Origin of the sequence: Micromonospora sp. M42 (genome assembly GCF_000568915.1) — a bacterium.
GTDB lineage: Bacteria > Actinomycetota > Actinomycetes > Mycobacteriales > Micromonosporaceae > Micromonospora > Micromonospora chalcea.
Map to the genome: position 1 here is coordinate 5,391,063 of NZ_KK037233.1, position 43,388 is coordinate 5,434,450.

At 71.3% G+C, this 43,388-nt stretch carries 44 protein-coding genes and 1 pseudogene; 21 read left to right on the top strand and 24 right to left on the bottom strand.

Features of this window, described 5'->3' with window-relative positions; translation table 11 throughout:
- A pseudogene (locus MCBG_RS24915) lies at positions 1–200 on the top strand (FHA domain-containing protein); the annotation flags it as partial.
- Positions 201–256: 56 nt separating this feature from the next.
- On the opposite strand, the gene rocD reads toward MCBG_RS24915, so the two are convergent.
- The 6 genes from rocD to MCBG_RS24940 all read right to left on the bottom strand — a co-directional run bounded on the left by rocD (position 257) and on the right by MCBG_RS24940 (position 5,746).
- The gene (rocD, locus tag MCBG_RS24920) at positions 257–1,471 is read right to left on the bottom strand and encodes an ornithine--oxo-acid transaminase (protein WP_181373782.1); all 1,215 of its coding nucleotides are present in this window, start codon (positions 1,469–1,471) and stop codon (positions 257–259) included.
- Positions 1,471–2,286, bottom strand: coding sequence for a dimethylargininase (ddaH, locus tag MCBG_RS24925; RefSeq protein WP_181373781.1), 816 nt, complete (start codon positions 2,284–2,286; stop codon positions 1,471–1,473). The genes rocD and ddaH overlap by 1 nt, the downstream gene beginning before the upstream one ends.
- Positions 2,287–2,575: 289 nt before the next feature.
- Positions 2,576–2,929: a hypothetical protein gene (locus tag MCBG_RS34380; RefSeq protein WP_223201321.1), complete on the bottom strand. Its 354-nt coding sequence runs from the start codon at positions 2,927–2,929 to the stop codon at positions 2,576–2,578.
- Positions 2,863–3,438 (bottom strand): hypothetical protein, encoded by a 576-nt coding sequence (locus tag MCBG_RS24930; protein ID WP_223201322.1) that lies wholly within the window; start codon positions 3,436–3,438, stop codon positions 2,863–2,865. Before MCBG_RS24930 ends, MCBG_RS34380 begins: the two co-directional genes overlap by 67 nt.
- A gap of 113 nt (positions 3,439–3,551) precedes the next feature.
- Positions 3,552–4,991, bottom strand: a complete 1,440-nt coding sequence (locus MCBG_RS24935) for an RICIN domain-containing protein (RefSeq protein WP_043330961.1) — start codon at positions 4,989–4,991, stop codon at positions 3,552–3,554.
- A gap of 5 nt (positions 4,992–4,996) precedes the next feature.
- Complete coding sequence (locus MCBG_RS24940) at positions 4,997–5,746, bottom strand: cellulose binding domain-containing protein (RefSeq protein ID WP_043328568.1); 750 nt, start codon at positions 5,744–5,746, stop codon at positions 4,997–4,999.
- A gap of 277 nt (positions 5,747–6,023) precedes the next feature.
- On the opposite strand from MCBG_RS24940, the gene MCBG_RS24945 reads away from it, so the two are divergent.
- Positions 6,024–6,833 (top strand): Fpg/Nei family DNA glycosylase, encoded by an 810-nt coding sequence (locus tag MCBG_RS24945; protein WP_043330962.1) that lies wholly within the window; start codon positions 6,024–6,026, stop codon positions 6,831–6,833.
- A 1-nt stretch (position 6,834) separates the two neighbouring features.
- On the opposite strand, the gene MCBG_RS24950 is transcribed toward MCBG_RS24945, so the two are convergent.
- The 5 genes from MCBG_RS24950 to MCBG_RS24975 all read right to left on the bottom strand — a co-directional run bounded on the left by MCBG_RS24950 (position 6,835) and on the right by MCBG_RS24975 (position 13,648).
- On the bottom strand, positions 6,835–7,707 hold the full coding sequence (locus MCBG_RS24950; RefSeq protein ID WP_043328569.1) for an aminoglycoside phosphotransferase family protein: 873 nt from the start codon (positions 7,705–7,707) through the stop codon (positions 6,835–6,837).
- Between the two features lie 358 nt (positions 7,708–8,065).
- A complete protein-coding gene (locus MCBG_RS24960; protein ID WP_140946426.1) occupies positions 8,066–9,370 on the bottom strand; it encodes a hypothetical protein in 1,305 nt (434 codons plus the stop codon).
- Between the two features lie 155 nt (positions 9,371–9,525).
- Positions 9,526–10,947 (bottom strand): WGR domain-containing protein, encoded by a 1,422-nt coding sequence (locus MCBG_RS24965; RefSeq protein WP_043328574.1) that lies wholly within the window; start codon positions 10,945–10,947, stop codon positions 9,526–9,528.
- 131 nt (positions 10,948–11,078) lie between these two features.
- Entirely contained in the window at positions 11,079–12,458 is a 1,380-nt protein-coding gene (locus MCBG_RS24970; protein WP_043330963.1) for an FAD-dependent oxidoreductase, read from the bottom strand.
- Between the two features lie 41 nt (positions 12,459–12,499).
- Complete coding sequence (locus MCBG_RS24975; protein WP_043328575.1) at positions 12,500–13,648, bottom strand: carboxylate-amine ligase; 1,149 nt, start codon at positions 13,646–13,648, stop codon at positions 12,500–12,502.
- Between the two features lie 185 nt (positions 13,649–13,833).
- Between MCBG_RS24975 and MCBG_RS24980 the strand changes: the two genes are divergently transcribed.
- The 4 genes from MCBG_RS24980 to MCBG_RS24995 all read left to right on the top strand — a co-directional run bounded on the left by MCBG_RS24980 (position 13,834) and on the right by MCBG_RS24995 (position 18,198).
- Positions 13,834–14,109, top strand: a complete 276-nt coding sequence (locus MCBG_RS24980; protein ID WP_043328576.1) for a DUF6412 domain-containing protein — start codon at positions 13,834–13,836, stop codon at positions 14,107–14,109.
- A gap of 131 nt (positions 14,110–14,240) precedes the next feature.
- On the top strand, positions 14,241–14,987 hold the full coding sequence (locus tag MCBG_RS24985; protein ID WP_043328577.1) for a YidC/Oxa1 family membrane protein insertase: 747 nt from the start codon (positions 14,241–14,243) through the stop codon (positions 14,985–14,987).
- Positions 14,988–15,065: 78 nt separating this feature from the next.
- Positions 15,066–16,490 carry a carbohydrate-binding protein gene (locus MCBG_RS24990; protein WP_043328578.1) on the top strand — a complete coding sequence of 475 codons (1,425 nt, stop codon included), beginning with the start codon at positions 15,066–15,068 and terminating at the stop codon, positions 16,488–16,490.
- 142 nt (positions 16,491–16,632) lie between these two features.
- Entirely contained in the window at positions 16,633–18,198 is a 1,566-nt protein-coding gene (locus MCBG_RS24995; protein ID WP_043328579.1) for a cellulose binding domain-containing protein, read from the top strand.
- Positions 18,199–18,211: 13 nt separating this feature from the next.
- On the opposite strand, the gene MCBG_RS25000 is transcribed toward MCBG_RS24995, so the two are convergent.
- Positions 18,212–18,874: a DedA family protein gene (locus tag MCBG_RS25000; RefSeq protein ID WP_043328580.1), complete on the bottom strand. Its 663-nt coding sequence runs from the start codon at positions 18,872–18,874 to the stop codon at positions 18,212–18,214.
- A gap of 70 nt (positions 18,875–18,944) precedes the next feature.
- Positions 18,945–19,535, bottom strand: coding sequence for a DUF1349 domain-containing protein (locus tag MCBG_RS25005; RefSeq protein ID WP_043328581.1), 591 nt, complete (start codon positions 19,533–19,535; stop codon positions 18,945–18,947).
- A gap of 53 nt (positions 19,536–19,588) precedes the next feature.
- Between MCBG_RS25005 and MCBG_RS25010 the strand changes: the two genes are divergently transcribed.
- Complete coding sequence (locus MCBG_RS25010) at positions 19,589–21,241, top strand: alpha-amylase family protein (RefSeq protein WP_043328583.1); 1,653 nt, start codon at positions 19,589–19,591, stop codon at positions 21,239–21,241.
- Positions 21,242–21,301: 60 nt separating this feature from the next.
- Positions 21,302–22,060, top strand: coding sequence for a 3-oxoacyl-ACP reductase FabG (gene fabG, locus MCBG_RS25015; RefSeq protein ID WP_043328584.1), 759 nt, complete (start codon positions 21,302–21,304; stop codon positions 22,058–22,060).
- Positions 22,061–22,086: 26 nt separating this feature from the next.
- Here the strand turns inward: fabG and MCBG_RS25020 are convergent, their stop codons facing one another.
- Together MCBG_RS25020 and MCBG_RS25025 are read right to left on the bottom strand one after the other, a co-directional pair.
- The gene (locus MCBG_RS25020; protein ID WP_043328585.1) at positions 22,087–22,509 is read right to left on the bottom strand and encodes a hypothetical protein; all 423 of its coding nucleotides are present in this window, start codon (positions 22,507–22,509) and stop codon (positions 22,087–22,089) included.
- Positions 22,502–22,915 (bottom strand): hypothetical protein, encoded by a 414-nt coding sequence (locus MCBG_RS25025; RefSeq protein WP_082931094.1) that lies wholly within the window; start codon positions 22,913–22,915, stop codon positions 22,502–22,504. The genes MCBG_RS25020 and MCBG_RS25025 overlap by 8 nt, the downstream gene beginning before the upstream one ends.
- A gap of 131 nt (positions 22,916–23,046) precedes the next feature.
- Here MCBG_RS25025 and MCBG_RS25030 point away from each other — a divergent pair, with 131 nt between their 5' ends.
- Positions 23,047–23,943: a Gfo/Idh/MocA family protein gene (locus tag MCBG_RS25030; RefSeq protein WP_043328587.1), complete on the top strand. Its 897-nt coding sequence runs from the start codon at positions 23,047–23,049 to the stop codon at positions 23,941–23,943.
- 59 nt (positions 23,944–24,002) lie between these two features.
- On the opposite strand, the gene MCBG_RS25035 is transcribed toward MCBG_RS25030, so the two are convergent.
- Positions 24,003–24,200, bottom strand: a complete 198-nt coding sequence (locus MCBG_RS25035; RefSeq protein ID WP_043328589.1) for a DUF2795 domain-containing protein — start codon at positions 24,198–24,200, stop codon at positions 24,003–24,005.
- A 160-nt stretch (positions 24,201–24,360) separates the two neighbouring features.
- On the opposite strand from MCBG_RS25035, the gene MCBG_RS25040 reads away from it, so the two are divergent.
- Positions 24,361–25,617, top strand: coding sequence for an erythromycin esterase family protein (locus tag MCBG_RS25040; RefSeq protein WP_043328591.1), 1,257 nt, complete (start codon positions 24,361–24,363; stop codon positions 25,615–25,617).
- 35 nt (positions 25,618–25,652) lie between these two features.
- Here the strand turns inward: MCBG_RS25040 and MCBG_RS25045 are convergent, their stop codons facing one another.
- From MCBG_RS25045 to MCBG_RS25055, 3 genes are all read right to left on the bottom strand, one after another.
- Positions 25,653–27,833, bottom strand: coding sequence for an MMPL family transporter (locus MCBG_RS25045; RefSeq protein ID WP_043328592.1), 2,181 nt, complete (start codon positions 27,831–27,833; stop codon positions 25,653–25,655).
- Between the two features lie 28 nt (positions 27,834–27,861).
- Positions 27,862–28,407 (bottom strand): TetR/AcrR family transcriptional regulator, encoded by a 546-nt coding sequence (locus tag MCBG_RS25050; RefSeq protein ID WP_043328594.1) that lies wholly within the window; start codon positions 28,405–28,407, stop codon positions 27,862–27,864.
- 92 nt (positions 28,408–28,499) lie between these two features.
- The gene (locus tag MCBG_RS25055; protein ID WP_043328596.1) at positions 28,500–28,901 is read right to left on the bottom strand and encodes a winged helix-turn-helix transcriptional regulator; all 402 of its coding nucleotides are present in this window, start codon (positions 28,899–28,901) and stop codon (positions 28,500–28,502) included.
- 91 nt (positions 28,902–28,992) lie between these two features.
- Between MCBG_RS25055 and ligD the strand changes: the two genes are divergently transcribed.
- Positions 28,993–29,952, top strand: coding sequence for a non-homologous end-joining DNA ligase (ligD, locus tag MCBG_RS25060; RefSeq protein WP_043328597.1), 960 nt, complete (start codon positions 28,993–28,995; stop codon positions 29,950–29,952).
- Between the two features lie 95 nt (positions 29,953–30,047).
- Here ligD and MCBG_RS25065 read toward each other — a convergent pair whose 3' ends face one another.
- Positions 30,048–31,022, bottom strand: a complete 975-nt coding sequence (locus MCBG_RS25065) for a hypothetical protein (protein ID WP_223201323.1) — start codon at positions 31,020–31,022, stop codon at positions 30,048–30,050.
- A 366-nt stretch (positions 31,023–31,388) separates the two neighbouring features.
- Here MCBG_RS25065 and MCBG_RS32655 point away from each other — a divergent pair, with 366 nt between their 5' ends.
- Positions 31,389–32,675 carry a hypothetical protein gene (locus tag MCBG_RS32655; RefSeq protein ID WP_140946425.1) on the top strand — a complete coding sequence of 429 codons (1,287 nt, stop codon included), beginning with the start codon at positions 31,389–31,391 and terminating at the stop codon, positions 32,673–32,675.
- A 76-nt stretch (positions 32,676–32,751) separates the two neighbouring features.
- On the opposite strand, the gene MCBG_RS25075 is transcribed toward MCBG_RS32655, so the two are convergent.
- The 4 genes from MCBG_RS25075 to MCBG_RS25090 all read right to left on the bottom strand — a co-directional run bounded on the left by MCBG_RS25075 (position 32,752) and on the right by MCBG_RS25090 (position 37,543).
- Positions 32,752–34,323, bottom strand: coding sequence for a hypothetical protein (locus MCBG_RS25075; protein WP_198033317.1), 1,572 nt, complete (start codon positions 34,321–34,323; stop codon positions 32,752–32,754).
- 304 nt (positions 34,324–34,627) lie between these two features.
- The gene (locus MCBG_RS25080) at positions 34,628–35,566 is read right to left on the bottom strand and encodes an NAD-dependent epimerase/dehydratase family protein (RefSeq protein WP_043328598.1); all 939 of its coding nucleotides are present in this window, start codon (positions 35,564–35,566) and stop codon (positions 34,628–34,630) included.
- A 1-nt stretch (position 35,567) separates the two neighbouring features.
- The gene (locus MCBG_RS25085) at positions 35,568–37,055 is read right to left on the bottom strand and encodes a helix-turn-helix domain-containing protein (RefSeq protein ID WP_043328600.1); all 1,488 of its coding nucleotides are present in this window, start codon (positions 37,053–37,055) and stop codon (positions 35,568–35,570) included.
- 74 nt (positions 37,056–37,129) lie between these two features.
- On the bottom strand, positions 37,130–37,543 hold the full coding sequence (locus MCBG_RS25090) for a helix-turn-helix domain-containing protein (protein ID WP_051611368.1): 414 nt from the start codon (positions 37,541–37,543) through the stop codon (positions 37,130–37,132).
- Between the two features lie 402 nt (positions 37,544–37,945).
- Between MCBG_RS25090 and MCBG_RS25095 the strand changes: the two genes are divergently transcribed.
- The 9 genes from MCBG_RS25095 (at position 37,946) to MCBG_RS25130 (ending at position 43,313) form a co-directional block, all read left to right on the top strand.
- Entirely contained in the window at positions 37,946–38,191 is a 246-nt protein-coding gene (locus tag MCBG_RS25095) for a DUF6284 family protein (protein WP_043328602.1), read from the top strand.
- Positions 38,191–38,565, top strand: coding sequence for an RRQRL motif-containing zinc-binding protein (locus MCBG_RS25100; protein WP_043328604.1), 375 nt, complete (start codon positions 38,191–38,193; stop codon positions 38,563–38,565). Before MCBG_RS25095 ends, MCBG_RS25100 begins: the two co-directional genes overlap by 1 nt.
- Complete coding sequence (locus tag MCBG_RS25105) at positions 38,562–39,362, top strand: hypothetical protein (protein WP_043328606.1); 801 nt, start codon at positions 38,562–38,564, stop codon at positions 39,360–39,362. Before MCBG_RS25100 ends, MCBG_RS25105 begins: the two co-directional genes overlap by 4 nt.
- A gap of 94 nt (positions 39,363–39,456) precedes the next feature.
- The gene (locus MCBG_RS25110) at positions 39,457–39,888 is read left to right on the top strand and encodes a helix-turn-helix domain-containing protein (RefSeq protein ID WP_043328607.1); all 432 of its coding nucleotides are present in this window, start codon (positions 39,457–39,459) and stop codon (positions 39,886–39,888) included.
- 26 nt (positions 39,889–39,914) lie between these two features.
- Positions 39,915–40,085, top strand: coding sequence for a hypothetical protein (locus MCBG_RS33205; protein WP_013475338.1), 171 nt, complete (start codon positions 39,915–39,917; stop codon positions 40,083–40,085).
- A gap of 85 nt (positions 40,086–40,170) precedes the next feature.
- Positions 40,171–42,381 (top strand): P-loop NTPase family protein, encoded by a 2,211-nt coding sequence (locus tag MCBG_RS25115; RefSeq protein ID WP_043328608.1) that lies wholly within the window; start codon positions 40,171–40,173, stop codon positions 42,379–42,381.
- A 142-nt stretch (positions 42,382–42,523) separates the two neighbouring features.
- A complete protein-coding gene (locus MCBG_RS25120; protein ID WP_043328609.1) occupies positions 42,524–42,772 on the top strand; it encodes a hypothetical protein in 249 nt (82 codons plus the stop codon).
- Positions 42,769–43,062, top strand: a complete 294-nt coding sequence (locus tag MCBG_RS25125) for a hypothetical protein (RefSeq protein ID WP_043328610.1) — start codon at positions 42,769–42,771, stop codon at positions 43,060–43,062. Before MCBG_RS25120 ends, MCBG_RS25125 begins: the two co-directional genes overlap by 4 nt.
- The gene (locus MCBG_RS25130) at positions 43,059–43,313 is read left to right on the top strand and encodes a hypothetical protein (RefSeq protein WP_043328611.1); all 255 of its coding nucleotides are present in this window, start codon (positions 43,059–43,061) and stop codon (positions 43,311–43,313) included. Before MCBG_RS25125 ends, MCBG_RS25130 begins: the two co-directional genes overlap by 4 nt.
- The last annotated feature ends 75 nt before the right edge of the window (positions 43,314–43,388 follow it).

Below are 43,388 nucleotides of genomic sequence, written 5' to 3' on the forward strand. Positions count from 1 at the left end.
CGGGTGGCTCGATGGCGGAGATCGAGCGGATCGCGCTGGCGCCGCAGCAGTCCCGGGTGCTCGCCGAGGGGGACCTGATCGAGCTGTACCCGGGCGTGCAGGTGGGCCGCGCCGCCCAGATGAGCAGCGACGCCACGTACACCCCGAACTCGGTGATGGCCGAGGCGCCGACGATGGCGATGCGGCTGCCACGTCAGTGACCCGCACGCGAAGGCGCCGGGACCGTCGCGGTCCCGGCGCCTTCTCGCGTACGGCCTCAGCCGGCCAGCACGGCGGCGAGCTGCGCCACCGCGTGGTCGATCTCCTCTTCGGTGATCACCAGCGGCGGGGCGAGCCGGATGGTCGAACCGTGCGTGTCCTTGGCGAGCACACCCCGCTCCATCAGCAGCTCGCACGCCTGCCGGCCGGTCATCAGCGCCGGGTCGATGTCCAGCCCGGCCCACAGGCCGCGCCCGCGTACCGCCACCAGGCCCTTGCCGATCAGGCCGCGCAGGCCGGCGTGCAGCCGCTCGCCCAGCTCGGCCGAGCGGCGCTGGAACTCGCCGGTCGCCAGCAGCCGGACCACCTCGGTCGCGACCGCGCAGGCAAGCGGGTTGCCGCCGAACGTCGAGCCGTGCTGGCCCGGCTGGAGCACGCCCAGCACGTCGCGGTTTGCGGCCACCGCCGACACCGGCACGATGCCGCCGCCGAGCGCCTTGCCGAGCAGGTACATGTCCGGCTCGACGCCCTCGTGCTCGCAGGCGAACGTCGCGCCGGTACGCCCCAGGCCCGACTGGATCTCGTCGGCGACGAACAGCACGTTGCGCTCGGTGCAGACCCGGCGCACACCCGGCAGGTAACCCTCCGGCGGCACCACGACGCCCTGCTCACCCTGGATCGGCTCCAGCAGCACGGCCACCGTGTTCTCGTCGATCGCCTCGGTCAGCGCGGCCAGGTCGCCGTAGGGGACCACGGTGAAACCCGGGGTGTACGGCCCGAAGTCGGCGCGTGCGTCCTCGTCGGTGGAGAAGCTGACGATGGTGGTCGTACGGCCGTGGAAGTTGCCCTCCGCCACCACGATGTTGGCCTGGCCCGGCGTGACGCCCTTGACCTGGTAGCCCCACTTGCGGGCCACCTTGATGCCGGTCTCCACCGCCTCGGCGCCGGTGTTCATCGGCAGCACCAGGTCCTTGCCGCAGAGCGCGGCCAGCTCGCGGCAGAAGTCGGCGAACTGGTCGTGGATGAACGCGCGGCTGGTCAGCGTGAGCCGGTCGAGCTGCGCGTGCGCGGCCTCGATCAGCTTCGGGTGCCGGTGGCCGAAGTTCAGCGCCGAGTATCCCGCCAGGCAGTCCAGGTAGCGGCGGCCGTCCACGTCGGTCAGCCAGGCGCCCTCGGCCGACGAGATCACCACGGGCAGCGGGTGGTAGTTGTGCGCCGTGTGACGCTCCGCGTCCCGGACCGCGGACGGAGTCCGCAGCATGTCGTCGATGATCACTTGCTCGCCTTTCCCTGACGGAGTCGCAACGTGCAGCACTTCGGTCCGCCGCCGGCCTTGCGCAGCTCGGACAGGTCGATCCCGATGGTCTCGTAGCCCCGGTCGCGCAGCTTCGCGGCCAGGTCGGTGGCCTGCGCGGGCAGCACCACGTGCCGGCCGTCGCTGACCGCGTTCAGGCCCAGCACCTCGGCGTCGGCCATGGTGGCGTGGATCGCGTCCGGGAACAGCCGGCGCAGCACCGCCCGGCTGCCGGGGGAGAACGCCTCCGGCAGGTACGCCACGGTGCGCTCGTCGAGCACGGTGAGCGCGGTGTCCAGGTGGTAGAAGCGGGGATCCACCAGCTGCATGGTGACCACCGGGTAGCCGAAGACCTCCTGGAGCTGCGCGTGCGAGGCGTGCGCGGTGCGGAACCCGGTGCCGGCGAGCAGGTGGTCACCGGCCAGCAGGATGTCGCCCTCGCCCTCGTTGACGTGCTTCGGGTCGTACATCTCGAAGCCGGCGGCCTCGAACCAGGCCCGGTACGCGGGCGCCTCGTCGGCGCGCTGCGGGTCGCGGAACTGCACCGCCATGGCCTTGCCGTCGATCACGGTGCCGCCGTTCGCGGCGAAGACCATGTCCGGCAGGCCGGCGACCGGCTCGATCAGGTCGACCTCGTGGCCCAGGTCGAGGTACGTGCGCCGAAGCTGCTCCCACTGCCGGATCGCCAGGTCGGCGTCGACCGGGGCGGTGGGGTCCATCCACGGGTTGATCGCGTAGTCGACGGCGAAGTACGTCGGCCGGCACATCAGAAAGCGCTGGCGGATGGCGTCCATCGTCATGTCGTGCTCCCAGGGTCGGGCGCGCCCGGCCACCGTCGGCCCACGGGCTGGCGCCGTGGTCCAACGTTATGCGGCCCGGGTAGACGACATCCACCGCGAGAAGTTGCGTTGAGCAGCGAATCGTTGCGTTGAGCCACTGGGTGGCGAACGATCGTTGCGTCGACGCCGGACACACTTCGGGGGCGGCGAACCGCCGCCCCCGAAAGAGGTGTTGCCCGGCCGGTGAACCACCGGAGCTGATCAGGCTGCCGACGCCCTGCGTCGGCGATCGGGACAGTGCCCGTCAGAACCAGTTGGCAAACTGTGAGTCGAGCCACTCGCGGAAGCGGCCCGCCCAGTCGCCGTCGGTGGTCGGCCAGTCGAACTGGCCGGTCATCGCCACGATGCCGAGCACCACCGCGGCCAGGCCGACGGCGATGCCGATCAGCGCGTCGGTCTTGCCCGCCACGTGCCGGCGACGGGTGGCGATCAGGCCCAGCACGGCCAGCACCGCGCCGGCCGCGCCGACGCCGATGCCGTACCCGGCGAGCGTGCCGGAGAGCACGAACAGCGCCCCGACCACGGAGACGATCAGGCCGAGCGTGGCGAGCAGGCTGGCCCGGGGACGCTTCGTGGTGTACGGCTCCGGCCGGTCCACCCGACCGTCGCCGTCGGTGTCCGTACCGTCGGGGCGCCGTCCCGGTCGAGGTCGGCGCGGCCGTCGCGGTCCAGGTCGGTGGTGCGCTCGGCGACGGGCGCCGCGCCGGCGGTCCGCGCGTCGGTCACCGGAACGGTCCGCGTGTCGGCGTCGCCCCGGCGGCCGGTGACCGCACGCGCCGCCGCGCCCCGGTCCGCGGCCCGCCGCCGTGCCTCCGCCTCCCGCTCGTCGTCGGCCGCCACGGTCCGGCGGCCGGTCGTCGTGGCCGCCGTCCGGCCGTCGGTGGTGGCGTCGAGGTCGCGTGCGTCCCGGTCGGTCGCCGCGTCCCGGGCGCGCTCGTCGTCGGTGGCGGTGGCGGCGCTGCGGTACGTGGTCCGCTCCTCGTCGCGGTCGGTGACCACCGGCCGGTCGGCCGGCTGCTCGGCGGTCCGGTCGCGTTCGTCGACGACACCGTCGCCGTTGGTATCGGTACTGGTCGCCGGAGCGTTCCGGCGGGACAGGATCTTCACTGTGGCACCTCCTGATCCAGGCGCGGAGGCCGCGCATGACATGCAGGAAGTACCCAGGGGTGCCGAAATCGACACCCCTGGGCTCGCTCCGCACGCTCAGGCGTGCCGTCCGGTCACGCCACCGTGCGTGACCACTGCTGGTTGGTGCCCGAACCGCAGGTGTACTGCTGGACGTCCGCGCCGTCGCCGGTGCCGGCGTTGACGACGTCCAGGCACTTGCCGCTGTGCCGGGCCCGCAACTGGAACCAGCCGTCGCGCGCGGCCCACTGCCACTGCTGGTTGGCGCCGCTGCCGCAGGTGTACTGGATGATGTTGGCGCCGTCGGCGGTGCTCGCGCTGGCGACGTCGAGACACTTGCCGCTCGCGGCGTTGACGAGGCGGAACCATCCGCCGCCGGCGTCCTGGAACTCCCACCTCTGGTTCCCGCCGCCGTTCCAGCTCCACTGCTTGACCTCGGCGTTGTTCGCCGTGGAGCCGTTGATCACGTCCAGCACCCGGCCGCTGTGCCGGGCGGTGACGCGGTAGTACGCGGGCGAGTTGCCGGTGACGGTGCCCGCCGCCGCGTCGATGGTGACCGACGGGTACCAGGTCAGGCTCATGCTGGTGGCGGTCGGGAAGGCGATCGGCAGCCACACGTACTGGGAGTCGTTGGCCGGGCCGCCCCACGCTCCGGCCCACCTGTCACCCAGATAGAGGTAGCTGGTGCCGGACGTGCCCTGGACCGGCAGCACGAACGCCGGCTGCGAGTTGAACGTGGTGCCGTTGCCCACGTCGGTCCAGCCGCTCCACGGTCCCGAGATGCTCGACGCGGTGGCGTACCGGGCCTGGTTCGGGCTCCACCCCGTCGCCCCCGACGTCAGCAGGAAGTAGGTGCTGCCCCGCTTGAACATCGCCGGCGCCTCGCGGTGCGCGCCGTCCCAGAAGTTGCCCACCAGGGTGGCCACGTTGAGGTAGTCCGACGTGAGCCGGTAGATGTTCAGGTCGTAGTTGTCGTCGGCGGCCGAGATCATGTACGCGGTGCCGTTGTCGTTGTAGAGCGTGATGTCCCGGGACATGTGCTGCCCGAGCGGCCGGAAGCTGCCGTGATAGGTGTAGTTGCCGTCCACAGTGGCCGAGGAGGCGACAGCCGCCCGGGCCTCGTTGTAGTCGGACCCGTTCTCCTTGTGCATCCACATCACGAACCGGCCGGTGGCGGCGTTGTAGATGACCTTCGGCCGTTCGATGTTGGCGACCCGCAGCTCGGCCGCCGACGACTGGGTGAGCACGTTGTTGCGGAACTCCCAGGTGCGCAGGTCCGTCGAGCGGTAGACGGAGACCGCCCGGAACGTGTTGTCCGGGTTGCGGTTCTCGCCGAACCAGTAGTAGTAGTCGCCGACCTTGAGCACGCCGCCGCCGTGGGCGTGCACCACGGCGCCGCTCGTGTCGGTGAACTGGGTGCCGTTGGTGACTGTCACCGGCGCCGCCAGCGCGCCCGCCGCCGGTCCCAGCACCGTCGCCGCGAGCGCCACCGCGAGCGCCACCACGACCGCGCCGTACCGTGTCGTCCCTCGCACGGCTGTCACCTGCCGCACTTCGGCGTGATGGTGCCGGGCGTCGCGCCGGCCGCCACGAGCAGGCCGAACGTCGTCGAGCCACCCGGCGGCAGCGTCCCGTTCCAGGAGGCGTTACGGACCGCGACGTCCTGGCCGGTGCCCTCCGCCACCCCACCCCAGACCGACTGGATGCGCTCGTCACCCGACCAGCGCCAGGAGACGAGCCAGCCCGGTGCCGGCTCGGCGCCGTCGTTGCGCACCGTCACCGTGGCGACGAAGCCACCGCCCCAGCCGGCGTCGATCGTGGCCGTCGCGGAGCAGGTTCCCGACGTCCGGGCCGGCCCGCCGATCACGTACGGGTCCCGTGTGCCGTGGGTGTCGCCGAACCGGAACCAGTAGTCGGTGTCGGGGGCCAGGCCGGTGACTGTCACCTTTCCCTGGCGCTCCGGCCCCGTGACGGCTTCGGCCACCGGGTTGCGCCACGCGGTGGCGTCCTCGCGGCTGGTGAAGAGGCTGACGAGGAGCGGCGGGTCGTAGCCGCAGGGCGGGCTGAGCACCATCCAGTAGGTGATGGTGACGCTGGTCGCGGTGGCCCCGGTCACCTGGCCGGTGACCGGCAGCGCCGGCGGGCAGGCGAAGGTGGGCGTGGGAGTGGGCGTCGCCGTGGCGGCGGCCGTCATCGCCGTGGCGGCGGGTGACTGGTCGGCACCGGCCGAGGCGGTCAGGCCGGTCAGGGTGAGGGTGGCGGCCAGTGCCGCGCCGAGCGTACGGAGCATGTGTCTCTCCCGAGCTGGGGGCGCCGGGGGCGGTCGGCGCCGGAGTGGTGGTGGACCGCGATGTCGCCGCCGTAGCGGCACGGCGGAGCGCCGGAGACGACTGCCCGGCACCGGGGTGGCACATCACCCCGCGCTTGTCCCTCCGGCGAGATCGAGCGGCTCGCACTGGCTCCCGAGCGCTACCGCCGCCAGTCTTTCAGTCGACGCACGTCGATTCAACGTCGTCCCAGCACCCGACGTGGCCGGCCATCCGATCCGCTGGCTACGCTTGGTCGTTGTGCCAGAGGGACACACCATCCACCGCCTCGCCGCCCGGCACGCCGAGCTGTTCGCGGGCGACAAGGTGCACGCAGACAGCCCGCAGGGCCGCTTCGCCGAGGGCGCGGCCCGCCTCAGCGGCACCGTCCTGGACGGCACCGAGGCGTACGGCAAGCACCTGCTGCACCACTACGCCGGCGAGCTGACGCTGCACGTACACCTGGGTCTGTACGGGAAGTTCGCCGACGGGCCCGGGGAACCGCCGTCCCCGGTCGGGCAGGTGCGGCTGCGCCTGCACAGCGACCGGAACTGGCTGGAGCTGCGCGGCCCGACCGCCTGCGAACTGCTGACCCCGCCCGAGGTGACGGCGCTGCGCGACCGGCTCGGGCCGGACCCGCTGCGCGCCGACGCCGACCCCGACCGGGCGTACGCGCGGATCCGCCGCAGCCCCACCCCGCTCGCCGCGCTGCTGCTGGACCAGTCGGTGGTGGCCGGCACCGGCCTGATCTTCGTGACCGAGGCGCTGTTCCGGGCCGGCATGCCGCCGTTGCTGCCGGGCCGCGACCTGAGCGCGGCCGGCTGGGCCGAACTCTGGACGGACCTGGTGACGCTGATGACCCGCGCGGTCGAGCGGGGCCGGATCGACACGGTGCGCGACGCCGACCTGCCCGAGGTCACCGGCCGCGCGCCGCGCGTCGACCGGCACGGCGGCGAGGTGTACGTCTACCGCCGCCCCGGCGCGCCCTGCCACGTCTGCGGCACCGAGGTGAGCCGGGGCACGCTGGCCGGACGCAACCTGTACTGGTGCCCCACCTGCCAGGCGGGCTGACTCACATCTCGTCGAGCAGCCAGCGGGCCGCCTCGACATTGCCGGGGAAGACCTGGTCGCCGCCGATGCACCAGGCCACCGTCTGGCCGATCGCCCAGCCGCGTACCCGCTCCCGGTCCAGGCCCAGCTCGGCGCTGAGACGGTCGAGCCGGTGCCGGACCGCCGCCGGGGAGTGGCCCAGCTCGGCGCCGCGCACCAGCGGCACCACCGCGAACTCCCGCTCGCCGACCAGCGGCTTCGGGTCGATCACCAGCCACGGATCGCGTCCCGCCGCCAGGATGTTGCCGGCGTGCAGGTCCTGGTTGACCAGCACCTGCTCACCCTGGCTCGGCGCCAGGTCGGCGAGCAGCCCGAGCGCGGCGTCCAGCAGCCGCCGCTCGTACGGGCGGTTGGCCCGCTGCCAGTTGCCCGGCATCCGCTCCGCCCAGCCGGCCGCCTCCTCGGCGAGCGAAGTGAACGGCGGTCCGGCCGGCACCCCGAGGCGGGGCAGCAGCTCGACCGCCACCTCCAGCGCGGCGTCGGGCGGCAGGCCGTACAGCGGGGTGCCGGGGTCGCAGCGCTCGACGAGCAACGCGCGCCGGCCCGGATCGTGGGCGAGCAGCCGGATCGCGCCCCGGCCGTCCCAGTGCGCCAACGCGGTGGCCTCGTGACGGCTGTCGTCGTCCGGATACTGCAGCTTCAGCACCGCCCGCGTCCCGTCGGGCAGCGTCGCGGGCAGCGCCAGCGACGCGAACGCGTACCCGAACGGCGGCCCGACCGTCAGCTCCCACCGTGCGACGCACGCGGAGAGCCGGTCCGGCAGCTCCGCGAGCCAGGCCCGCCCGGCCTCCGTCCGCTCGACCCAGCGCAGGCTCTCAGGAATGTCACACCCCATCCGGTCATCCTGGCCGAGCGAGGCGACCGGCCGTGCACCGCGGCGTCCTCGACGCGCACGCCGACGAAGTGACGCTCATGGCCGTCCCGGCCCTCGCCGAGCGGCCTGACGAAAACGAGATGGATCAACCGGACGGTGCTCATCTGCCCGAGATCACCGCCGACGCCGGTCCCACCCTTGACGCAGCCACGCCTCCCACCAGCTCGCCGAGGTGGTGGCATCATCACCCTTGATCAACACCACCTCGCCGAGGTGGTGGTGTCGCGGAGCCGTTGATGCCACCACCTCGGCGACCTGGTGTTGATCAAGCTGGGCCGTGGCTGTCAGTCGTCGTGCCCGGCCCGGTGCCCGTCCGGATCTACCGTCCGTCCGGGGTCGGTCGGCGGCGGCGGGCCAGCAGCATCAGGCCGGCGCCGACGATCAGGAGAGCCCCGCCGCCAGCCACCAGCGGCGCGGTGGCGGGACCGGTGATCGGAAGCCCTCCGGTGCCTCCGCCTCCGACGGTGCCACCGCCTCCGCCGCCGCCCGGCGAGGGCTCGCCGCCGGGTGTCGACACGCGTACGGTGACCACCTCGGACACGCCGACCGTCGCCGGGTCTTCACTCGGGACGACTACGCGGTAGCGCAAGGTGCCGGGTGTCTTCGGCGTGATGGGGATGCGGTACGCGCCGCGGTCTCCGCTCGTCAGGTCGGCGGCCACCTTCCGCCACGTCCTGCCCTGGAGTTGCTGTAGTTCGATGTTCCAGCCGGCGTCGGGCTTCACCTCGCCGGTGATGGTGACTGTGGTGCCGGGCGTGACGGTGGTGCGGTTCGCTTTCGCCGTGACTGTCGGCTTCACCCGGGGATGGTCTGCCGTGACGACGATGTAGGACGGTGCGACCCTCGAGTTGGACGGACGGGTGATGCCGACGCACTTGAGGTAGCTGTCGCCCTTCGGATAGGTCCGGGAGAACGTGCCGTCGGCCTTGGTGGTGCCGTTGGGCTCGCTGTGATATTCAACGCAGAGGTTGTCGGTGCCGAAGAAGATGGGCTGGTTACCGATGCCCTCGCCGGTGTCCTCGTAGTAGAACCGTCCCGCCACGGTCAGCGGTCCGTCACCGACCAGCGGGTTCGGGGTGAGACGCATGGTGACCGCGGGCCGGTGTGTGCCGGTGACCTCCAGCCTGGTGTCCGCCGAGGCGGGCGGGTCGACGTCGAGCCGGTTCCAGGCGGCGTCCGTCGCCACCAGACGGTGGACCTCCCAGGTGCCGTTCCAGGTCGACGGCACGTGGATCGTCGCGCTCCAGGTGCCGTCCTGCGGGGTGCCAGCGGTGAGCGACAACTCGGCGCCGTCGGTGCGGTCCGTGCCGACGAGGCGCAGACCGACGTAGGGCAGGGAGCCGCCGTCCATCTCGGAGGCCTCGACCACGCCGGTGTCGTCGGTCAGGTGCACCGTCACCGTCACCGGCACCAGGTCGACGCCCGAGACGGAGACCGCGTCGGGTGAGACCGTGACGTCCACCAGCACCGGTGGCGTCTGGTCCGCCGCGGCCGCAGGGGAAGGCGTGGCGGTTGCGGAGGGCGTGGCGGTTGCGGAAGGTGCGGCGGTTGCGGGCGGCGCGGCGACGAGGACACCGCCGGGCAGCAGGAGAAGAGCCGTCGCGGCCATGCGCCACACTCGCATGTCGGTGCCCCTTCCGAGGTTGACCGGTAACGGAGAGTTCTCCTGTCGGTACCGTACTCCGTCGATGTGTTGCCGGCTGCCCCGTCGGCCTGTCGATTCGCCGGGACGGTCGGCCGAGGACCCCGGCCGACCCGCCCTCCGACTCGGCCGGCGGCTCAGCGCAGCCGGCGGATGTCCCCGTATGCCCGGTAGAAGCCGCCCCGGCCGGACTCGCGGATCTCGGTGACCAGGAAGCGCGCGCCCGGTTCGCGGATGCCCTTGGGGAACTGCACCGGCCAGTCCCGCCGGTAGCCGTCGGCCAGAACGTGGACGCGCAGCCGGCCGCCCTGCTCGACGCACTGCACCAGCACGCCGTCGCGGTCGTCGGTGGTCACCTCGACGGACGTCCAGGCGGCCGGCTCGGGCAGCCGGGCCGGCGCCTTCACGTCGACCACGTCCGGCACGCTGCCCGCCTCGGCCGCCCGGATCGCCGCCTCGCTCGCGTCGATGCAGGCCAGGTGGCCGCTCGTGGTGACCACGTAGAGCCGATTGTCGTGGTACTGCATCGAGTACGCCGAGCCGCAGCCGGTGCCCAGCTTCCACAGCCGGTTGCCGGCCTGGTCGAAGCAGTAGATCGAGGACGCGCTGTCGCCCGCGAACACGTACCGGCCGCCCTCGGCGGTGGCGCAGGAGAAGACCGCGGCGTCACAGCGGTACGTCTGCTCGGCCCGCCCGTCCTTGCGCAGGCGGACCACCTCGCGGGTGCCGGTGCCGGCGAACACGGCGTCCCGTTCCTGCCAGCCGAACAGGACCGCCCCGGTGCCGGTGTGCCACAGTTCCCGCCCGGTACGCCAGTCGTAGCCGGTGACCCCCTGCGAGTGGCCGTGGTAGATCGCGTCGGCGTCGCAGCGCACCATCCACGCGGACCGGCCGCGCCCCGGCCGGCGCCAGAGGAACTCGTCCTCGTGGTCGATCGCCGAGATGCCGCCGTCGCGATCGGACACGCCCAGCACGCCGTCGTGGATGTCCAGCCAGTAGATGTCGATCTCGGGCGCGATCGCGTACGCCGCGCGCGGCACCTTGCCGGACAGGTCGTAGACGTTGCCGTCGTCGCAGCCGGCGTAGACCCAGGCGTCGTCGGCGACGATGCACTTCACCCCGTCGGGGAGCCGGACCTGGTTGACCAGCCGGGCGTCGTGGTCGAGCGTGGTGATCACGCCGTGCTCGTTGCCGACCATGCAGTGCCGGTCGTCGACGAAGATGCCGAAGGCGGGCGCGCCCGAGGCGTACCGCCAGAGGACCGGCGCGGTGCGGGCGGTGGAGCGGGTGCTGACGATCTGCCGGCGCGAGACCGTGCGCTTCTGGCGTACGCCGCGCACCGCCGGGGCGTACCCCTTGCGGACCTTCTCGCCGATCTTCTTCGCGGCGGCGGCGCGAGCGCGGGCGTTGTCCGGGAAGGTGCTCGTCTTCACCTGGCCCTGGTCGCCGATGCGCCCGTAGCGCACGGTCATCGCGGTGTCGTCGACCACCACCTCGTAGAACTTGTGCGCTCCACCGTCCACTTCGGACAGTTCGAGGTAGGTCGTCTCCTGTGACATGGGGGTTTACCTCCGAGGGGAAGTGCCGGACCGGCAACGCGCACACGCTAACGCCGGGCACCGACAAACCCGGGTCTCGGTGTTAAGAAGGGGCCCTTCCTCTACCGGAGGCGTTAATAGGGGGCCCTTCCTTACACAGCGGCGGCGAGGGCGTCGACTGCCTTGCGGGCGGCGATCAGCACCGGGTCCCACACCGGGGCGTACGGCGGCGCGTAACCCAGGTCGAGCGCTGTCATCTCGTCCACCGTCATGCCGTTCCACAGCGCCACGGCGAGCGCGTCGATCCGCTTGGCCGCCTCGGACCAGCCGACGATCTGCGCCCCGAGCAGCCGCCCGCTGGGCCGCTCGGCGATCAGCTTGACGGTCATCTCCCGCGCGCCCGGGTAGTAGCCGGCCCGGTTCGTCGACTGGGCCAGCACCGTGACGAACTCGAAGCCGGCGTCCAGCGCGTCCCGCTCGCGCAGCCCGGTGCGGCCCACCTCCAGCTCGCAGACCTTGGTGACGGCGGTGCCGATCACGCCGGGGAAGGTGGCGTAGCCGCCGCCGATGTTGATGCCGACGACGCGGCCCTGCTTGTTGGCGTGCGTGCCGAGCGGGATGTGTACCGGCATGCCGCTGACCCGGTGCAGCGACTCCACGCAGTCACCGGCCGCCCAGACGCCGGGCACGCCCGGCACCCGCATCCGGCGGTCCGTCCGGACGCCGCCGGAGGGCCCGATCGGCAGTCCGGCGGCCTCGGCGAGCGCGGTGTTGGGGCGTACCCCGAGACCCAGGACCACGACGTCGGCCGGGACCGGTCCCTCGTCGGTGACCACGGCGGAGATCCGGCCGTCCCGCTCCTCCAGCCCGGTGACGGTGAGGCCGGTGCGGACGCCGATGCCGGTGGCGCGCATCGCGTCGGCCACCAGCTCGCCCATGTCCGGGTCGACGGTCGACATGGGTTGGTCGGCCTGTTCCACCAGTTGGACGGAGAGCCCGCGCTGCACGAGCGCCTCGGCCATCTCCACGCCGACGTAGCCGCCGCCGACCACCACCGCGCGCCGGGGCCGGGGCTCGCGTTCCAGCCAGTCGATCAGCGCCGCGCCGTCGCCCAGCGTCTGTACGCCGAACACGCCCGACACGTCGTCGCGCGCCCAGTCCGGCTGCACCGGGGACGCGCCGGTGGCGTACACCAGGGTGTCGAAACCGGCGCGGACCTCGCCGCCGCCGTCCAGGTCCCGCGCGATCACCTCGCGGCGGTCCAGGTCGACGGCGGTGACCTCGTGCCGGGTACGGACGTCGATGCCGAAGTCGTCGCGGAAGGTCTGCGGATCGCGGCTGATCAGCTCGTCCCGCTCCTCGACCAGGCCGCTCACCCAGTAGGGGATGCCGCAGGCCGAGTAGGAGGTGAAGTGCCCCCGCTCGAACGTGACGATCTCCAGGTCGGACCGGTCGCGGCGGCGGCGACGCGCCTGCGACGCCGCCGACATGCCGGCGGCGTCGCCGCCGATGACGATCATGCGCTCCGCCACGCCGCCCATCCTGTCACGCCGGGACACGGCCGTGCGGCCGCTCAGCCACGGGTCTGGCGTGCCACGTCCGTGACCACGTCGACGAGCCGCCCGGTACGCGCGAACACCGCCCGCTGCCGGGCCGCTCCGCTGCCGTGCCGGCGCAGCCCGCCCAGCAGGTCGGTCACCCGGTCCAGGTCGCCGTGCCGATCCAGTTCCGGGCGCAGCCGGTCGACGAGCCGGTCCAGCAGCTCCCAGGCCGGGCGCAGCTCGCCGTCGGTGAGGTCGACGCCCTCGCCCTCCAGCCCGTCGTGGGCGGCCCGCCAGTGCGCCGCGACGAGCAGGTGGTGGTCGGTGTTGACGGCGGGACGGCCGGCGGCGATGTCGGTGAGCGCGGTCGCCACGAGCGCGCGGACCAGCGCGGCGACGAGCACCGCGTCGTCCACGGTCGGGCAGACGTCGCCGATCCTGATCTCCACGGTGGGGTACTTGGCGGAGAGCCGGGCGTACCAGTAGAGCATTCCCTCGTCCAGCATCACGCCGCTGGCGATGAGCTGCCGGATGAGCCGCTCGTAGTGCTCGTGCGACTCCAGGTACGGGGTGGGCGCGACCGACGGCCAGCGTTCCCACTCCACCGAGCGCCAGCTCGCGTACCCGGTGTCCTCGCTGCGGGAGAACGGGGAGTTCGCGGTGACCGCCTGCAGGATCGGCAGCCACGGCCGGACGTGGTTGAGCACCTGCACGCCGGTGTCCGGGTCGGGGATGCCGACGTGCACGTGCATGCCGTTGTTGCCGGGACCGGGCACCAGCAGCCGGAACCGCTCGATCATCCGGTCGAAGCGGGGCTTGTCCACCACCGGCGGCACCGGCCCGTCGACCGGTCCGGTGCCGATCGCGAGCAGCCGTACGCCGGCCCGCTCGGCCGCGTCGGCCAGTTCGGCGCGCAGCATCGACAGCGAGTGCCGGATCGAGGACAGGTCCAGCCCGGGCGGGCTGCCGATCTCGATCTGGCTGGTCTGGAACTCGCGCTCCACCTGACCGCGCAGCTCGGCCGGCACCTGCTCCATGACCAGGTCGACGGCGGGTACGGCGGTCCCGGTGTGCGGGTCGGCGAGCAGGAACTCCTCCTCGACGCCGACTGTCAGCAGGTCGGTTCCGCCCGACGCGGCGCTCCGCTCCCGCTCCGCCACTGAGCCGCTCATCGCCACCACCGTCTCCTCCGGACCACTCGCGGCACGGTGCCGCGTGGCCGAGGACCTGTTACCCACCGTGTCCGTTCCGGAAAACGTGCCGGTGGGCGTGTCGGCGCCGGTTCGCCCGTTCGGGTCGGTCGAGTGCGTTCGCGCACGGGGCAGCAGGGCGTGACACGGCGGGATACCGTGGTCGCGTGGCGGGGATGCTGGCGGTGCTGACGGGGGCGTGGGCGTACGCGCTCGCCCTGTTCGCCGACCGGCCGGCCGGGCTGCTCGCCGGCGCGGCGGTGGTCGCCGCGCTGCTGCTCGCCACCCTGCTCGCGCTGCGGGTCCGCGCGCTGCCCACGCCGCCCGGCACCCGGTTCGCCGCCGCGTTGCGGGCCCGCGCCCGCCGTCGCGGCGTTCCCCGCCAGGTCGACCCGAACGCGCCGGGGCGTCCGCGCCCCCGCGCACCCGGCCTGCGCCCCTCGGCCGCGTAGCCACCCTCCGGCCCGCGCCGGCGGGCCGCCGTTTCCTTCCCGGCTTTCGCGGCCGATTCCGTCGTCATCCGTCCCGCCGTGCGGCACGTCGCCGCCCGGGACACCCGGAATCGCCACCGAGGGGTCCACCCATGCTCGCCTTCGCACCGTTGCACTCCGCGGCGTCGGCCGCGGCCACCGTCGTCACCTGGCTCGCCGACGTGCTCGCCCCGCTCACCGGCGGCGCCGCCACGGCGGCCGCCATCGTCCTGTTCACCGCCGCGGTCCGGCTGCTGATCTCGCCGCTGACAGTGGCCCAGGTCCGCGGGGAGCGGCGCCGGACCGCACTCGCCCCCGAGGTACGGGAACTCCAGCGCCGGTACGCCGACGACCCGGCCCGCCTCCAGACCGAGTTGTTCGCGCTCTACCGCAACGCCGGGGCCAGTCCGGTCGCGGGCTGCCTGCCGGCGCTGTTGCAGGCGCCGTTCTTCCTGGTCATGTACCGACTGTTCGCCACCGGTGACGGCGCGCCGCAGCTGCTGGGGGAGCGGCTGGCCGGCGTACCGCTGGGGTGGCACCTCGGCGACGGCCTGGCCGGCCCGGTGCCACTGGTGTTCGGCGTGCTGCTGGCCGCGTTGCTCGCGCTGGCCTGGTGGTCGTCGCGGCGGATGCGCCGGGCGGCAGCCGCTACCGGCACGGTTGCCGGGACGCCGACCGAGGGTCCGGGCGCGGCGGTGCTCGGCCGGCTGCTGCCGCTGCTGCCGTACGGCACGGTGCTCGTCGCGCTGGTGGTGCCGCTGGCGGCGGTGCTCTATCTGGTGACCACCACGGCGTGGACGGCGCTGGAGCAGGTGGTGCTGCGTCGCCCGCAGCCGGCGGCAGCCATCGACAAGCGTTGACAAGTGCGGGGGCGGGCGCGTAGAAATCGCTCTCAGAGAGCGCTCTCCCGGACCCGTCCCCGCAGAGAGGCACCCCGAATGAACCCGATCCCGGCGGCTCCGGCCGCCTCCGCCACCGTGCCCCGATCGCGCCGCCGCCTCGCCCTGGCCGCGGGTGTGCTCGCGCTCACCACAGCGCTCGCGGGCGTCTCGATGACCGCCCAGGCCGCGGTGCCCCCGACTCCCTCCGGCTGGAGCCTGGTGTGGAGCGACGACTTCACCGGCTCGGCCGGCACGCTGCCCTCGTCCGCCAACTGGATCATCGATACCGGCACCAGCTACCCGGGCGGCCCGGCCAACTGGGGCACCGGCGAGATCCAGACCTATACCTCCAGCACCGCCAACCTGGCCCACGACGGCTCGGGCAACCTGCGCATCACGCCGCTGCGGGACTCGGCCGGCCGCTGGACCTCGGCCCGGATCGAGACGGTACGGGCGAACTTCAAGCCGCCGTCGGGCGGCGTGCTGGCCCTGGAGGGCCGGATCCAGATGCCGAACGTGACCGGCGCGGCGGCATCCGGGTACTGGCCGGCGTTCTGGGCGCTCGGCTCGCCGTACCGGGGCAACTACCAGAACTGGCCTGGTATCGGCGAGTTCGACGTGATGGAGAACGTCAACGGGATCAACTCGGTCTGGGGCGTGCTGCACTGCGGCGTCGCGCCGGGCGGCCCGTGCGGGGAGTTCAACGGCATCGGCGCGTCCCGGGCCTGCCCGGGCAGCACCTGCCAGTCGGCGTTCCACACCTACCGGTTCGAGTGGGACGCCTCGATCAGCCCGCAGCAGCTGCGCTGGTACGTCGACGGCCAACTCTTCCACACCGTCGGGCAGAACCAGATCGGTGAGCCGTACTGGAGTCAGATGACCAGCCACGCCGGCTACTTCCTGCTGCTCAACGTGGCGATGGGCGGCGGCTTCCCGGACGGCGTGGCCGGCTCGGCGACGCCGACCGCGTCGACGGTGTCCGGCCGGTCGATGCTCGTCGACTACGTGGCCGTCTACACCCGGGGTGGCGGGAGCAACCCGTCGCCGACCCCGACCACGCCGCCGCCGGGCGGGGTGCGTGACGCCTACTCGACGATCCAGGCCGAGTCGTTCAACGCGCAGAACGGCGTGCAGGTGGAGACGTGCTCCGAGGGCGGCCAGGACATCGGCTGGCTCGCCAACGGCGACTGGGCCCGCTACGACAACGTCGACTTCGGCTCCACGCCGCCGCGCGACTTCGTGGCCCGGGTGGCCTCCGGCGCGGCGTCCGGGGTGAGCGGGCTGGTGGAGGTCCGGGTGGACAGCCCGACCGCGCCGCCGATCGGCAGTTTCGCGATCGGCAACACCGGCGGCTGGCAGACCTGGCGCTCGGTGCCGGGCAACGTCGGCGCGGTGACCGGGCGGCGCACGGTCTACCTGACGTTCAGCAGCGGGCAGCCGTCCGACTTCGTCAACGTCAACTGGTTCACCTTCCGCCGCTGAGGCCGATGGGGGCGCGGCCCGGACCCCGGTCCGGGTCGCGTCGAACCGGTGCTGGACAGAAACAGTTAACACTCCTAATAATAGGCGCACGTCGACGGTTGTGAATCCCTCTCCACCCCCCGCCCGTCCCCTGGAGGACGCCGTGAGACTCCGCCCCCGCCTGGCGACGCTCGCCGCCGCGCTGACCACCGCCGTGGTCGCCGGCGCGCTGCTCGCCGCCCCGCCCGCCTCCGCCGCCACCGCGGCCTTCGTCCGCACCTCCAGCTGGAGCAGCGGGTACGAGGCCCGGTTCACCGTCACAAACGACAGCTCCGCCGCGATCTCCTCGTGGAACGTCCAGTTCGACCTGCCGTCCGGCAGCACGCTCGGCTCGTTCTGGGACGCCCGCCTCACCACCTCCGGCCAGCACGTCACCGCCGTGAACCAGTCCTGGAACGGCGCGCTCGCCCCGGGCGCCAGCACCAGCTTCGGCTTCGTCGTCAGCGGCACCGGCGACCCGGTGAACTGCACCGTCAACGGCGCCTCCTGCGCCGGCGGCGGCAACCCCGGCAACCCGGGCGCGCCCGCCACCCCCGGCGGCCTGCGGGTCACCGGCACCACCGCGTCGTCGGTCTCGCTCGCCTGGAACGCGGTCTCCGGCAGCGTCACCGGCTACCGGGTCTACGAGGGCAGCACGGTCAAGGCCACCGTCACCGGCACCTCGGCCACCGTCTCCGGGCTGGCCGCGTGCAGCGGGCACAGCTACACGGTGACCGCGTACAACGGCAGCGGCGAGTCGGCGAAGTCGGCGGCGGTCGCGGCCACCACCAGCGGCTGCACCGGTGGCGGCGGGGGCGCGATGGCCGCCGCTCCCTACCTCTACCCGGGCTGGGGCGACCCGCCCGCGCCGTCCACCGTGATGGGCGCGACCGGGATCAAGTGGTTCACCATCGCGTTCGTGCTCTCCGGCGGCGGCTGCACCCCGGCCTGGGACGGCAGCGGTCCGCTGACCGGCGGCACGCACGCCGCCACCATCGCCGCGATCAAGGCGGCCGGCGGCGACGTCATCCCGTCCTTCGGCGGGTGGAGCGGCAACAAGCTCGGCCCGAACTGCTCGTCCGCCGCCGCGCTGGCCGGCGCGTACCAGCAGGTCATCAACGCGTACGGGCTGAAGGCCATCGACATCGACATCGAGAACAGCGACGAGTTCGAGAACGAGGTGGTGCAGGACCGCATCCTGGACGCCCTGAAGATCGTCAAGCAGAACAACCCGGGGATCAAGACCATCATCACGTTCGGCACCTCGACCACCGGGCCGTCGTACTACGGCACCCGGCTGATCAACCAGGCCGCGGCCAAGGGCGCCGGGATCGACGTGTTCACGATCATGCCGTTCGACTTCGGCGGCGGCGCGAACATGTACCAGAGCACCGTCAACGCGGCCGAGGGCCTGAAGACCGCGCTCAAGAACGCGTTCGGCTGGTCCGACGCCACCGCGTACGCCCACATGGGCCTGTCCGGCATGAACGGCCTCTCCGACCAGCAGGAGCTGACCTCGCCGGCCACCTGGACGCAGATCCGCGACTGGGCCAAGGCGCGCGGCCTGGCCCGGTTCACGTTCTGGTCGGTCAACCGGGACCGGCCCTGCCCCGGCGGCGGCGTGGTCGCCAACTGCTCCGGCATCGCGCAGAACACCTGGGAGTTCACCGGCATCACCGCCGGCTTCTGAGCCCGCGAAGCGGTCAGCGCCCGGCGGTCACCGACTGCCGGGCGCGCCGCCGGCGCACCTTCTTCACCGCCCAGCTCACGATCATGAAACCGAAGACGGCGAAGATCGCGTAGTTGAACCACGAGCTGTACCTGTCGACGTCCTCCCACCGCGATCCGAGGGTGAACCCGGCGCCGACGATCAGCGCGTTCCACACCCCGCTGCCGAGCGTGGTGAGCAGGATGAACTCACCGAGCGGCATCCGGTTCGCGCCGGCCGGGACGGAGACCAGGCTGCGGACCACCGGCACCACCCGGCCGATCAGCACCGCCCACCGCCCGTGCCGCTCGAACCAGCGGTCGGCCTTCTCCAGATCCTGCAGGTCGACCAGCGGGATGTGGTCCAGCCAGCGCTTGAGCCGCTCCTCGCCGAGCGCCGCGCCGAGCCAGTAGAGCACCAGCGCGCCGAGCAGCGAGCCGACCGTCGCGGCGAGCACGATGAACACCACGTTGAACCGGCCCTCGGCGGACAGGTAACCGGCCATCGCCAGCACGATCTCGCTCGGGATCGGCGGGATGATGCTCTCCAGCGCCACCAGCAACGCCACGCCGACCGCGCCGAGCGAGTCGATCACGCTCGCCACCCAGCCGGTCAGCCCGGTGAACTGGTTCGGGTCGACGTCCTGGGCCAGGGCCATGTCGGTCCTTCCACGCGAGAGCCGGAGATCCGAAAGTGTTACCCGGACCGGCCGGTGTCACACCTGTGACTCATCCCTCCGGGTGCAGCGCGGCGTCCGCCGGACCCCGTCGCCAGCCGGTGAAGCGGACCCGCAGCCCGCCCCGGCTGGGCGAGCAGCAGTACGGCCCGGCCGACGCCTGGGCCGCCGGGTCGAGCGGGGCGACGCGGACCAGCCGCCACGGCTCGTCGTCGCACCGGGCCCGGACGGTCAGCGCGTCCCCGGCCCGGCTCACCCGGACCGTCACCTCCCGGCCCGACCACTGCGGCACCGGCGCCACCGACCAGTCCGAGAACTCGTCGGTGACCACGGCGCCGACCTGCGGCGCGCCGTCGCTCACCTCGACCCCGGCCTTGGTCCACCGCCGCTCGTCCACCCGGACCAGCACACCGGCCTGATCGAACTGCTCCGAGTAGTCGAGGAGGAAAGACACCTCCACGGCGCTGCCCGCGCCGAACGGCGCGAGCAGTGCCGAGCCGTCGTCGTGCACGAAGCCGTAGCTGGTGCGCCGCCAGAAGTCGCTGCCGCCGTGCGGCTCGACGAGCAGGCCGCCGTCGACCGGCTCGGCCCGCTCGGGCGGGTTCAGCCAGTGGCCGGCGGACCAGTCGTACGCCTCGTTCATCCCGGCACCGTACCGGGTTTGACGGCGCGCACGTTCGGAGAAGTAGTCCTCGCATGGGTGACAGGTGGTATCAGGAGGCGGTCGTCTACTGCCTCGACGTCGACACGTACGCGGACTCCGACGGCGACGGAGTGGGTGACTTCCAGGGGCTGATCGGCCGGCTGGACTACCTGGCCCGGCTCGGCGTGACCTGCCTGTGGCTGAACCCGATCCACCCCTCGCCCAACGAGGACGACGGGTACGACGCGACCGACTTCTACAACGTCGACCCGCGACTGGGCACGCTCGGCGACTTCGCCGAACTGCTGCACCAGGCGAGCAACAGGGGCATCCGGGTGATCATCGACCTGGTGGTCAACCACACCTCGGACCAGCACCCGTGGTTCCAGTCCGCCCGGTCCTCGCCGGACTCGCCGTACCGGGACTGGTACGTCTGGGCCGACCACGAGCCGGCCGACCGCCACCAGGGCATGGTCTTCCCGGGCGAACAGCACGAGACCTGGACCTACGACCGGACCGCCAAGGCCTGGTACTACCACCGCTTCTACAAGTTCCAGCCGGACCTGAACATCGAGAACCCCAAGGTCCGCGCGGAGATCAAGAAGATCACCTCGTTCTGGCTCCAGCTCGGCGTCTCCGGCTTCCGGATGGACGCCGTGCCGTTCATCATCGAGCGCACCGAGCCGGGCAACCCGAACTCGCCGAAGGACTTCGACTTCCTCACCGACCTGCGCCAGCACGTGCAGTGGCGACGTGGCGACGCGGTCCTGCTGGCCGAGGCGAACGTGGAGCCGGACGAGCTGCCCGTCTACTTCGGTGACGGCAGCGGCTCGGGCAACCGGATCCACATGCTGTTCGACTTCATGCTCAACGGCCGGCTGATGCTCGCCCTGGCCCGGGAGGACCCGGAGGTGATCATCGAGGCGTTGCGGGACACCCCGAAGCTGCCCACCGGCGGCCAGTGGGCCACGTTCCTGCGCAACCACGACGAGATCGACCTGTCCCGGCTCACCGCCGACCAGCGCAACGACGTGCTGGCGAAGTTCGGCCCGGACGAGAACATGCAGCTCTACGGCCGGGGCATCCGCCGTCGTCTCGCGCCCATGCTCGGCAACGACCGCCGGCACATGGAGCTGGCGTACTCGCTGCAGTTCTCGCTGCGCGGCACGCCGGTGCTGCGCTACGGCGAGGAGATCGGCATGGGGGAGGACCTGTCGCTGGACGGGCGCGACGCGATCCGCACCCCGATGCAGTGGTCCTACGCGGACAACGCCGGCTTCTCCACCGCCGAGCCGGAGAAGCTGGTCCGCCCGGTGATCGACAAGGGCGAGTACGGCTACCAGAACGTCAACGTCACCGCCCAGCGCAAGGACCCGCGCTCGCTGCTCGGCTGGTTCGAGCGGATGATCCGGACGCTGCGGGAGGCGCCGGAGACCGGCTCGGGCAGCACCACCCACATCGACGTGCCGATGCCGCCGGGCGTGCTCGCGCACCGCGCCGACGGGCGTACCGGGACGATGGTCTTCCTGCACAACCTCGGCACCGAGGACGTCGAGGTGGACCTGAGCACGCTGGCCCCGGAGGCGGACCTGCCGATCGACGTGCTCAGCGACCGCAACTACGAGGACGTGGGCAAGCTCGACCGGCTCAAGCTCGGCGGGTACGGCTACCGGTGGATCCGGCTCTGCCGGGGCCACGGGCGGTAGGCGCGGCGTACCGGCGGGTTAAGCTCCTTCGATCGAGCCACAAGTTACCGGGAGGTAAGCATGTCGGAGGAGCCCCGCATCGCCGTCGTCACCGGAGCCGCGCGCGGCATCGGGGCGGCGACCGCCCGCCGGCTGGCGGCCGACGGCATGGCCGTCGCCGTGGTCGACATCGACGAGTCCGCCACCAAGGAGACGGTGGACGCCATCGGCTCGGCCGGCGGCCGGGCGCTCGGCGTCGGCGCCGACGTGTCCGACCGGGCCCAGGTCGAGGCAGCCGTGGAGCGGATCGCCGCCGAGCTGGGCGCACCGACAGTGCTCGTCAACAACGCGGGTGTGCTGCGCGACAACCTGCTGTTCAAGATGACCGAGGGCGACTGGGACACGGTCATGGGCGTGCACCTGCGCGGCGCGTTCCTGTTCAGCCAGGCCGCGCAGAAGCACATGGTCGAGGCGAAGTGGGGCCGGATCGTCAACCTGTCCAGCACGTCCGCGCTCGGCAACCGGGGCCAGGCGAACTACTCGGCCGCGAAGGCCGGCCTCCAGGGCTTCACCAAGACGCTGGCGATCGAGCTGGGCCCGTTCGGGGTGACTGTCAACGCGGTCGCGCCGGGCTTCATCGTCACCGACATGACCGCCGCCACCGCGGCCCGGATGAAGGTCGACTTCGACGCGCTCCAGAAGCACGCCGCCGCCGAGATCCCGGTACGCCGCCCCGGCCGCCCGGAGGACGTCGCGCACACCATCTCGTTCCTCGCCAGCGAGGGCGCGTCGTTCGTCTCCGGCCAGGTCATCTACGTCGCCGGCGGTCCGAAGGACTGACCGGCCCCGACCCGGCGCGGGCCCGCTCAGGCGGGGTCGCGCCGGGTGCGCCAGAGCCAGAACAGACCGAGCACCGGCAGCACCAGCGGCACGTAGCCGTAGCCGCTGCCGAACCCGGACCAGACCGTCTCGTCCGGGAACAGCTCCTTGTCGGCGATGCTCAGCACACCGACGCCGAGCACCCCGACCAGTTCGACGGCGCAGCAGGCCAGCGCGACCCGGCGGCCGGCGTGCCCGGCCCGGGCCAGCCCGACCGCCGCCACGATGTAGATCAGCGCCGCCACCGCGGACAGCAGATACGCCACCGGCGCCTCGTCGAACTTCGTGGCGATCTGCAGGCCGGCCCGCGAGGTCGCGGCGATGGCGAAGACGATGTAGACGGCGATCAGCAGCCGGCCCGGGCCGCGGTTGGTGGCGCGATGCTCGTGCGCGGTCGTGGTGTCAGCCACCGAGCGCCTCCCAGGTCTGCTGGAGCCGGACCGCCACGACCGGCGTGACCAGGCAGATCGCGCAGACGATGCCCGAGCCCCACCGGGTCGGCTCCATCCGCGCCAGCACCCAGGCCAGCGGCGGCAGGCAGACGAGCGTCGCCAGGTAGCCGAAGAACGCGCCCGGCTCGCCCGGCCGCTCGCCGCCGCCGAGCGCGACGAGCGCCACCACGGTCAGCGCGAGCAGCGCCACCTCCAGCACGGCCAGGCCGACGAACTGGATCCGGTCCGGCGGCCGGTGGCGTACCGCCGCCACCAGGGCCCAGAGCGCGACCGCCAGCGAGATCACGATCGCGACCGTGGCGAGCGGCCCGTCCACCGGCGATCCGGCGGCCGCCGCGACGGTCGTCGACACAGTGTCGTTCACCGGCACAGCCTACTAACCGGTGTAGTAGCGGCCCGCCCGCCGGGTCGAGGCGCGCCGGACCGGCCGGACGACTAGCGTGGATCACGGTCCCGGCGTACGCCGGTGGCGGACGTCGACGGCAGGGGGTCCGGGTGCGGTTCGGGTTGTTCGGCACGGGTTACTGGGCGGCGCAGACGCACGCGGCGGCCATCGAGGCGCACCCGCGGGCCCGGCTCGCCGGCGTGTGGGGGCGCAACCCCGCCAAGGCGGAGGAGCTGGCCACCCGGCACGGCGTACCGGCCTTCACCGACGTCGACGCGCTGATCGACGCGTGCGACGCGATCGCCGTGGCGCTCCCGCCGGACGTGCAGGCCGACATCGCCGTCCGCGCCGCCACCGCCGGGCGGCACCTGCTGCTGGACAAGCCGCTGGCGCTCGACCTCGCCGGCGCCGACCGGGTGGTCGACGCGGCCCAGGCGTCCGGTGTGGCCTCGGTGGTCTTCTTCACCCAGCGCTTCCACCCGAACGTCACCGGGTTCCTCGCCTCGACCGCCGCAGCCGGCGGCTGGCAGCACGCCCGGGCCACCATGTTCGCGTCGATCTTCCAGCCGGGAAACCCGTACGGCGACTCGACCTGGCGGCGGGAGCGCGGCGCGCTCTGGGACATCGGCCCGCACGCGCTGTCGCTGATCCTGCCGGTGCTCGGCCGGGTCACCCGGGTCGCCGCGATGGACGGCCCGAGCGGTCTGGTGCACCTGCTGCTCACCCACGACGGCGGCGCCACCAGCTCGCTCTCGCTCACCCTGGACGCGCCGTCCGAGGCGGTCACCCGGGACTTCGTCTTCTTCGGCGAGAACGGCACCGAGACCGTCCCGCCCGGCGACGGCAGCGCGCTCCAGGCGTTCTCCACCGCGCTCGACCAGTTGCTGGAAGAGGTCGACGCGGGCACCCGCGACCACCGCTGCGACGTGCGGTTCGGCCGCGAGGTGGTGGCGGTGCTGGACGCCGCCGAGACCGCAAGGTCGCAGGGCCGCACCGTCGAGCTGTAAGGAAGGGCCCCTTATTAACGCCTCCGGTAGAGGAAGGGGCCCCTCTTAACACCCGCAGGTCAGGCGCCGGCCAGCGTGACGATCGCCTCGCCCAGTTCGGTGGGGGACTGGAACTCCTCGGCCGGCAGGGACCGCAGCGCCTGCAGCGCCTCGGTGCTGGCACCGTTCTCCTGGCCCCAGCGAACCAGGTCCTCCCGGGAGACCGGGTAGTCCAGCCCGGCCAGGAACTCCTGCAACTGCGCGCCGGTGACGGTCATGCCGCCCGGCTACCCAATGAGCCCGGTGCCATGCCCCCCGCCGGGCCCGCGTCCGCCGCCACGCCCGCCTCGCCGGACCCGGGCCGCAGCCGCCGCCGTACGCCCGCCGCCCGACTCGACGGCGGCGGTTTGCCCCGGCGGGCCCCGGGTAGCCGCGGACATGCTGGTTCAGCGGCTCGGCGCGCCGAGCGACTTCGACCCGCTGCTGGAGCGCGTCCGGGACGCCCGCGTGGTGATGATCGGCGAGGCGACGCACGGCAGCTACGACTACTACCGGCTGCGGGAGCAGTTGACCCGGCGGCTCATCGCCGAGCAGGGGTTCGACTTCGTGGCGGTGGAGGGGGACTGGCCGGACTGCGACAGGGTGCACCGGTCGGTGGTCGGCGCGCCGGACGGGCTCGCCGATCCGCTGGTCGCGCTGGAACGGTTCGAACGCTGGCCCACCTGGATGTGGGCGAACGCCGAGGTGGCCCGCTTCTGCCGCTGGCTGCGGGCGTGGAACCTGGAACGCCCGGAGGGGGAACGTGCCGGCTTCCACGGGCTGGACGTGTATTCCCTCTGGGAGTCGATGCAGGCCATCTTCGACTACCTGGGCGAGGAGGACCCGGCCTCGCTGGAGGCGGCGCAGGAGGCGTACCGCTGCTTCGAGCCGTACGGCAAGCGGCCCGAGGAGTACGCGATGGCCAGCCGGTTCGTCTCCGCCCGGTGCGAGGAGGAGGTGGTCCGGCTGCTGGCGCGTACCCGGGAACAGGCCGCCGCGGACGGCCCGGACCGCTTCTCGGCCTGGCAGAACGCGGAGGTGGTGGCCGGCGCGGAGCGGTACTACCGGGCCATGGTCGGCGGCGGCCCCGAGTCGTGGAACGTGCGCGACATCCACATGGCCGACACGCTCGACCGGCTGCTCGACCGGTACGGGCCGGGCTCGCGGGGAATCGTGTGGGCGCACAACACGCACGTCGGCGACGCCCGGACCACCGACATGGCGGCGGACGGGATGGTCAACATCGGGCAGCTGGGCCGGGAACGGCACGGCCGGGACACGGTGGCGCTGATCGGCTTCGGGAGCTGGCGCGGCAGCGTGATAGCCGCTCCGCGCTGGGGTTCCCCGGCCGAGGCGATGGTGGTGCCGCCGGCCCGGAAGGGCTCGGTGGAGCACCGGCTGCACGAGCTGATGCCGGACCGGGCGGTGCTGGTCTTCGGCGGCGACGACCAGCCGGAGTGGGTGACCGGCGAGGCGGACCACCGGGCCATCGGGGTGGTGTACGACCCGAGCTTCGAGTCCTGGGGCAACTACGTGCCGACCCGGCTGGGCGAGCGCTACGACGCGTTCATCTGGTGCGACGAGACCACGGCGCTGCACCCGCTGCCGGCGCACGTCACGCCCGGCGAGATGGAGACGTACCCGGCGGGGGTGTGACCGGGTGGGGCCCGTCGGACCCCACCCGGTACGGCTCACACCTGGGCGTGCTGCTTCTCGGCGAGGTGGGCGCGCAGGCCCTCACCCTCGACGTCCACGTTCGGCAGGATCTTGTTCAGCCAGCGCGGCAGCCACCAGGCGGCGTTGTTCAGCAGCGACATGACCGCTGGCACGATGGTCATCCGGACCACGAACGCGTCGATGGCGACGCCGATCGCGAGCGCGAAGCCCATCGACTTGATGATCGGGTCCTCCAGGAAGACGAAGCCGCCGAACACCGAGATCATGATGAGCGCGGCGGCGGTGACCACCCGGGCGCCGTGCCCCATGCCGTTGATGGTGGCCTGCTGCGCGGTATCGCCGTGCACGAAGTCCTCGCGCATCCGGGAGACCAGGAAGACCTCGTAGTCCATGGCCAGGCCGAACAGGATGCCGATGAGCAGGATGGGCAGGAAGCTGACCAGCGGGGCCGGGGTGTCCAGGCCGACCAGGTCGGCCAGGTGGCCCTGCTGGAACACCGCCACGGTGATGCCGAACGTGGCCGCCACGGTGAGCAGGAAGCCCAGCGCCGCCTTGACCGGCACCAGGATCGACCGGAACACCAGCATCAGCAGCAGGATCGACAGGCCCACCACCAGCAGCAGGTAGACCGGCAGCGCGTCGGAGAGCTTCTCGGACACGTCGATGCCGACCGCGGTGACGCCGGTGAGCAGCACGTCGGCGTTCTGGATGCCGGCGACCTGCTTGCGGATGTCCTGCACCACCGTCTCGGTGGCCTCGTCGGTCGGCCCGCTCTCCGGGATCACGCCGAGCAGCGCGGTACGCCCCGACGGGTCGACCTGCGGCGGGGCCACCGCGAGCACCCCGTCGGTCTTCTGGATCAGCGCGGTGACCTGCGGGATGGCGGCCTGGGTCGCCTGCGGCGAGTCGGCGGTCACCACGACCGCGAGCCGGCCGGTGAAGCCGGGGCCGAAGCCCTCCCGGATCAGGTCGCTGCTGACCCGGGCCGGGGTGCCCTCGGCGGCGGCGGAGGCGTCCGGCAGCGCCAGGCGCATGTCCTGGGCCGGGATCGCGAGCAGGCCGAGGCCGAGCAGCCCGACCAGGATCACCGGGATGCGCAGCTTGGTGACCCAGTTCGCCCAGCGGAAGCCGAAGCCGGTGCGGTCCTCCGAGCCGGTGGCCGGGTCCTCGACCGCCTTGCGGTCACGCAGCTTGCGCGGCAGCACCTTGTGGCCGGCGAAGCCGAGCAGCGCCGGGGCCAGCGTGATCGCCACCAGCACGGCGATCGTGACGGTGCCGGCCGCGGCCAGGCCCATCACGGTGAGGAACGGGATGCCCACCACGGCCAGGCCGGCGAGCGCCACCACCACCGTCGCGCCGGCGAAGACCACAGCCGAGCCGGCGGTGCCAACCGCGCGGCCGACCGCCTCCTCCGGGGAGAGCCCGTCGAGGAGGTTCTGCCGGTGCCGGGAGGTGATGAACAGCGAGTAGTCGATGCCGACCGCGAGGCCGAGCATCAGCGCCAGGATCGGCGCGGTGCTGGTCAGCTCGACCGCGCCGCTGAGCGCGAACAGACCGGCCATGCCGACGCCGACGCCGATCAGCGCGTTCAGCATGGTCATCCCGGCCGCCACGAGCGAGCCGAACGTGATCACCAGGACGATCGCCGCGACGAGCACGCCGATGGCCTCGGTCGAGCCGACCTCCGGCTCGGCGTTCAGCACCTCGCCGCCGGGGGCGATCTGCCAGCCCTGCGCCTCGGCCTGCTCGCCGACCTTCTCGTACGCGTCGCGCTGCTCGTCGGTGATCTCGTCGACCCCGCCGGCGAACTGCACCTGGATCAGCGCGTAGCGGCCGTCCGGGGTGAGCGCCTGCGCCTGGTACGGGTCGACCGCGCCGACCACGCCGGGCAGCGTGGCCGCCTCCTGCGTGACCTGCTTGACCAACCCCTGGCCGGCGGGCGTGGTGAGCGCGCCGTCCTGTGGCGCCTTGATCGCGATCGTGCCGGTGGCGCCGCTGGCCGCCGGGAAGCGGTCGGCGAGCAGGTCGATCGCCTTCTGCGACTCGGTGCCGGGCATGGTGAAGTTGCTCGCCGTCGGGCCCCGCAGCGTGGCCGCGGCCAGGCCGAGGCCGACGAGTACGACGAGCCAGATGACGGCGACGAGTCGCCGTCGGCGCAGAGATGCCCGGCCGAGCCGGTACAGCAGGGTCGCCATGGACCTTCCTTGTCCTCGCAGGTTCGGATCAGATGGAGACTTCGAGCGCGCGGTACGCCACGGCGAGCAGCGCGGGTCGCAGCTGTTCGTCGGGGATGTCCAGGAACTCGCCGCAGGTCTCGGCGATGCCGGCGAGCACGACGAGCGCCGCGACCCGGGCCTCGGGCCGGTCGGAGAAGCCGGCGAACGCCGCGACCAGCCGTTCGGAGATCTGCTGGATGTGCATGAACGTGGGCTGCTGGAGCAGGTCGGAGAACTCGCCGCGGAGCAGCGCGATCTCGCGGCGGAAGCGGACCGCCAGGTCGACGAAGCCCTCCGCCGCGACGCGCTGTGCGTCCGCGCCGGTGTGCTCGGCGATCCGGGTGTCGAGTTCCTCCAGCACCGCGATGGCCGGCGCCATCAGCTCGCCGAGCAGCGCGTCCTTGCTGGCGAAGTGGTAGAGCACTGTGGCTTTGGAGCAGCCGACCTCACGGGCGATGTCCTGGAGTGAGGTGCCCTTGTAGCCGGTGACGGCGAACCGCCGAGCCGCCGCGGTGAGCAACTCGTCGTGGGTGGCCGGGGTGGGGCGCGCCATGACATCAAGCATGCCTGACCGATCGGTCAGGTGCTGACCGATCGGTCAGATAGAGCGCGTGGTGTTCGCCACATAAGGGCGATTTCAGTTGTTCAGGCCGGTGGGTGGCCGTGCCTACGGTCGTACTCGGCCCGGGCCGCGCTGATCGCCTCGCGGTGCCGTTCGGCCCAGCTGGTCAGCGCCACCAGCGAGTCGTACAGCTCGCGGGCCATCGGGGTGGCCGTGTACTCGACCTTCGGCGGCACGCAGGGGTGGACATGCCGGTCCAGCAGCCCGTCCCGCTCCAGGTTGCGCAGCGTCAGCGTGAGCATCCGGCGGCTGATCCCCTCCACCCGGCGCTCCAGCTCGGTGAAGCGGACCGGGCCGGCCGAGGCGGCGATCAGGATGCCGATGGCCCACTTCCCGCCCACCCGGTCCAGCGCCTCCCGCACGGTGCAGGCGCTCGCCTGCTCCGCCGCGCCCGATCCGCACCGGTCCGCCTCTGCCTCGCCCACGCCCCGATCGTCGCAGGTGCCGGCCGGTGAGGCGCGCGCCGGGCACCGTGTCGGGGTTGCCGAGCCGGGCCCGGCCCGGGATGGTGGTCCGATGGGCGCCGCCGACGAGACCCGGGCCGGAGTGTCGCTGACCAACCTCGACCAGCCGCTGTTCGACGGCGCCGGGGCGACCAAACGCGACCTGGTCGACTACCTCGACGCGATGGCTGACCGGATCCTGCCGGAACTGCGGGACCGGCCGCTGTCGGTGCTGCGGGTGCGGCCCGGCCAGGAGCCGTTCATGCAGAAGAACCTGCCGAAGTACACGCCCGACTGGGTGCGCCGTACCGAGGTGTGGGCCGAGGCGTCGCGCCGGCGCATTTCGTACGCCCTCTGCGATGACCGGCGGACGCTGCTCTGGTTCGCCAACCAGCGGGCCGTCGAATACCACCCGACGCTCGGCCGGGCCGCGCAGCCCGAGCACCCGACCCACCTGGTGCTCGACCTCGACCCGCCGGAGGGCGACTCGTTCCCGGCCGCCGTGCGGGTCGCGCTGCTGGTCCGGCAGGCGCTCGCCGACGCCGGGCTGGCCGGCGCGGTGAAGACGAGCGGCGCGAAAGGGCTGCACGTGATCGTGCCGGTCGACCCGGCCACCACGGCGGAGGAGGCCGCCGCCGCGACCCGGGCGCTCGCCGTCCGTACCGAACGGCTCGACCCGGCGGCCGCGACCACCGCGTTCATCGTCGCCGACCGCCGCGGCCGCGTCTTCGTCGACTCCACCCGGGCGTACGGGGCGACTGTGGTGGCCGCCTACAGTCCCCGGATCCGGCCCGGCGCCCCCGTGTCGTACCCGGTGGGCTGGACCGACCTGGAGAGCGCGAGCCCGGCCGACTTCACCGTGCGGACCGTGCCCGCGCTACTGGGCGACCGGGATCCCTGGGCGGAGGCGCTACCCGCGCCGCAGCGGCTGCCGGCGGACCTGGTCGAGCAGGGACGGACCATCCCGGTGGCCCGGGTGCAGGCGATGCACGAGGGCAAGCGACGCGCCAAGGCCCGCCGCGAGGCCGGGTGAGCCCGGTCCGCGTCAGCGCCGCCCGGTCCTCGCCGCCGGCGGGTGCTTGCCCCAGGTGAACGCGATGAGCACCACGGCCAGGGCCCAGGTGACGATCATCGTCCAGATCGGGCGGGTCTCGGTGGCCGGGCGGCGGGCTCGCCCGCGTCCACCTCCCGCAGGATCCGCGCGGCGCGGGGCAGGTCGCCGCAGGCGGTTGCGCGGGCCGCGTTCGCCAGGGTCAGCCGGATGGCGCCGCCGGGGGAGGGGCTGCGTTCGTGCGCCCGCTGAGCCGCCGCCACCAGCTCGGCGGCGTCGGGGTGCCCGAACCGGGCCGCCAGCGACGCCAGCATGGTGAGCGTCCAGCTCCGCCCCGCGACGTCCAGCTCCTGGTTCAGCGCCCGCCCGAGGTACGTCAGGGACAGCGAGGGACGCTGGGTCGCGTAGTAGGCGCCGAGCCGCCCGAGCAGCATCGCCCGCTGGCGTGGCCCGTACCGGTCGGCGGCGACCTCCCGGTGCAGCATCCGCAGCGTCTCGTCCACCCGGCCCGCCAGGTAGAGGTTGTCGGCGACGTCGACCAGCCAGGCCAGGCGCGCCTCAGCCGCCCCGGGCGCGGGGGCGGCCAGCAGCAGATCAGCGGCCAGGCTGGGACCGACCGCCGGGTCGACCGCCAGCCGCGCGGCCAGCGCCGAGGCGGACCGGCTCACCGCCGGCAGGACCCGCAGCAGCTGCCGGGCCGCCTGGGCCGGGCGCCCGGCGTCGGCGAGCACCTCGGCCGCCGCCTCGCGCAGCGCCTGCCGCACCGAGGGCGGGGTGTCCCGCAGTACGTCGTCGCGCAACGCGATGGAAGACAGCCGCAGCCCGGCGGCGGTGTCGACGAGGAACCCGCGCGCGATCAGCTCCTCCACCGTCGCGTCGATCCGCTCGTCCGACGTGGTGCCGGTGTGCGCGGCCACCGCTTCGAGGAACCACAGCCCGCAAGGGGCGTCCGCGACGGCGACGGCGCGCATCACCGATCGGTGCGCGGTGGTCAGCGAGGAGGGTACGCCCGTGTGCATCTTGGGGCGGTTGGTCAACGGAGTCTCGGGCAACTGGCTCACCTTCGCAGGTGCTGGGGTTCGACCCGTTCACCGCGAGGTTAGCCAGCCCGTGACCTGTACATTCCCGAATTCGGGGACACTGCCGCGCACGCCGGGGACACGACGAAGGCCCCTGACCGGGCTGGTCAAGGGCCTTGCGGTGATCTGATCTGGTGCCCCCGGCAGGATTCGAACCTGCGCTCCCGCCTCCGGAGGGCGGCGTCTGATTGGAAACAACCTGCGTCGTGAGCTGGTGATACTTGGCGAGGCCGACAAGCCGCCCGCTGACTTGGGCACGGACCTGGCACGCGGTTGCCCTCTTCTGCTGGTACGGGACACGTCCGAGTGGATGTTGGGAGTCGAGGCTACGATCGCGCTGTGAGTGATGAGCCGGTTGAGGCCGTTAGCCACCCGATGTCGCAGGTTCGTCAACGTGCTGATAGCGCTGGACTGCCCTGTGAGGATGTCTCGGTTCTGAAAGACGGATCAGTGCTTCGGGTAGTGCTGCCGACTTCAGGGGGCGAACCACGCGAAATCCTCGTCAATGCTTCTGTCGCAGGTGTCTACTTGTCGGCCGATTTTGAGTATTGGACCTTTGTCGGGGATTATTTTGGCGTCGACAACTCTAAACAAGCGGAAACCGAGCTGGTTCTGTCGCCAGTGACAATTCGGGACTTGCGGCGGCTAATTCAGCTGGCTGGAGTTGAGCAACGCGCTGGTGCGAGGGTAAAGCTTGACTTCACGCCCGACATGTCTATCGATTTCAAGCCGCGCTCAGGGTCTAACGTCCGCGTCCGGATTGGGTCGACGAGCGTTGCGGTTCGGGCGGCGGGTATTAGCACGAACGGCCGCTACATTGGCACGCCGAGCCTGTACATTAGCGGACTAAGTAGCAAGCTCCGACGACGCGAACGCCTGCTTGATTCCATCCAGCAGGTAGCTGACGCCGTCTTGTTCGAACTGTGGGCTGTGCACGGGATAGCCGCCGATCTGACGCCCGTCCCTCGGCATGTCGTATTAGCTGCAATGGCCGATAGAGCGGAAGTGCTGCCGACGGTTCCTGGTCTGAAGTATTCTGCGGAAGCGATGTCGCTGTTTCGCTACGCGCAATCGTCGGAGAAACTTCCACTCTTGCGATTTCTTGCCTTCTACCAGGTTGTCGAATACTTCTTTCCTTCCTATGCCGAGCGCGATACCCTGCGTAGGCTACGTCAAATCGTAATAGACCCAACCTTCAGTGCGGATAGGGATTCGGACGTCGCTCGCCTGTCACAGGCAATCCGCAATAAGATGTATCTCACCGAGCGTGATCAATTGAAGTCGACCATCCGGCACTGTGTAAATGACGGTGATTTGAAGGAATTTATAGAGGCGGATCCTGAGCGTGTTGCGTTCGTGTCAAATCGCAAGAACGGGCTCAAGGCGGCGAAGCCCTTGGCCCTGAAGGACGCCGGTTCGCCGCTCGGCGATCAAGTGGCAGAAAGAATCTACGATATTCGTTGTCGAATTGTTCATGCCAAGGATGGTGGCGGGCCCACCCAAGCGGCGTTGCTGCTTCCCTTTAGTGCTGAAGCGCGGAGCCTCGGGCATGATATAGAAGTCATGCGATTTATAGCTCAAAAGGTCCTAATCAGCAGTGCACGGCAAACCTCGTGGGAGCCGTGACCTTACTCGCTTCGCCTCGCTGAACTGGCACTTTGCCTCTCCAGCTAAGCTATGGCGTCGCGGGCAAGACGCAGAGTTAGGCAGGGGGCAGCTCCAGCCCTGCGGGGAGGTAACCATCGGCCCAACGGTCGAACATTGGGGGCGGATCGAAGGCTGCGCCATGGAGGGACACCTTGCCGCCACCAAAAATCGCCTGACGGAAGTTCACCCTTCCGCCTTGGGATACTGCGTCCTCAAAGGATACACACCCTCCGCCGAACCTAGCGTGCGGGAATGACACGCTAGTGCCGCCGAATGATGTGGCCAGGAAGGTTAACCTCCCGGACATAAACGCCGATCGCTCGAATGAAAGCTTCTCAGCGACGATATCTGCCCTGCTGAAAATTACCCATGCGCCATCGAAGGTTGCCCTTCTGAAGGACACCATCCGGCCTCCGATCGTCGCCCGCCTGAAAGCCACCATTCCGCCACTAAAGGTCGCTCTCTCAAAGGAAAGCATCGCTGCGTCGAACGTTGCATCGTCGAATGAAACCTCATTGCCGCCGAACGTCGCCATGTTAAAGGATATGAAACCATCCTTAAATGACGCCGAGTCGAAAGATACCCGTCCAGCACCGAACTGTGCTTGCTCGAATGACACGTTCGCCGAGCTAAACGTCGCGCTATTGAAAGACAGTTTCCCGCTGCCATTTATCACCTGGTCGAAGTGAAGCCTATGGGGCCGGAACGTCGCCTCATCGAATTTCACTCTTCCGGTGCCAAATGTTGCTTTGGTGAATGATGCTACGAGGCTATCGAAAATCGTCCCAACAAAGGATACGGTCCCAGCGCCGAACGTCGCCTCGGCGAATGTGACTTCGTGGCCGCCGAGCCTCGCGCCTTCAAAGGTTACGTGCCCGGCGCCGAATTGCACTCGCGCGAAAGACGTTACCCTACCGAACTCCGCATTCCGGAAAGAGACCGATCCGCTGCCAAAGGTGGCGTCTGAAAATTCTGCGCCATCGAAGATCGCACCCGTGAAGTCGAGGTTCATGCCTCTCCAGGAAGTCGAGGCTTCTTCGGGAAGTCGCAAATGCGCAACGACTAGCCGCAGGATGGTATGGCGTACCGCTCGTTCCTGGCGAGCAAGTTCGGTCGGCCGTCCATGCTCCTCGGATACTTCTCCGCTGGTCGGCATAGACGAATCGACCAGGTCGTCGGTCGGTGGGGTATAGGGCATGCGAAAATAAGCGCAAAGAACATCGATGCAGGTCTGCCGGCCCTCAGGCCAGTCGTCAGCCAGACCGGCCATCGCGTACACCCCGGCTAAGCGAACGGCCCCCTTGTCCGACCCGAGCTGTTCGGATGCAGTTGTGAACCGCTCGTTGAAAAGCCGCACCCCATTGCGATCAATTTCGATCTCGGCACGCAGGTCAGCAGCGTGTGCCAACACGTGGGCAAACTCAGCCAACTGGTTCGTGTGCTCGGCGACGCGCTGGCGTCGGTAAGCAACCACGAGTGCCGCGACGCCCCCGATACCTGCCACCACCGAGAAGACCAGCTTCAGAAGGTCAAAGAGCGTGGACGCCGTGACTGTGCCGTCCCGGCGGAAGCTGGGCCAGCCCGCGTACCAGAGCGCTCCAGCAATCAGAGCCCCGATGACCAGCACCGCAGCCATGATGACCAGCGCGATCGACCGTCGGATACTCCAAAGCCGAAGTCTCGGCACTGGATTATCCGGCCGCAAAGGTGCTGGCATCGGAACGCTGGGAAGTGCCGCGTGACGACTTCGGTCGTTGTGCTCCACAACCTACCTTCGTAGCCAATCGCTGCAACCAGCCTGGCCTCCTGGCTTGCTGTGCCCAACTCTCGCGCCAGCGACCAGTACAGACACCACTTGCGTCACTACATCTCGTAAGATGCCTTCAGTTGTAGGGGCGAGCGGATGCCCCTGATCACTTGCGCCGCGCATGTCACGTAGGCCACGCTTCCCAAGCATCAGCCAGAATGTCCCTGAGCTCGGACCTCGTCGGGGTCCAACCAAGGAGGGCTTGAGCGCGGCTGACGTCCGCAATCAGGTTTGGCGGCTCGGGCTTGGGCGCCTGGCGGTGGATGGCTACTGAGCGTCCAGTGACTCGCTCGGCGATAGCTACCACAGTGGCCATGCTGGTTCCGGTACCGGAGCCGAGGTTTATGGTCGGGCAGACGCCGGGGATGCAAGCGGCCAGGCCCTGCCGAATGGCAGTGGCAACGTCGGCTACGTGGACGAAGTCCCGGACTGCTGATCCGTCGCCGTTGAGGGTGACGTGGTCGAGCTGGCCGCTGATCGCACGGAAGACGTTCGGGATAATCCGTGCGCGGTCGGTGTCGGTGACCCCGTCGACCGCTCCGGCGATATTGAAGGGCCGAACGGTGATCGCCCCAATTGCCCCGGTGGCTGCGTAGGCCGCGACCATGCGCTCGGCGGCAACCTTCGAAGCCGCGTAGGGGCTCTCGGGGTGCGGGGGGAGGTCTTCGGAGAGCGCGCCTTGGTGCTGCGATCCGTAGACGATGTTGGTGGAGGTGAAAACCAGGGCGACGGGGTCGGTGGTCGTCCGCGCTGTGTCGAGAGCCATGAGCAGGTTCAGGGTGCCGGTCTCGTTGACGTCGAAGTAACTCAGCGGGTCGGCGAACGAGTCCCGGCCGCTGGTCAACGCAGCCAGATGAACAACTCCCTCATATCCGCCGTCCTTGACGATTTGGGCGACCCGGGCGCGGTCTCGGATGTCTCCCGTCACGATCGCGACATCAGCGGGTGGGTTGCGGTCCCCGCGGCCCCGGCTCATGACGGTGACCCGGTGTCCGGCGGTGAGTAGGTCACGGGCGACGGCGCGGCCGAGAAATCCGAGGCCACCGGTTACCAGCACGTGCACGTCAGCCTCTCCCCAGGATCGTGCGGCGGTGCTCCCACGCGAGCTGGATGCAGCCGGCTGCCGCCGGAGCTAGCCGGCCGCTGGCAGTCAGTTCGTCGATGGTGTGGCGGGTGAATGGCAGTGCCGATGTGGGCCGTACCCGCCCGGTCTTTACCACGGTTCCCTCGTCGTTGGCGCTGACCATGTCGGCGAATAGGCGGTCATAGGTAGGGCCATCGAACACGGCCACGGTCAAGATTTCGCCCCAGAGGGTGAGCGCGTCGAGCGCGACGCCGAGGCAGAAGACTCGTATCCCACCCGCCGCGTAGGCGCGTTGGAAGCTTGCCAGCGGCTCGGCGGTGTAGTCCGCCGGCTCACCGTCACCACCGTGCTCGGCCGTGCCGAGAAATTCCTCGCTGTACTCCCGCATCATGTTGCGCCATAGATCGAAGTCCGCCGCCAAGGCCGCCGGTAGGACGCTCGACGGCTGGAAGACCCCCGCCGGCATGATGTGCAGCATTCCCCCAGCCACGGCTACGTTGCCGGCCGCCCGGTTGTGCAGCACGAAGGACACCCCATCTTCGTCCACCCGCAGGGTGAGCGTGTCGGTTGACGGTGCCGTCGGCCGACGGCTCGGCGTGAACGGGTCGCCGACAAGCCGCCGAAAGCCCAGGTTCCGCCAGGACGCCGGCAGGACGCCGCTTCCGTCGCCCGCAACGTGGTACATCGCCATCTCGTGCGCGAGCGCCTCTGAGACGTCGACACCACCGAAGTACGTGCCGGTGGTGAAGGTGAGTGCTTGGTCGGGCTGGCACCAGTCGACTCCCGCGAGATGCCAGGCGAGCCGGTTCTCAAAGAGCCGGGGCTGTTCGACGTCCCGCAGGGCGAGGCTGTAGCGCTGGTAGCGCCGTCCGTCCGACGCCAACGGCCGTACGCAGGCCGATGCGTCTTCGCTACCGGTGACGGCAGGGGTGGTCCCTTCCGGTGCGAGGCCGATGCCGAACTGCGTCAACTCGATGGGGGTCGACGGCAGCCATTCGGGTGGCGCGATCAGGCCAGTGTCGCCTACCCGGTCCTTCGCGTCGTAGAGCCGCGCTGCCTCCCGCGCGAGCTGCACCCGGTGGATGTTCAACTTCCGGCGGACAGCCCGCCACTCTTCCTGGCTTTCCTCGGCGTGCGGGTGAGACTCGGATTCCTGGTGGATCGCGAAACCTCCGGAGTCGTTCTCGGGACTATCGCGTTGCTGCGGCGTGACGCGCTGCCGCGTCAGGCCAAGATCCTGCACCGATACGCCGAAGTGCTCAGCGAGAAGCTGCCGGTAGAGCGCCGACGGGAACGTGATTCCCCGCTCCCACCTGCTCACCTGGTTGGCGGTGACGGCCAGCCGCTTCCCGCGCCCCGCCCCAAGGTGATTGAGCCCGTCCGCCACGTCCTGCTGAGTCTCACCCGCAGCGTCGCGGAGGTTGTAGAGCGCGAAATTCGGGGTGGCATCTCTGGCGCGAGCAGGCATAGCCGCCCTCCTTTGCTGGCGTAGGCACCGGGACGCGCACCACCCGTGCCTAGTTGGTGCCTAGTGAACGGCGCTTACTCGCCTGGTGAACGGCGTTTGGATGCGCGTCCGGAACTGGTGTCCTTGTCGCCATGACCGACATCGACCGCGATCCGCTCAACAGCATCCGCGAGCCGCCGCACTTCGGCGTGGAGCTGATCCAGCCGCGCGAGCACCAACGAGGAACTGTCCGCCCGTTCTGCCTTCCCGCTGCCGCCCGGGGGTGTGGCCCCGGTCAGTACGGCGCGGAGGTAGTCGTCCGGCCAGCCGAGAGCCTCAGAGATCGCGGCGAGCGTCCGAGCGGACCGCTTGCGAGTCGCGGTCGCGTATTGCAGCTCACGCAGGGTCGCAACCGACACCTTCGATCGCTCGGCCAACTCCTGCTGGGTCATCGGCAACTCGGTCATCCGGCTGTTCATGGCACTGGCTACCGCCTGCCAATCCTCCACCGACTGCCTCCCTGTCTGACTGCCTGATCCGCTGATCCTAGTCCTCCACCCTCGTTGACACCGCACAACATCAGCGCTAATTTTAGCGCTGAAATCAGCTATGCCGCCGGTTGGTCCCGGGGAAGGCAGCGCTTCGCAGCGCTGCGCGCCCACGAACCACCCGCGCACTTGGTCATTGAGAACTGAACAGCAGAAGCGCCGCGTAGATCCGTCTGCGGCATCCCCGCCTTGAGTCACACGGTGGCCGACCCCGGTGTCTTCCCGGGCGAGCGGGGCGAGCGGGCCGGATCCGGCGCGCGGCATGGACTTCTGCCTCTTGAACTGTGTTCGTCCCGGGGTGCGGCCGGTCTGGTCGCACCCCGGGGCTTTCCCGACTTCATCGACTCTCCCCGGAGGTTTCCCGTGAGGAAGCACCTTGCCCCCGTGGCCGCCGAGCCGAGCGCCGCCGACCTGGCCGCGATCGAGTCGGAGTGGCCGCTGATCGCCGCCGAGCTGGACGTGCTCGACGCCGAGATCACGATGCTCTACGCCGAGGACCACGGCGGCCCCTCGCCGCTGGACTGGCGGCGGTTGCGCCGGGCCGAGGCCCGCGTCACCCGCGCCGCCGCCGACCTGAGCACCCGCACCGACCCGCACCGCGCGGCCTGATGTCCCGCATCCGCGCCGCCTTCCACGACCCGGACGGAGCGCGGTACGGCATCCCCACCTACTGGTGGCGAGGTGCCCCGCCCGGCTACGCCACCCGCCGCCAACTGACCGCCGCCGGCTTACGCCCCGGTGGTCAGCCGATCGCCGCTCAGATCCTCTGGAAAGGCGTCGGCGGCACCCGCGCCGCCTACCTCTACCGGCTGGACCTGGCCGCGCCGAAGCGCACCGCCACTCCGGCCCAACGGCGCGCCATCGCTGCCGCGCTGCTCGCCCGCCGTACCTGTCCGACTTGCCGGCACGTCCGGCCCTACTACATCCCGCGTTCGCTGGGTGAATGCCTCGCGTGCGCCTATCCGCTGGAGGACGCAGCATGACCGCCCCCACGATCAACGGCACCCGCTACCCGCAGCCCATCGAAGACCTGTTGCCCGCCGCCCGCGGACTGGACCTGCCCGAGGGGCAGCGGTTCCCGTCCCGGAACCGGCTGATGCGCGAGTTCCGCATCGGCGCGCCGAAGGCCGGTGAACTCCTGGCCCTGCTCAAGTCCGAGCCCACCGCCCCGTCTGCCGACAGCACCGCCCCGGACGCCCCGGACCTGGCCGACGTACCGACCGTGCCCGAACCCGTGCCGCCGGTCGAGCCGGACCCGACGCCCGTTCCGGAGATCACGCAGCCGGAGCCGGACGCCGAGGCCACGCCGGTCAGTCGCCCGGACACGCCCACCCCGCCCGCGCCGCCCGCGCCGGTGCGTTCGGCGGTGGTGTGGCCGGTGGTGCTGCTGGCGCTCCCGGCGTTCGTGGCGATCTGGTCCGGGTGGGTCGGACTCGGCGGACTCACCGGCTTCGGCGTGGTGCACCCGCTGCCGGGGATCTGGGACAGCTTCTCCATCAACTCCGCGATCACCCTGCCGATCGGGGTGGAGACCTACGGCGCGTACGCCCTGTACGTGTGGCTGTCCGGCCGCGTACCCGGCCGGGCACGCCGGTTCGCGAAGTGGTCGGCCATCGCGTCACTCCTGGTCGGTGCGCTCGGCCAGGTCGCCTACCACCTGTTGGAAGCCGCAGGCGTCACCTCGGCCCCGTGGTGGATCACCACCGCCGTGGCCTGTCTGCCGGTGGCGGTGCTCGGCATGGGCGCCGCTCTGGCCCACCTGGTCCGCACCCACGACTAGCGCCGCCCGGCGGCACGGCCCCTGGCCTGCAAACCGATGCCGTGCCGCCGGCCCTCCACCCCTCAGCCCAATCGACCTCAAGGAGAGACCATCCATGTTCGCAGACCCGACCGGCGCGCACGCCGCGACGTTCGCCGCCGTGTTCGCCGCTCTCTACGTCGCGCATCAGGTCGCCGATCACTGGGTGCAGACCCAGTGGCAGGCCGACTGCAAGAGCGAGCCCGGGTGGCTCGGCCGCCTCGCCTGCGCCGCGCACGTCGCCACCTACGCCCTCACCGCCGCCGTCACCCTCACCACCGTCGTTCTGGCGACCGGGCTGCGCCTGGACCTGTGGGGAGTCGGGATCGGGCTGGCGGTGTCGGCGGTGTCGCACTACATCGCCGACCGGCGTACCCCGCTGCGCCGCCTGGCCGAGGTGCTCGGCAAAGACCCGCACTGGCTGACCCGAGGCGGCGGCATGTACGCCCTCGACCAGTCCTGGCACTACGGCTTCCTGTTCATCGCCGCCCTGTTCTGCGCCGCCTAACCCACCCCTGAAGGGAGAGCCCTCTGATGGCACGCATCTCGATCGGCCGATCCACCGGCCGCATCACCACCGGCACCTCGACGCTGTGGTGCCCGCCCTGCGGCAACGACAGCAACTGGCGCGACATCACCGCCGACGACCGGCGCACCTACGCCACGTGCGGTGACTGCGGCAACCGCGTCTCCGTCAAGAACTGACGCCGCCCGGCGGCACGGCCCCTGGCTACCAACCTGCGCCGTGCCGCCGGTCCCCTACCGATCCATGACCGGAGGAACCCCCATCATGACTGCCCCTGATGACGACCGTTTCGACTGGCACGCCGCCGAGCGTGATCTGACCGACCCCACCACCGGCGGGCCGGATGCGGAGGTGGTCGACCTGGACGATGCCCGCGCCCGCCGCACGCCCCGCCCGCGTCCCCCGGCCGACGACGACCAGGACGACGCCGACGACGCGGAGAGCGTGGACGACGGCCCGGACCGCGACGGCGGCCCGGTCGACACCGCCGACGACATCCCGCGTGAGGTGCTGGCCCGCCAGCGGGACCGCCGCCCGATCCTGGCCGACTGGGCGCGTTCCTGGCGCGCCTTCCGCGCCGCGCTGCGCCACCAGGTCAAGGACGCCGGCTACGTCACCGCCTACCACGGAGTCAGGCTGCCGAAGTACGCGGCGAAGACGGCCGTGTACGCCCCGCTGGGCCTGTTCCGGGGTGCCGGTCGGGCGCTGCACTGGGCCAGCGCCGAGGAAGGCAACTGGCACCTGCGGCAGGCCGCCGCGTCCCGAGGGGACGCGGATACCTGGATGAAGCTCGACGCCCGCCGCCAGCGCCAGACGGTGTGGCGGTGGTGGGTGCTGCTCGCCTCGGCCGCCGCCGTCGTGGTCGGCGGGGTGGTGCTGGCGCTCGGCCCGGCGTGGTGGCGTTACGCCGCCCTGCTGGCTCTGGTGCCGTTGCTGGCCACGCTCGGTCGCCCGGCGGACAAGCCGCTCACCGACCGGGTGACCGAGGGCAGCCGGTACCGCAAGCTCACCGCCGACCTCGTGCGCCGGGCGCTCACCTCGCTGCAAATGAGCGGCATCAACAGTGCGGTCGCCAAAGACCCCAAGGCGATCAGCTTCCCGGTGGACATCCACCGGGACGGCCCCGGCCACCTGGCCGTGGTCGACCTGCCCTACGGGGTGGAGGCCGCCGAGGTGGTCGCCCGCCGGGGCAAGCTCGCCTCGGCCATGCGGCTCCCGCTCGATCAGGTGTGGCCCGAGCCCGCACCCGGTCACACCGGCCGCCTGGCGCTGTGGGTCGGCTATGAGCCCGCGTCGCAGATGAAGCAGCCGCCGTGGCCGCTGCTGTCGGCCTCGGCGAAGGTGGACGTGTTCAAGGCGTTCCCGTTCGCCACCACGCCGCGCCTGGACACCGTGAGCGTGGATCTGATGTTCCGCAACTTCCTGTTCGGCGGGCAGCCGGGCAGCGGGAAGACGTTCGCGTTGCGGGATCTGATCCTGGCCGCCGCCCTCGATCCGCGCGCCGAGATCCGAGGCTACGAACTCAAGGGCGTCGGGGACTTCGCCGTCTTGGAGGCGGTGATGGCCGAGTACGGCAACGGCTTCGATGACGACACCCTCGCCCGCTGCTTCGGCTTCATCGAGTGGCTGTACGAGGAGTGCCGCCGCCGCTCCAAGCGCATCGAGCACTACGCCCGCCTCGGCAAGGCCCCGGAGAACAAGGTCACGCCCGAGCTGGCGTCGCTCAAGGGCTCGGGCCTTCACCCCCTCGTCGCGTGGTTCGATGAGCTGCAAGAGCTGATGACCAGCAAGTACGGCAAGGACGCCGGGGAACTGCTGGAGAAGGTCATCAAGCTCGGCCGCGCCCTCGGGGTGATCATCATGATCGGCACGCAGATCCCCGACAAGGACAGCCTGCCCACCGGCATCACCCGCAACGTCAACTCCCGCTTCTGCCTGTCCGTGGCCGACCAGACCGCGAACGACATGATCCTTGGCACCTCGGCCTACAAGAACGGCTACCGCGCCACCGTGTTCCAGCCGGTCATCGAGGCCGGGTGGGGCATCCTGCGCGGGTTCGGGCCGAAGGCGTCGGCGGTGCGCTCGTTCTACGTCGACACCACCGCCGCCGCCCGCATCGTCACCCGCGCCGTCGCCCTGCGCCAGACGGCCGGGACGCTGCCCAAGCCCGATGAGCAGACCCGCGACATCGCGCCGGTGGCGGACGTGCTCGGCGACCTCGCGCGGGTGTGGCCGGGCGACGACAAGGCCGCGTGGAACGAGACGCTGTGCGGTCTGCTGGCCGAGCTGCGACCCGACGTGTACGGGGGTTGGGAGGCGGCGCAGCTCACCACCGCGCTCAAGCCCCACCCGGCGGTGAAGGTCGCCGACGTCGGCCGCCGCATCGACGGCAAGCCGGTCACCCGGCGCGGCATCAAGCACGCCGACGTGCTCGCCGCGATTGCGGAGCGTGACCGCAAGCGGTCCGCCGGCTGACCGTCTCTCAGGGTGCTAGCGCTAGCGGCCCGTGCTGCTAGCGCTAGCACCCCCGCTAGCACCCGATCCGAATCATGAGCTGCCCGCTAGTAGCTAGCAGCTCACGGCCGCTCACACCCGAAAACCGGCCCGGGAGGCACTTGTGGACCCCCTGCTCACCCTCGCTAGCGTCACCGCCGCCGCCCTCGCCCTGATCACGCTCGGTTACGCCGCGCTGTGCTGGGTCATCCCCTTCAAAACCTGCCAGCGGTGCGCCGGCACCGGCCACACCACCACCCGCATCCTCCACCGGCCGCGCGCATGCCGCCGCTGCGACCGAGGCATGCGACTGCGCCTCGGACGGCGCATCTACAACGTCCTCCACCGGCTGCGCGCCGAGGCCCACCGATGAACCGCCGCGACGCTCACACCGACTGGTGCGGGCGGGACCACCGGTGCGGCCTCGGCGAGCACCGCTCGCCAGAGATCGTGGTCGACATCCCCGGTCACGCCCGCGCCGTCCTCGTACGGGTGCGCACCGCCGCAGGGCGGGAGCACGCCGAGGTGCGCGTCCGCGTGGCGCTCGCCGCCGGGGAACTGGCCGCCCGGCGGCAGTTGGTCGGGCTGCTCGGCGACGTGCGCCAGGCCGTCACTCGCGCCGCGATTGCCGCGCGGCCCCGGCCGAGGCGGGCCGCGCGGTGACCGGCAGACAGTGGCTCGCCGCGTCCACGATCCTCGGCCGACCGGTCACCGACGACGAGCCCTACCCGCACATCTGCCGCCGGATGCTGGCCGCCGCCGACGCCCTGAGCGGTCGGCCGGTCTACCTCCTGCCACGTAACTGCGCCGCCTGCGCACAGGAGCGCCACGAACGCACCCACCGGCAACCCGGCCCGGCGGGCGGGGTGCTGATCGACCTCGGCAGCGCCCGCTCTCGCCGCCGTGCCGCCTGATTCTTCGACCTTTAGAAGGGAGGCCGTTGTGTCCCGTCCTGATCTTCTGGCCGCCGCGCTGGCGTGTGCCGCGCG

What these genes read in the sequence shown, in the direction of transcription:
- ddaH (WP_181373781.1), bottom strand. Translation starts at nt 2,286, where the DNA reads ATGGACGCCATCCGCCAGCGCTTTCTGATGTGCCGGCCGACGTACTTC.
- MCBG_RS24940 (WP_043328568.1), bottom strand. Translation starts at nt 5,746, where the DNA reads ATGCTCCGTACGCTCGGCGCGGCACTGGCCGCCACCCTCACCCTGACC.
- MCBG_RS24950 (WP_043328569.1), bottom strand. Translation starts at nt 7,707, where the DNA reads ATGGGGTGTGACATTCCTGAGAGCCTGCGCTGGGTCGAGCGGACGGAG.
- MCBG_RS24960 (WP_140946426.1), bottom strand. Translation starts at nt 9,370, where the DNA reads ATGCGAGTGTGGCGCATGGCCGCGACGGCTCTTCTCCTGCTGCCCGGC.
- MCBG_RS24965 (WP_043328574.1), bottom strand. Translation starts at nt 10,947, where the DNA reads ATGTCACAGGAGACGACCTACCTCGAACTGTCCGAAGTGGACGGTGGA.
- MCBG_RS24980 (WP_043328576.1), top strand. Translation starts at nt 13,834, where the DNA reads ATGCTGGCGGTGCTGACGGGGGCGTGGGCGTACGCGCTCGCCCTGTTC.
- MCBG_RS24985 (WP_043328577.1), top strand. Translation starts at nt 14,241, where the DNA reads ATGCTCGCCTTCGCACCGTTGCACTCCGCGGCGTCGGCCGCGGCCACC.
- MCBG_RS24990 (WP_043328578.1), top strand. Translation starts at nt 15,066, where the DNA reads ATGAACCCGATCCCGGCGGCTCCGGCCGCCTCCGCCACCGTGCCCCGA.
- MCBG_RS25000 (WP_043328580.1), bottom strand. Translation starts at nt 18,874, where the DNA reads ATGGCCCTGGCCCAGGACGTCGACCCGAACCAGTTCACCGGGCTGACC.
- MCBG_RS25005 (WP_043328581.1), bottom strand. Translation starts at nt 19,535, where the DNA reads ATGAACGAGGCGTACGACTGGTCCGCCGGCCACTGGCTGAACCCGCCC.
- MCBG_RS25010 (WP_043328583.1), top strand. Translation starts at nt 19,589, where the DNA reads ATGGGTGACAGGTGGTATCAGGAGGCGGTCGTCTACTGCCTCGACGTC.
- fabG (WP_043328584.1), top strand. Translation starts at nt 21,302, where the DNA reads ATGTCGGAGGAGCCCCGCATCGCCGTCGTCACCGGAGCCGCGCGCGGC.
- MCBG_RS25035 (WP_043328589.1), bottom strand. Translation starts at nt 24,200, where the DNA reads ATGACCGTCACCGGCGCGCAGTTGCAGGAGTTCCTGGCCGGGCTGGAC.
- MCBG_RS25040 (WP_043328591.1), top strand. Translation starts at nt 24,361, where the DNA reads ATGCTGGTTCAGCGGCTCGGCGCGCCGAGCGACTTCGACCCGCTGCTG.
- MCBG_RS25045 (WP_043328592.1), bottom strand. Translation starts at nt 27,833, where the DNA reads ATGGCGACCCTGCTGTACCGGCTCGGCCGGGCATCTCTGCGCCGACGG.
- MCBG_RS25050 (WP_043328594.1), bottom strand. Translation starts at nt 28,407, where the DNA reads ATGGCGCGCCCCACCCCGGCCACCCACGACGAGTTGCTCACCGCGGCG.
- ligD (WP_043328597.1), top strand. Translation starts at nt 28,993, where the DNA reads ATGGGCGCCGCCGACGAGACCCGGGCCGGAGTGTCGCTGACCAACCTC.
- MCBG_RS25085 (WP_043328600.1), bottom strand. Translation starts at nt 37,055, where the DNA reads ATGCCTGCTCGCGCCAGAGATGCCACCCCGAATTTCGCGCTCTACAAC.
- MCBG_RS25100 (WP_043328604.1), top strand. Translation starts at nt 38,191, where the DNA reads ATGTCCCGCATCCGCGCCGCCTTCCACGACCCGGACGGAGCGCGGTAC.
- MCBG_RS25105 (WP_043328606.1), top strand. Translation starts at nt 38,562, where the DNA reads ATGACCGCCCCCACGATCAACGGCACCCGCTACCCGCAGCCCATCGAA.
- MCBG_RS25110 (WP_043328607.1), top strand. Translation starts at nt 39,457, where the DNA reads ATGTTCGCAGACCCGACCGGCGCGCACGCCGCGACGTTCGCCGCCGTG.
- MCBG_RS33205 (WP_013475338.1), top strand. Translation starts at nt 39,915, where the DNA reads ATGGCACGCATCTCGATCGGCCGATCCACCGGCCGCATCACCACCGGC.
- MCBG_RS25115 (WP_043328608.1), top strand. Translation starts at nt 40,171, where the DNA reads ATGACTGCCCCTGATGACGACCGTTTCGACTGGCACGCCGCCGAGCGT.
- MCBG_RS25125 (WP_043328610.1), top strand. Translation starts at nt 42,769, where the DNA reads ATGAACCGCCGCGACGCTCACACCGACTGGTGCGGGCGGGACCACCGG.